The sequence below is a fragment of the Streptomyces sp. ISL-1 genome (assembly GCF_018614585.1).
GTDB lineage: Bacteria > Actinomycetota > Actinomycetes > Streptomycetales > Streptomycetaceae > Streptomyces > Streptomyces maoxianensis.
Genome location: NZ_JAGGOI010000017.1, coordinates 1 through 57,671, shown reverse-complemented (window position 1 = coordinate 57,671; position 57,671 = coordinate 1). Strand labels below are relative to the sequence as shown.

Below are 57,671 nucleotides of genomic sequence, written 5' to 3'. Positions count from 1 at the left end.
GTCCCGGTCCCGGTCGCGAACGCCGCCGGGATCTCCGCGGGCCTCGCGCCCAGCTCCGTGAGGACGGCGATCGCCGACCGGGCCCGGAGCGGGTCGACGGGCAGCGCGTGCCGGGCGAACCAGGCGGCCGGTCCCGGCGCGGGCGACGGGTCGGTGAAGAGCTCGCCCGCGTAGGCGTCGAGCGGCGGGTCGTAGAGATAGCCGACAGTGATCCGGCGCCGGGCGAGCGCGGCGATGGCGGCGTCACGGTCCTCGACCAGCAGCGGCACCCGGAACAGCGGCTGCGCGGGTCCCGGCCGCGGCAGCGCCCACCGGGTGGCCGACAGCACCTGGACGCCGGCCCGGTGGTCGGCCAGCCGGTTGTCGAGGCGGGTCAGCAGCCGCTCGGTGCGCCGCAGCCGCAGCCCGCCCGGTCTGAGGCGGTAGTCGTGCATGTCCACCCGTACCCAGGAGTGGAAGCCGGCCAGCGCGGGCGCCGCGGACTGCGCCCTTTTCAGATCGCCCGGCCGCAGCTCCATCCGGATGTCCTCGCGCTCTTGAAGACCGAGCAGCCGCAGGGCCGCGCGGGCCGCGCCGACGAGCCGCAGTCCCCGCACACCGGCTTCGGCGTACGGCCGCAGGCCGTAGGCGAGCTCCGCCGACAGCCGCGCCGGTTCGAGGAGTTCGTCGCGGGCCCGCTCAAGCCCCGCCCGCAGCGCCGGATCGGCGACGGTGAGGAACCCGCCGGTCTTGGCCCCGGTGTGCTTGGAGAGGCTGAAGACGGACGCGTCGCCGAAGGTACCCACCGGCTGTCCGGCCACCGTGCTGCCAATCGCGTGCGCGGCGTCCTCGAGCAGTGGTATCCCCAACTGGTCGCAGCGGGAGCGCAGTTCGGGTGCCGGGTCGGGATTGCCGTACAGATTGGTGGTGAGCACGGCGGAAAGGCCGCGCCATACGGATCCGGGGACGGCCGCCAGGTCGATGGAGCCGTCCTCCGCCCTGAGCGGCGCCTGTACGGGGCGCAGTCCGGCCGCCAGCACCACGAAGAAGATGACGTCGTCGTTGACCGGCGACATCAGCACCCGCCCGCCGGGCCGGCACCAGTGACGCAGCGCCACATACAGCCCCAGACGGCATGACGGCACGTACAGACATTCTCTGCCCAGGCGTTGGAGCATCAGCTCTTCCAGTGGTGCGTACGCCGCCGGGCAGCCCTCCCCAAGAGCCATGTTCGTCCCCCCACTAACCCCGTGCTCAATGTGGACCAATCCGGACTGCCCCGTCAATAACGGGGAAGGGCCCATTCCTTGACGGAATGGGCCCTTCGCGGCCGGTGGGGCGCGTCCCCGCGGCGTCCTCGACTACTCCTCGAGCGTCAGGCCCTTCCTGAGCTTGACCAGGGTGCGGGACAGCAACCGGGACACGTGCATCTGCGAGATCCCGAGCTCCTCGCCGATCTCCGACTGCGTCATGTTGGCGACGAAGCGAAGGGAGAGAATTTGACGGTCTCTTGGCGGAAGGCCGGCGATCAGAGGCTTGAGCGACTCGACGTACTCGATGCCCTCGAGCCCGTGGTCCTCGTAGCCGATGCGGTCCGCGAGGGCGCCCTCGGTCTCGTCCTCCTCGGGCTGGGCGTCCAGCGAGCTCGCGGTGTACGCGTTGCTCGCCGCCATGCCCTCGACGACCTCGTCGTTGCTGATGCCGAGCTGCTGTGCCAGCTCACCGATGGTCGGTGCGCGGTCGAACTTCTGGGAGAGCTCGTCGCCCGCCTTCGCAAGGTCGAGTCGCAGCTCCTGGAGTCGGCGCGGCACCCGCACCGACCACGAGGTGTCGCGGAAGAATCGTTTGATCTCGCCGACGATGGTCGGCATCGCGAAGGTCGGGAACTCGACGCCCCTGCTGAGCTCGAAGCGGTCGATCGCCTTGATCAGGCCGATGGTGCCGACCTGGATGATGTCCTCCATCGGCTCGCTGCGGGAGCGGAAGCGGGAGGCGGCGAACTTGACCAGGGCCAGGTTGAGTTCGACGAGTGTGTTGCGCACGTAGGCGTATTCGTGCGTGCCCTCTTCGAGGGTCTCGAGCCGTCCGAAAAGCGTCTTCGACAGGGATCGGGCGTCGACCGCCCCCACCTCACCGAAGGGTGGGATCTTCGGGAGGCCGTCGAGGCTTTCCAACTGCTCGGACAGGCCGGTGGCGGGGGTGGGGTGTGCCGACGGCGCGGTGGGGGTACGCGTTTCGTCGAGCCGGGGTGACATGGTCTCCTCCATCGTTCTCGGCATATGGCCGCCGATGCCAATACGTGCTGCTGCGGTGAGCGGCGCCTCCAAAGCCGGCCGTGGTTGGTTGTGTCTTTACTAGGCCTACCCGCTCCATGTGGACAGTTGCAAGTGTCATATGTCTTGAATGTCGGCTTTGATGGGGAGTTCGGGTGGCCCGTCGACGTCTCGAAGGCGTAATGTTCGACGGACGTCGGCGCCGTCTTCGGACGGCGCTCGACGCGAAGTGCGGCACGGCGGACGATACGGCGACAATCGGCGAGAACGCAGTGAATACGCAGCGAACGACACGGCGAAGAGGGACGGCCATGGATCGCGGGACGGTCGGCAGCGCGAATCGGGGCCGGCTTCAGGTAGAGGTTCGGACCGAGGGCCGCAGCGAGGTTGTGAAACCGGCGGGTGAGTTGGATCACCACACCGCCGAACTCCTGCGCGCGCCCTTGGACGAGGCACTCGCACAAGGCCGCACACGCCTGGTCATCGACTGCTCACAGCTTGAGTTCTGCGACTCCACCGGACTCAATGTGCTGCTCGGTGCCAGGCTGAAGGCGGAGGCCGTCGGGGGAGGGGTCCATCTGGCCGGGATGCTGCCCGTGGTGGCGAGGGTCTTCGAGATCACCGGGGCGGAGGCGGTCTTCACCGTCCACGACTCGCTCGAAGCGGCCCTCTCCGACTGATCGGCCCCATGTAATCCGCGTCACGCGCACCGCGTCGGCGTAACGGGTGTTGTCGCGAATCTGCAGGGCAGGAGAACCCCGCAGAACGTTGACCGCCCAGCACTCTCTGTATCGAAGTAATAGCGAACCGGTGAATCGGTGAGGTGAGGCGCTGATGAGCACCACCCGGCAACAACAGCCGGGCGACCGCGGCCCCGAGCCGAGCGCCGCCGGCGCCGGCTCCTCCGGGGTGCCCGGCGGCGTGCGCAGCCTTGCCCTGGGCAGTGCCAGCGGCATCGTTCCGCTCGCCCGCGACTTCACCCGCCAGGCGTTGTACGACTGGGGCTGGCTGCCCGCCGCCACGGCCGACCGCCGGGCGGCGGCCGAGGATGTGCTGCTGGTCGTCTCCGAGCTGGTCACCAACGCCTGCCTGCACGCCGAGGGGCCGGAGGCACTCCGGGTCGGCTGCGACGGCAAGGTGCTGCGTCTGGAGGTCTCGGACCGCGGGACCGGCCAGCCCGCGCCGCGCACCCCGCACCGGGCCGGGCGGCCCGGCGGGCACGGCATGTTCATCGTCCAGCGCCTCTGCATGGACTGGGGAGTTCTACGGGTCCCCGGCGCGCCGGGCAAGACGGTGTGGGCGGAGCTCGCCGCCCCGTCCTAGCGTCGCCGCACCGCCTTCGTGCTGGTGTACGGCAGGTTTTGAAACTCTCGTGGAGCACGTCGATACGGCGTGCTCTTTGTCTTCCCTCCCCAAGGTCCCAGGCGTACCTTGAGCGCCCGATCTGATGTGTCGTCAGTAACTTCGGCGACTGGGGGCAGTGACTTCCGGCGAGGGGACTCGAGGTGTCGTACCAGAAACGGACAGCTCTCGCGCTGGCAGCGGCGGTGGCGGGATCGGTGATGCTGATCGCCGCCCCCGCCGCCCATGCCAGTGTTGTAGACGTCGACTACCAGTGCCGGACGCCGATCGGGCCCAAGGGCGCGGTATCGCCGATCGACATCAAGGCGGTCAAGAGCGGCAGCGGCTACCAGCTGACCATGTCCTTCCAGAAGGGCGTCTCCTCCAGTCCGGTGGAGCTCGGCAAGGGTGCGATGAACCCGAGCGCGCTGATCAAGCTCGGCGGGGTGGGGGAGGGCACGGTTTCGGTGTCCGGGCCGGCCAACTCCGCGGCGATCCCGGCCAACACCCCCATCAGGATCAATGACTTGACGGGTAAGTACACCCCCAAGAAGAGCGGCAAGGTCACCTTCACCGCCGGGGTGCTGACCATCAAGGCGCTCGGTACGACCACCACCTGCACGCCCAGGAACAACCCCAAGCCGTCGCTGGAACTGGATGTCACCGGGGCATCCGGCAGCGGCTCCCGGGCGACGCCCTCCGGCGGTGACGAACTGCCCAGGACCGGCCCGCTGGACTCGGCACTCGCGCTCGGCACGCTCGGCGGCACCGTGCTGCTGGCAGGGGCCGCCGGGGTGCTGTGGCTGACCAGGCGCGGTCAGCGGACCGCGAGCTGACCCGTGCGGAGGGGCTCACTGCTCGCCGTCGTAGCCGCGCTGGCGTGCGCGCTGAGCGCACCCGCGGCGCGGGCGGCGGGCGCGGGCTGGGCGGTGGACGCGGCGGCGGGCGCGGGCTGGAAGTCTGACGCGGCGCGGGCGGCGGGCGCGGGCTGGAAGTCCGACGCGGACTGGGCGGTGGAGCCGGGCGGCGGCGGTAGGCCGTACGTCTATCTGGAGGGCGTGCCGGGCGCCGTGCTGGAGGACAAGCTGTCCGTGACGAACCCGGGCGCGCAGCCGCTCACCGTGCGCCTGCGCCCGGCCGACGCGTACAACACCTCCTCCGGCTCTCTCGCCGTGCGCGGCGCCCACCGGTCCACGGGCGCGGGCACCTGGATCACCCTCGCCTCCGACCGGGTGACGGTCCCACCGCGCACCCGCGCGGAGATCCCCTTCTCGGTCACGGTCCCGCCGGGCGCCCTCCCGGGCGACCATCCCGGCGCGGTCATGGCGGCGGTGGGCGAGCGGGAGGCGGGCGTACGGATCCATCTGCGCGTCAGCGGCCCGACGCTGGCGGCGCTCACGGTCGAGGACGTACGAGTCTTCGGCGGCGCCATCCACTACACCCTGGTGAACCGCGGCAACACGGCCCTGACCCCGCGCCTCACGGTCCACGCGGACGGCCTCTTCGGCCAGGTGCTGCGCCGGGCGCCCCGCACGCTCCCGGAACTGCTCCCGGCCCAGCGCGTCACCCTCACCGAGAAGTGGGCGGATCACCCGTCCCTGGACTCGGTGAAGGTCCACGTCGAGGCGTCGGCGGCGGACGACGCCCGGGCCGGGGCTTCGGCGTCGGCGACGTTCGTGCCATGGGGGGCGGTGGCCGGCGCGGCCGGGGCACTCCTGGCGGTGGCCGGCGGCACGGCGCTGTGGTGGATACGGCTCAGGAGATCAACCGGCCGGGAGCGGGACGGTAGGCCTGCGGAACCGGCGGACGGGCAGCGCGAGTTGACGGAGGCGGCCACGTGAGCACCAAGAGTCTGAGGGCCACGGCGGCGGCGATGCTCGTGGCGCCGGCGCTCGTACTGCTGCCCGTGCTGTCCGTGCTGTCTGTGTTATCCGTGCTTCCTGTGCTGCCTGCGCGCACTGCCGCCGCGGCCGACCAGAAGCCCGAGGTCAGGCTCGCGCAGACGCAGGCCGGCCAGGGCGGGGACATCACGGTCAGCGGTACCGGATGGCGGCCCGGCACGCTGCTGATGATGCTCATGTGCGGTCAGGCTGCGCCTGACAGGGGCGTCATCGGCGGCACGAACGCCTGCGCCAATGCCGACGGCCGCGCCGTCACCACCGATGCCAAGGGCTACTTCAGCAAGAAGATGCCGGTCGCCGAGCCGCCCAAGCCCTGCCCCTGCGTCGTGCACGTGGCGACCGTCACCGGTGAACAGGCCACCGTGGACGCCCCGTTCGTCGTCGCGGGCCATCCCACCGCGCCACTGCCGCAGCCAACCGGCGGCGGCAAGCTCGCCGTACTCGCCGCCACCCGGCTCGAAGGCGACTCCGGCATCCTCGTCTTCTTCGGCGCCCCGGCATCCCGCACCCTCGAATTCACCGTCGGCAACCTCGGCTCCGCGCCCGTTCGGGACCCCGTCTTCCAAATCGGCGCCGCGCACGGCGTCTTCGCCCCGCAGTGGGAGGAGCAGCAGTGGCGCGGCACCATCGCGCCCGGCCGGAAGGCGCTGGTCAAGCTGCCCGTCCAGCTGTCCGCGGGCGCGCACGGCGACTACCAGATCTCGGTGAAGTACGGCACCAAGGTGCTGGCCGAGCAGCCGTGGGGCGTCGGCCGCCCGTGGGGCGTCACGATCTTCTGGATTCTGCTCGCCGTCGTCGTGCCCGCGGCGGTGTTCCGCATCGGCATGGCGATCGTCGACCGCGTCCGCCCGCGGTCCCGTCCCCGCGGCACCGGCCGCCACCGCACCGTACAGCCGGAACGCCGGCCGGCCGGCACCCCGACCACCACGGCGGCTCTGCCGTGGTTCACATCTGACTCCGCACCGTCAGAGAACCGATCCACGACGAAGGGACAATCGTGAGCACGCAACGGAGGATGAGCGCGGCCGGAGTCGCGCTGATGCTCGGCGGCGCGGGGATCCTGCTGGCCGCCGGCCCCGCCCAGGCAGCCGAGGTCGCGTACAGGACGGAGTGCATTCCTCCGCCCATCTCGGGACTGCCACCCGTGCAGGGCACCACCAAGGTGCTGATCACCGCGCCCGCCGAGGCCAAGGTCGGAGATGAGGTCGAGGTGGTGTGGAAGTTCGTCGAGGCGGCTTCCAAGAACCCCGACATCCTCGCCCTGGAGAAGGACACGGTGAAGCCGACCGGCACGCTCAAGGCGGCCGGCGCGCAGAGCGCGGACATCGCCATGGAGGGGCCGCGGACGAACCCGCCGATCCCCAAGAACAGCCCGATGGTGCTGTCCGACATGAAGGCCAAGATCAAGCTCACCCAGGCGGGCGAGGTCACCCTGACGCCCGGCGCGTACAACATCAACGTCTCCAAGCCGATGTCCACCGACACCAAGTGCTCGCCGAAGGAAGCGGTCAAGGTAGGGGCGACCATCAAGGTGTCGGACGGCGGCGGCACTTCGGGCGGCACGACGTCGGGCGGGAGCACCTCGGGCGGTACGACTTCGGGGGGTACGACCTCCGGCGGTACGACTTCGGGTGGCACGACGAGCGGCGGGACCACGTCCTCCGGCGGGACCACTGCCGGGGGCACGACCGGCGGCGGCGGCGGTCAGACGGACTTTCCCGGCAAGGAGGTCGGTGTCACCTTCGAGTGCAAGTCGCCCGGACCGGCGAGCATCAACTCCAAGGTGACCATCAACGCCAAGAGGAACGGCGGGAGTTACGACCTCGTCGTCAAGACCGCCAAGGGCGTCATGAACAGCCCGGCCGCGCTCCCCGCGGGCGCCCTCAAGCCGTCCATGGCGGTCCTGCTCGGCGGCGCCGACAAGGGCACCGTCCCTGTCACGGGCCCCGCCAACAAGGATCCGCTGGAGCAGGGGAAGCCGGTGGACCTGCCCGACATGGCCGGGACGTACAAGCCGGGCGCGGGCGGCAAGTCCACGCTCAGCCCCGGGACCCTGACGATCGACGTCACCCTGGGCGGCCAGAAAATCAGCATCCCGTGCATGGTCAAGGGCAAGGCGGAGGCCTCCCTCGAACTCGACACGACGGCCCAGCCGGGCGGCGCGTCCGGCGGCGGCAGCACGGGCGGCAGCACGGGCGGCAGCTCCAGCGGCGGCGCGTCCGGCGGCGGTTCGAGCACCAGCGGCGGCCTGGCCCAGACGGGAGCCGAGGACAACGGCGCCCTGCGCGCCCTCGCCCTGGTGGCCGGCACGGTGATTCTGCTGGGCGGCGCGGTGTTCACGTTCACCCCGTGGCGCCGGCTGCGCGACGGCACTCGTTAGAACTCCCGCCGCGGAGTCCGGAACCGCTTCTGTCCGCCGTCCCAGGTGGCCTGCTGCGGGCGCGCGAGCTCAGCGCGGAAATGGGCTGGGACAATCCGCGAACGCCTTCACCGGCGTAACGGCGAAGGGCCGCCGCACCGTATCCGGTGCGGCGGCCCTTGCGTAAGCCTGCGAGCTACGTCAGTGGACGTCGCCCATCAGCGTCTCGACCTTCTTGCGGTACATGTAGATCGCGAAGCCGGCCGTGGAGGCGAGCAACGCCTGCATGGCGATGATCGAGGTTCCGTTCAGGTCGACACCCGCGAGCGAGAGCAGACCCGTGGCGCAGTCACCGGCGGTGACGGCGAGGAACCAGACACCCATCATCTGGCTGGCGTACTTCCGCGGCGCCATCTTGGTGGTGACCGAGAGGCCGACCGGGGAGAGGCACAGCTCGGCGATCGTCTGGATCATGTAGATCGAGACCAGCCACATCGGGCTGACCTGCGTGCCGTCACCGGCCATGCCCATCGGCACGATGAAGACGAAGAACGAACCGCCGACCAGGACCAGGGCCATCGCGAACTTCACGATGGTGCTGGGCTCCTGGTTCTTGCGTGCCAGCCACAGCCACATCCAGGCGAAGACCGGGGCGAGCGCCATGACGAACAGCGGGTTCAGCGACTGGAACCAGGTGGCAGGGAAGGCGAAGCCGGACAGGCTGTCGGCGGTCTTGCCGTCCGCGAACAGGGACAGAGTCGAGCCGCCCTGGTCGTAGATCATCCAGAAGAGGGCGGCGGCCACGAAGAACCAGATGTAGCCGCTCATCTTCGACTGCTCGGCGTTGCTCAGGCTCTTGTCGAGCTTGATGCGGACCAGCACCGCGACCGGGATGATCAGACCCGCCAGGGTGAGCGGGACCAGCGCCCAGTTCAGGGTGAACTTGCCCGCCATGACCACGGCGCCGTAGAAGCCGGCGATCACGACGACGGCGACGGCGACCTTGAGCAGGATGCTCTGGCGCTCCTGAGCGGAGAGCGGGTTCGGGACGATGCTGCTCTTCTCGCTCAGGCTCCGGGTGCCGATAAGGAACTGGGCCAGACCCAGGGCCATGCCGACCGCGGCGAGCGCGAAGCCGAGGTGCCAGTTGTGCTTCTCGCCGACGGTGCCGATCACCAGCGGCGCCGCGAACGCACCGAGGTTGATGCCCATGTAGAAGATCGTGAAGCCACCGTCACGGCGCGGGTCATCCGGACCGTCGTAGAGGTGACCGACCATCGTGGAGATGTTGGCCTTGAGCAGACCGGAGCCGACCGCGACGAGGATCAGGCCGACGAAGAACATCGCCTGGCCCGGAACCGCGAGCGAGAGGTGACCGGCCATGATCACGAAGCCGGCGATGGTGACTGTCTTGCGAGCGCCCCAGACACGGTCACCGAACCAGCCGCCGGGCATGGCCATGAGGTAGACCATCGAGACATAGACGGCGTAGATCGCCGATGCCGTCGCCGCGGTCATCGCGAGGCCGCCGCCCTGGCTGCCGGTTGCCGCTTCGGCACCACCGGAGACCAGGTAGAGCACGAGAAGTGCGCGCATGCCGTAGTAGCTGAAGCGCTCCCACATCTCCGTCATGAAGAGAGTGGCCAGGCCGCGGGGGTGGCCGAGGAAGGTCCTCTCCGAGCCAGGGGTACTGGCCGAGTCCTTCGTCAGGCTGGACGCCATGTCGATCCTTGCTTGATCGGGACGCGGCGCCTTGTGAGCGGTACGCGCCCGGTGGGGGGTGGCCGGCTCCGGCAAGGGATTCGTCCCGCCCCACGCCTGAGGGGTTCGCTCCGGTACGTCGGAGACGGGGACTGTCCGCACCGGGATCCACGCCCCGCACGCACCATCGCGCTCGGGGCCCGGCCCACAGGTCATTCACCGGCGTCGAGACTGGCAAGCAATCTCGCGCAGCAAAGAGACCCTTGGCGGCGCATGTCGCGTGGCCAAAGGTCCCGTGTGGTGCTACAGGCGTCTCATCACCATACGACATGACAGTGCGGCATATGGAAGGACTTGAGAGATGGATCACAGGCGTTCCTGGAACCAGCTGCCCTGAATCAAAGGTCGAACCCATGATTGCATCCCACACCCACAGGGCTTGACGATCACGCACCGACGCGTATGTCGTGCGGACTACCATCACCCCATGACCCGTGTACTGCTCGCCGAGGACGACGCTTCCATCTCGGAGCCGCTGGCCCGCGCTCTGCGTCGGGAGGGCTACGAGGTCGAGGTCCGCGAGGACGGTCCGACCGCGCTCGACGCCGGACTCGCCGGTGGCGTCGACCTGGTGGTGCTCGACCTCGGACTGCCCGGCATGGACGGCCTGGAGGTCGCCCGGCGGCTGCGCGCCGAAGGCCACACCATCCCGATCCTGGTGCTGACCGCCCGCGCGGACGAGGTCGACACCGTGGTCGGCCTGGACGCCGGCGCGGACGACTACGTCACCAAGCCGTTCCGCCTCGCCGAACTCCTCGCCCGGGTGCGGGCCCTGCTCCGGCGAGGCGCCACCGAGCCGGCCCCGGCACCCTCCACCCATGGCGTACGGATCGACGTCGAGTCGCACCGGGCCTGGATGGGCGACGAGGAGCTGCAGCTCACGGCAAAGGAGTTCGACCTGCTGCGGGTGCTGGTCCGGGACGCGGGCCGGGTGGTCACACGCGACCAGCTGATGCGCGAGGTCTGGGACACGACCTGGTGGTCGTCGACCAAGACGCTGGACATGCACATCTCGTGGCTGCGCAAGAAACTGGGCGACGACGCGGCGAACCCGCGGTACATCGCGACGGTACGCGGCGTCGGCTTCCGCTTCGAGAAGAGCTAGCACGGGTACGGGCCGGGGCCCGCACGCCCTCGTACCATCCCGTCCCGCCCGGAGGGCATATTGCGCCGCCGTCTGATCACCTCCACGCTCGCCGTCGTGCTGGTCGTCATCGCCGTCTTCGGCGTCTCGCTCGTGCTCGTGGAGACCCGCACCATCAGCAGCAGCGCCCAGGAGAGCGTGGACTCCGAGGCCCTGCGCCTCGTCAGCATCGTCGACAGCCGGCTCATCGGCGGCGAGCCCGTCAATCCCGACATCCTCGCCGAGCAGAGCGGCGCCAAGCGGTACGCCCTGATCGAGATCCCCGGCCGCGCTCCCATCGAGATCGGCGAGCGCCCCACCGGCAGCGTCATCCGCGGTACGGCGCAGGGCGAGCGCAACGAGGCCGTCACCGTCGAGGAGTCCCGCTCCTCCGTGACCCGCGAGGTCGGCCGGAGCCTGCTGATCATCGGCGCGGTCGCACTGCTCGCGGTCATCGCCGCCGTGCTGCTCGCCGTACGCCAGGCCAACCGCCTCGGCTCCCCGCTCACCGACCTAGCCGAGACCGCCGAACGCCTCGGCTCCGGCGACCCGCGCCCCCGCCACAAGCGCTACGGCGTCCCCGAACTCGACCGGGTCGCCGACGTCCTCGACGCCAGCGCCGAGCGCATCGCCCGGATGCTCACCGCCGAGCGCAGGCTCGCCGCGGACGCCTCGCACCAGCTCCGTACGCCGCTGACCGCGCTCTCCATGCGGCTGGAGGAGATCACCGTCACCGACGACCTGGAGACGGTGAAGGAGGAGGCGAGCATCGCGCTGGCCCAGGTGGAGCGGCTCACCGATGTGGTGGAGCGGCTGCTCACCAACTCCCGGGACCCGCGCATCGGTTCGGCCGTCACCTTCGATCTGGACGAGGTCGTCAAGCAGCAGCTGGAGGAGTGGCGGCCGGCCTACCGCAGCGTGGGCCGGGCCATTGTCGGCTCGGGACGGCAGGGCATGCGGGCCGTCGGCACCCCGGGCGCCGTCGCCCAGGTGCTCGCCGCGCTGATCGAGAACTCGCTGATGCACGGCGGTGGCACGGTGGCCGTGCGCACCCGCGCCGCCGGCAATCAGGCCGTGGTGGAGGTGACCGACGAGGGCCCAGGCGTACCGGCCGACCTCGGCGCGCGGATCTTCGAGCGGACCATCAGCGGCCGCAACTCCACCGGCATCGGGCTGGCGGTGGCCCGCGATCTGGCGGAGGCGGACGGCGGCCGTCTTGAGCTGCTCCAGCAGCATCCGCCGGTCTTCGCGCTGTTCCTGAGCCGAGTGGCGCGCAGCCGCAAGGGCCAGTTGCGCAAGGACGAGCCGCCCACGGTCAGGTAGTCACCCGTGTCAGGTACTCACCCGCGCACTCGGCCGGCCCCGGACCGGGCTCGCGGCCTTCGTCAGCCGCTGACCTTGTCGGGCTGCGGCTGCCGCTGCCCCAGGAACGACTCCGCGGTCTGCACGGCCTCACGCGCCGGCAGCGCCCGGAACACCCAGGTGCGGTAGGACCAGAAGCGGAACAGCGTCGCGATGCCGATGCCGAGGAACTTGAAGATGTTGCTCTGCAGCGGACTGTCCCAGCCGAAGCCGTACGTCGCGGCGTACAGCACCCCGCTCTGGATCACCAGACCGACCAGGCTGAACAGGAAGAAGAGCGACAGTTCCTTGGTCCTGCGGCTCTTGTCGCGGTCCCGGTAGGTGAAGTAGCGGAATCCCAGGTAGTTGAAGCCGATCGCGACAACCGTGGCGACGATGCTCGCCCGGACGACAGGGATGTCCGTGAGATGCCGTACGAGATTGAAGACACCCAGGTCCACCAGTAGTCCCACGCCACCCACTGCGCCGAACTTCGCGAACTCGCGAACGAGCCGCTCGAGCCGCACGCGCAGTGCGTTTCGTTCACCCATAGTGATCGCTGGCCCCGTTCGGGTCGGTGTCGTCAACGGAGCCATGCTAACCAGCGCCGTCCGCTGCCGCCCTCTGGCGCCCGCCCTGGTGTGGCGAGGCTGTGACAAGGCACGGCGCCCGGGTCCGGCGACCGGGGGCGGCAGGGCGTTCCCGGGGCGGCGGATACCCTAGGAGGGTGACGTTCCCGGTAGTCGGCATGGTCGGCGGCGGCCAGCTCGCCCGTATGACCCACGAGGCGGGCATCCCCCTCGGCATCAGATTCAAGCTCCTCAGTGACACCCCGCAGGACTCCGCGGCCCAGGTGGTCAGCGATGTCGTCATCGGCGACTATCGCGACCTGGACACGCTGCGTGAGTTCGCGCGGGGCTGCGACGTGATCACTTTCGATCATGAGCACGTCCCGATCGAGCACCTGCGGGCCCTGGAGGCGGACGGCATCCCCGTCCGGCCGGGGGCCGACGCCCTGGTGCACGCGCAGGACAAAGGGGTGATGCGCGCCAAGCTCGACGAGCTCGGCGCACCCAGCCCGCGCCACCGCATCGTGGCGGACCCCGCCGATGTGTCGGCGTTCGCCGATGAGGTGGGAGGCTTCCCGGTCATCCTCAAGACGGTGCGCGGCGGCTACGACGGCAAGGGCGTCTGGTTCGTCCGTACGCAGGAGGACGCCGAGGCCCCCTTCAAGGCCGGCGTGCCCGTGCTCGCCGAGGAGAAGGTCGACTTCACCCGCGAGCTGGCGGCGAACATCGTCCGTTCCCCGCACGGCCAGGCCGTCGCCTACCCCGTTGTGGAGTCCCGGCAGGTCGACGGCGTCTGCGACACGGTGATCGCGCCCGCGCCCGGTCTGGACGCGGAGCTGGCCGGCCAGGCCCAGGAGCTCGCCCTGCGGATCGCGAAGGATCTCGGCGTCGTCGGCCATCTCGCGGTCGAGCTCTTCGAGACGACCGACGGCCGCATTCTGGTCAACGAGCTCGCCATGCGTCCGCACAACTCCGGCCACTGGACCCAGGACGGCGCGATCACCTCGCAGTTCGCCAACCATGTCCGTGCTGTGCTCGACCTCCCGCTCGGCGACCCGCGTCCGCGCGGCACCTGGACGGTCATGGCGAACGTCCTCGGCGGGGACTACCCCGACATGTATCAGGCGTATCTGCACTGCATGGCCCGAGACCCCCAGCTCAAGATCCACATGTACGGCAAGGACGTGAAGCCCGGTCGCAAGGTCGGCCATGTCAACACTTACGGCGACGACCTGGACGAGGTGCTGGAGCGCGCCCGTCACGCCGCCGGCTATCTGCGAGGGACGATCGTTGAGTAACCCACTGGTGGGCATCGTCATGGGCTCGGACTCCGACTGGCCCGTCATGGAGGCCGCGGCGCAGGCCCTCGACGAGTTCGAGATCCGCTACGAGGTCGATGTCGTCTCCGCGCACCGGATGCCGCGCGAAATGATCGCGTACGGAGAGGAGGCCGCGGACCGCGGCCTCAAGGCGATCATCGCGGGCGCCGGGGGAGCGGCCCATCTGCCGGGGATGCTCGCCTCCGTCACCCCGCTCCCGGTGATCGGCGTCCCGGTACCGCTGAAGTACCTCGACGGGATGGACTCGCTGCTGTCCATCGTGCAGATGCCGGCGGGCGTGCCGGTCGCCACGGTCTCGGTCGCCGGGGCCCGTAACGCGGGCCTGCTCGCGGCCCGCATCCTGGCCACGCACGACGGTGAACTCCTGGCCCGTATGCGGGAGTTCCAGCAGGAGCTGAACGACCAGGCGACGGAGAAGGGCAAGCGGCTGCGTACCAAGGTCGAAGGCGCGGCGGCCTCCGGTTCGGGGAAGTAACACCGCCATGGACTTTCTCAGCCGGGCACGGGAACTCCTCGCCGAGCACCCCGTCGTGGACGGCCACAACGACCTGCCGTGGGCGCTGCGCGAACAGGTCCGCTACGACCTGAACCGCATGGACATCGCCGCCGACCAGACCGGCCGGCTGCACACGGACATCCCGCGGCTGCGCGCCGGCGGGGTGGGCGCGCAGTTCTGGTCCGTGTATGTGCGAAGCGACATGGCCGGGGACGACGCGGTCAGCGCGACCCTGGAGCAGGTCGACGGGGTGCGCCAGCTGCTGGAGCGCTATCCGGCCGACCTGGCCGCCGCACTGACGGCGGACGACATGGAGAAGGCGCGTGGCGAGGGCCGGATCGCCTCCCTCATGGGCGCCGAGGGCGGGCACTCCATCAACAGCTCGCTCGCCACGCTGCGCGCGCTGTACGCACTGGGCGTGCGCTACATGACGCTCACCCACAACGACAACATCGCGTGGGCGGACTCGGCGACCGATGCTCCCGGCGTCGGTGGCCTCTCGGACTTCGGCCATGAGGTCGTACGGGAGATGAACCGCATCGGCATGCTGGTCGACCTCTCGCACGTGGCCGTGTCCACGATGCGCGACGCGCTCGCCACATCGGCCGCCCCGGTGGTCTTCTCGCACTCCTCGGCCCGCGCGATCTGCGATCACGTACGCAACATTCCCGACGATGTGCTGGCGCTGCTGCCCGCGAACGGCGGCGTGGCGATGGCCACGTTCGTGCCGAAGTTCATCCTCCCCGAGGCCGTCGACTGGACCCAGGCTGCGGACGAGAACATGCGGGCGCACGGCTTGCACCAGCTGGACACGACGCCGGACGCGATGCGGATCCACGCCGCCTTCGAGGAGGCGCGCCCCCGCCCGGTGGCCACCGTCGCGACGGTCGCGGACCATCTCGACCATATGCGCGAGGTCGCCGGCGTCGACCACATCGGCATCGGCGGCGACTTCGACGGCACGGCCTTCACCCCGGCCGGCCTGGACGACGTCGCGGGCTATCCCAACCTGATCGCCGAGCTGCTGCGGCGCGGCTGGTCGGCGGCCGACCTGGCGAAGCTCACCTGGCAGAACGCGGTGCGCACGCTGCGCGCGGCGGAGGACGTCGCCCGCGACCTGCAGACGCGGCGCGGCCCGTCGAACGCGACGATCGGGCAGCTCGACGGCTGAGTGCGGTCCGGGGGTACGGGGCCGGGCCTCGTACCCCCGAACGCACCACCCACCGTGAAGCCTCGGCGCTCCCGTGCCACCGTGGCACTACGGCACGGTCGTTCGAAGCTCGGAGCACCCGCCATGGCAGATCTGCAGGATGAACCCCACACCGTCGGCGCCGCGGGCGGAGACCTCGGCGATCTCAGCGATCTCAGCAATCTTGGTGACCTCGACGACCTCGACGTCCTGGCGCGCCCCAGAGGGGTGGCAGGGGAGCCGGAGGAGCCGGCCGAGCCGGCCGAGCCGGTCGCCGGGAGCCTGGAGCGGGCACGGGAACTGCTTGCCGCGCACCCGATAGCCGACGGGCTCAGCGGTCTGGCCCGGACGCTGAGGGACACCCCGTCGCACGACATCGAACAAGGTGAGCGGACGCTGGAGACGGACGTGCCCCGGCTGCGGAACGGCGGCGTCGGCGCGCAGTTCTGGTCCCTGCACGCGCCGCCCGAGCTCACCGGTGACCGCGCGCTGACCGCCACGATGGAACAGCTCGACCTGGTCCGCTCGGTGGTGGCCGGCTGTTCCGAGAGCCTGCGCCTGGCGCTGAGCGCCGACGACCTCGCCGACGCGCGCAACTGCGGCCGTATAGCCGTGCTGCTCGGCCCGGTGGCGGGCCCGGCTCTGGGCGACTCGCTCAGCACGCTGCGCGCGTACCACGCACTGGGCGTCCGCAGCCTGACCCTCGCGGGCACCCGCTGGACGCAGCGCACCGGCCTGACCTCCTTCGGCCACGAGGTCGTCCGCGAGATGAACCGTCTGGGCGTCGTCGTCGACCTCTCAGGCTGCACGCCCGAGACGATGCTGCGGGCGCTGATGGTGGCCCGGGCGCCGGTCGTCATTTCGCACCACCCGGAACGGGTCCCGGACGACGTATTGCGTCAGCTCCGCGCCAACTCCGGCCTATGCATGGTCCCTTGCACGGCCGGCTCCCTCCGCGAGACGGCGGACCACCTGGAGCACGTCCGTGACGCGGCGGGCCCCGAGTCGGTGGCCCTCACCGGCGCCTACGACACGGGTGCCCCGCACGCCCCCGACCTGGCGGACGTTTCCTGCTTCCCCCGCCTGATCGCCGAACTCCTGGACCGCGACTGGCCCGAACCGGACATCGAGGCGCTGACCTGGGGGAACGTATACCGGGTCGTGAGGGACGCGGATTTCGTGGCCAGGGCGATGCAGTCCCGCAGGCCCGCGTCGACCACGCGTGTGACGCCCCTGGACACATAAGGGGCTTTACGGGCCGGCCCCGATCAGTCCGCGCAGAGGCAGAACGGATGCCCCGCCGGGTCCGCGTACACCCGCCAGGACCGGTCCCTGTCGCCCGCGTCCAGCGGCTTCGCGCCCAGCGTCAGCGCCCCCTTCTCCGCCGCGTCCAGGTCGTCCACCGTCAGGTCCAGGTGGAACTGCTGCGACGCGTCCGCTGCCGGCCACTTCGGCGGTACGAAGCCCGGCGCCGCCTGGAACGCCAGCGGGGTGCCCGGCACTCCCGAAAGGGAGACCCAGTCGTCGGCTTCGACCTCGATGTCACCGCCCAGCAGCCCGGCGTAGAAGAGGCCGAGCGCGACAGGGTCGGGACAGTCCAGCACCACAGTCCCCAGCGTGGCGATGGCCATGGTCTGCTCCTCTGTTCGGGGTTACCGGTGCAATGCCGCAACCAGTAACGGTTACCTCATGTTCCCTCATCAGAGGTAACGTCGCAACCATGAATGACAGGGCACCGGCACCCGGCGGCCTCGCACTGGTCGAGGCCCTGGTGAACACGCTGGACATCGAGAGCGGCGCGGACTCGCTCGACACCGCAGACGGCCGCGCCGCCTTCGGTCTCGCCGAGCGCGACGTCCCCGCCGCGCGGGAGCTCCGCGAGGCCCTGCGCGGCGCCTGCCTCGCGCACGCGGGGCACCGGTCACCCGGCCGCTCGCCCGCCGCGCTCGACCGGCTCCTGGCCGGGGCGCCGTTGTACGTCAGCGTCGCCGAGGACGGCACCGCGGCACTGCGCCCCGCGAGTCCGGACGGTCCCCTCGTCTCCCGTATCGCGGAGGCCATCGCGGCCGCTGCGGCCGACGGGACATGGGAGCGCCTCAAGGCGTGCGAGGCCGAGGACTGCCACTGGGCGTACTACGACCGCAGCCCGGCCGGCCGCAGCCGGTGGTGCTCGATGGCGGTGTGCGGCGCCCGCGCCAAGATGCGCACGTACCGCGCCCGCCGCACGGCGACAGGCTGACGGAACCTCAGGCCGGCCGCCGCACACGAGGAAAGCACAAGTCGCGGTCGCGCCTGGATCCGAGGGCAGGCTGCGGCCACGCGGGAACCACGGAACCTCAGGAAGTCGCCGCGCACGGGGAAATCGCAAGCCGCGGTCACGCCGCGATCCGAGGGACTCGGGCTGCCGCGCCGCCGCGCAGGGTGAAAGCACAAGCCGCGGTCGCGCCGGGAACCGCGGAGCCTCAGGAAGTCGCCGCGCACGGGGAAATCGCAGGCGGCGGTCGTGCCGCGAACCGAGGGCCTCAGACTGCTGCGCAGGGCGAAGTCCCAGGCTGCGGCCACGCCGGGAACCACGGACCCTCAGGCCGCCGCCGCGCACCGGGAAATCGCAGGCCGCGGTCGCGCCGCGAAACCGAGGGCCTCAGGCCGTCGCCGCGCACGGCGAAAGCACAAGCCGCCGCCGCGCCGCGAACCGCGGGACCTCAGGCCCGCGGGCGTCCCATCGCCCGGTAGGTCCAGCCCGCCTCGCGCCACTTCCCGCAGTCCAGCGCGTTCCTGCCGTCCAGCACTATCCGGCTCGACGCGACCTCGCCCAGCGCCGCCGGGTCCAGCTCGCGGAACTCGCGCCACTCCGTCAGGTGCAGCACCACATCCGCGCCCCGCACCGCGTCCAGCGCCGACTCCGCGTACCCCAGCGTCGGGAAGAGCCGCCGCGCGTTCTCCATGCCCTTGGGGTCGTACACCGTGACCTGGCCGCCCTGCAGATGGATCTGGCCCGCCACATTCAGCGCCGGCGAATCCCGTACGTCGTCCGAGTCCGGCTTGAACGTCGCGCCCAGCACGGCCACCCGCTTCCCCAGGAAGGAGTCGCCGCCTACCGCGTCCCGCGCCAGCTCCACCATGTGCCCGCGCCGCCGCATGTTGATCGAGTCGACCTCGCGCAGGAACGTCAGCGCCTGGTCGACGCCCAGCTCACCCGCCCGCGCCATGAACGCCCGGATGTCCTTGGGCAGACAGCCGCCCCCGAAGCCGACGCCCGCCCGCAGGAACTTCTTCCCGATGCGCTCGTCGTGCCCGATCGCCTCCGCCAGCTTCACCACATCGCCGTCCGCGGCCTCGCAGATCTCCGCCATGGCGTTGATGAACGAGATCTTGGTCGCCAGGAAGGAATTCGCCGCGGTCTTCACCAGCTCCGCAGTCGGGTAGTCCGTCACCACGAACGGCGACCCCTCCTCGACCGGCGTCGCGTACACCTCACGCAGCAGCTTCTCGGCCCGCTCGCTGGTGACGCCCACCACGACCCGGTCCGGGTGCAGCGTGTCCTGCACGGCGAAGCCCTCCCGCAGGAACTCCGGGTTCCAGGCCAGCTCCACGTCCCCCGGCGCCTTCTCGGCGAGCAGCGCGGCCAGCCGCTCCGCCGACCCGACCGGGACGGTCGACTTGCCGACGACGAGCGCGGTCCGCGTCAGTACCGGTGCCAGGGACTCGAAGGCGGAGTCGACGTACGACATGTCGCAGGCGTACTCCCCGTGCTTCTGGGGGGTGTTCACGCACACGAAGTGAACGTCGCCGAACTCCCCGATCTCCTCCCAGGAGGTCGTGAAGCGCAGCCGCCCGCTCGATCCCTCGATCCCCGCGACATGCCTGGCGAGCAGTTCCTCCAGCCCAGGCTCGTACATAGGAACCTTGCCGGCCGACAGCATCTCGATCTTCTCGGGCACGACATCGAGGCCGAGGACCTCGAAGCCCAGCTCCGCCATGGCCGCGGCGTGCGTGGCGCCGAGATATCCGGTGCCGATCACGGTGATCTTGAGGGCCATGCGGTGCTCCAGGGAAGTGCGGGCGCGGAATGCGAGCCCGAGCATAGCCGTGCCTCCGCGGGGCACGTTTCCCCCTGTCGCGACCGTTGTCGCCAAGGTCACGTATGCCTGGCTGCGGCAGCCCTCTAAAATTAGGTTACTTAACGGTAGTTAGCTTCTTGGGGAGTGAGTGACATTGGCCGGATCGACCGGTAACTCGGCATTTGACCTGTACCGCCCGTCCGAAGAGCACGACATGCTCCGCGACGCCATCCGCTCGCTCGCCGAGGCAAAGATCGCTCCGTTCGCCGCAGAGGTCGACGAGCAGGCCCGCTTCCCGCAGGAGGCCCTCGACGCCCTGGTCTCCGCCGACCTGCACGCGGTCCACGTCCCCGAGTCCTACGGCGGCGCGGGCGCCGACGCGCTCGCGACCGTGATCGTCATCGAAGAGGTCGCGCGCGTCTGCGCCTCGTCCTCGCTGATCCCGGCCGTGAACAAGCTCGGCTCGCTCCCGGTGATCCTCTCCGGCTCCGACGTCCTCAAGAAGAGGTACCTGGGCCCGCTCGCCGCGGGCGACGGGATGTTCTCGTACTGCCTCTCCGAGCCGGACGCCGGCTCGGACGCGGCAGGCATGAAGACCAAGGCCGTGCGCGACGGCGACCATTACATACTCAACGGCGTGAAGCGCTGGATCACCAACGCCGGCGTCTCCGAGTACTACACCGTGATGGCCGTCACCGACCCGTCGAAGCGCTCCAAGGGCATCAGCGCCTTCGTCGTCGAGAAGTCCGACGAGGGCGTCTCCTTCGGCGCACCGGAGAGGAAGCTCGGCATCAAGGGCTCCCCGACCCGCGAGGTCTACCTCGACAACGTCCGCATCCCCGCCGACCGCATGATCGGTGAGGAGGGCACCGGCTTCGCCACCGCCATGAAGACCCTGGACCACACCCGCATCACGATCGCGGCCCAGGCCCTCGGCATCGCCCAGGGCGCCCTCGACTACGCCAAGGGCTACGTCCAGGAGCGCAAGCAGTTCGGCAAGCCGATCGCCGACTTCCAGGGCATCCAGTTCATGCTGGCCGACATGGCGATGAAGCTGGAGGCCGCCCGCCAGCTCACCTACGCCGCGGCCGCCAAGTCCGAGCGGGTCGACAGCGACCTGACCTTCTTCGGCGCGGCAGCCAAGTGCTACGCCTCCGACGCCGCCATGGAGATCACCACGGACGCCGTCCAGCTGCTCGGCGGCTACGGCTACACCCGTGACTACCCGGTCGAGCGCATGATGCGCGACGCCAAGATCACGCAGATCTACGAGGGCACCAACCAGGTCCAGCGGATCGTCATGGCCCGCAACCTGCCGTAAGAAGGCATACGAAAGGGGCCCGCACCGGACGTTTCCGGTGCGGGCCCCTTCGCGTCCCGCCTCAGCGGTCCGAGGTGACCGTGACCTTCTCGTCGTTCTTCAGCTGCTGCACCAGCTGCTTCACCTTCGCCTTGTCCCAGACCAGATTCCCGTTCCTGCTGCCCGAGATCGGCATGTTCATGGACTTGCCGTCGCCGCCTGTGACGCCCTTCATCGCGAAGAACATCTTGCCCAGCGACCACAGGGACATGTCCTTGTCGACGATCAGGGTGTCCAGGCCCGCGCCCATCGTCGGGTAGAGCTTGAACGGGTTGAGGATCGTGCCCGGCGTCGCCGTCTGGCTCGCCAGGGCCGCGAGGAACTTCTGCTGGTTCTTCGTACGGTCCAGGTCGCTGCCCGCGAAGGCGTACCGCGTCCGCACGAACGCCAGCGACTGCTCGCCGTTCAGCGTCTGCTTGCCCGCCTGGAAGTCGGCGCCCGACTTCTTGTCCTTGAACGACTTCGGGATGTCGATCTCCACGCCGCCGATGGCGTCCACGATGTTCGCGAAGCCCGCGAAGCCGATCTCGACGTAGTGGTCGATGCGCAGGCCCGTGTTGTGCTCGACCGTGCGGACCAGCAGCTCAGGGCCGTCCTCCGCGTACGCCGCGTTCAGCTTCACCCGCCGGCCCTCGGCCGGGAAGAGCTTGCCGGACTGCGAGCCCTTGAAGGACGGTATCTCCACGTCGGAGTCGCGCGGCAGCGAGATCATCGTCGGGCCGTTCGAGCCTTCGTGCAGGATCATCATCGAGTCGGTCCGCTTGCCGTCGGCCGAGCCCGTGTGGAGCTTCTTCTTCTCCTCGGCAGACATGCCCTCGCGGCTGTCCGAGCCGACGATCAGGTAGTTCGTGCCCTCGCCCTCGCCCGGGCGCTCGATGACCTTGGAGAGGTCGACCTCGCGCTTGAGCTTGGAGTCGGCCCAGAAGTACGTGCCGATGGAGACGGCGAGCAGTACGACGACCAGGGTCAGCGAACCGACCTTGAGGCGGCGGCGCCAGTTGGGGGCGGACCGGCCGCCGTAGGGCTGCTGGCCGTACGGCGGGCCGCCGCTGCCGCCGCCAGGGCCGCCGGGGCCGCCGTAGACATGGCCGGTGTTGTAGCCGCTGTCGTACCCCTGCTGGTCATAGCCTTCGTCGTAGCCTCGCGACTGCGGAGGAACCGCGCCCCGCGGGGGTGCGGCCGGGCGCTGCACATGGCGCATCACTCGCGCGCCCTCGGGCTGAGCGCCGCCGCTGCCGCGGCCGTAGCCGGCTGCGTTGTTGTTGCCGCGGTCGTCGGACCATCCATCGGGCCAGTCATTCATGCGGACCAGTGTGCAGGGCAGGCCCCGGCCGCTGACAGGGTGGGTGGGGGATAGGGGCGGGGCTGTTGCGAAGCTGATGCAATGCGACCGCCGCAGAGCCCGCGCATATGGTGGAGGGCATGACAGATCAGGCCCAGCGCCCGGAGGCAGAGATTCCGGGCAAGCCCACCGCGGCGTCCCGAACCACCCTCAGCCACATCATGACCGGCAGTGACACCAATCTCCTCGGCACGGTGCACGGCGGCGTGATCATGAAGCTGGTGGACGACGCGGCCGGCGCGGTCGCGGGCCGCCACTCCGGCGGTCCCGCGGTCACCGCCTCCATGGACGAGATGGTCTTCCTGGAGCCGGTCAGGGTCGGTGATCTGGTGCATGTGAAGGCCCAGGTGAACTGGACGGGCCGGTCCTCGATGGAGGTCGGCGTACGGGTCCTGGCCGAGCGCTGGAACGAATCGACCCCGGCGACCCAGGTCGGCAGCGCCTACCTCGTCTTCGCCGCCGTCGACGGGGACGGCAAGCCCCGGCGCGTACCCCCGGTGATACCCGAGAGCGAGCGGGACAAGCGGCGCTACCAGGAGGCGCAGATCCGGCGTACCCACCGGCTCGCCCGGCGCCGCGCGATCAAGGAGCTCCGCGAGAAGCGCGCCGCGGAGGGCATGCAGGACTGAGGGCATGCACGACTGGGGCGTCGGGGGCGCGGCGCGGGATCCGGGGCCTCGCCGGCCTCAGCTATGGGCAGACCACCTCGTCGCCGGTGATCGCGGCGAACTCGCCCTGACGGGGCTCCTCCGCGCGCACCCGCGTCACCCCCTTGTAATCCGTCCCCGCCGTCACCTTCATCGTCCGCCCCTGCCCCTTCACTGCCCGTAGCTCGCACCCCGGCAGCGCCGCCGCCAGCGACTTCGCCGAGCGGTCCCAGCGTGGGTCGTACGTCACATAGCTGCGGCGCACCTCGCTGCCGCTGCGGTTCAGCGGGGCGCGGGTCGTGTTGAAGCCGGTGCCGCGCAGCGCTTGGTCGACCTCTCTGCCCAGGCCGTCGGCGAGCGTCCCGTTGTAGACCTGCACCCGGATCTGGCGCGGCGACACATCGACCAGCGTCGCCTTCGGCTTCTTCGTGCGGTGCTGAGCGAGCGGCTTGTCATCGCGCAGCGCCTGGAACAGCTTCTTCGACTTCGCCACGTCCCACTTCACCGTCGAGCCGATGCCCTTGACGGAGCGGCTGGTGCCGTCGAGCGGCACGGACGTGAACTCCGACGAGGCCGCGGTGAAGCCGCGCATGGCCTCGCCCAGGGCGAGCATCTGCTCGGCGCCGAAACCCTTGTCGGCCCGTACGGAGCCGAGCATCGTCGAGGACACCTCGCGGAGCTTCGCCGGGTTCAGCAGCGCGCCGCTGCTGGTCGCCTGGTGGATGAGGGCCGCGAGGAAGCGCTGCTGACGCTGCATCCGGCCCAGGTCGGCCGCCCCGTCGATATGGCGCGAGCGCACGTACTGCAGCGCCTGCCCGCCGTCCAGCTTGTGGGTGCCGGCAGCGAGATTCAGACCCGTGTAACTGTCCTTCATCCGCCGGACCGTGCAGATCTCCACGCCGCCCAGCGCGTCCACCGTCTTCATGAAGCTGGTGAAGTCCACCTCCAGATAGTGGTCGATCTTCACCTTGGTCATGCGCTCGACGGTCCGCACGGTCAGGCTCGGCCCGCCCTCGGAATACGCCGCGTTGAGTTTCGTCGAGTGCTTCGAGCGGCGCTTGCCGGTGGCCTTGTCGGTGTGCTCGGGGATCTCGGTGTAACTGTCCCGCGGCAGGCTCACCACGCTGGCGCGTTCCCGGTCCCGCGAGATGTGCACCAGCATGATCGTGTCGGTGCAGCGGCAGGGCGCGCCGCCCAGCCGGTACTTGCGCTTCTCCGTCTTCGTGATCTTGTCGCGGCCGTCGGTGCCCACGATCAGGAGGTTCATGCCTTCGCCCGCGTCGGGCCGGTTCTTCATGTCCTTGAAGGCGTCCACCCGGCCGATGCCGGTGTCCACGCTGGTCACCACCGCATGACCGATGCCGGCCGCCCCCAGCACGAGGACCGAGAGTGTGGTCGCCACCCGCATGCCCCAGCGGGGTCGCTCGACCGACCGTTTGGTCCGGTACCGGGCGTTAGGCCGGGGACGGCCGGAGGGGGACTGCCGGGAGCGGGGCGGCGTGGGCACAGGGGGAAACCTCCGCGGGCGACAGGGGGATCCCCCGCACCGTAGGCCCATACCATCTACGGCGACGGGCAGCGACCCGGCCGCCGCGCGTCCGTGTCCCCCATTCGCGGTAACGTGGCGGGCGATGAACGCCACGCCCCCTGTCTCCGTGATCATGCCGGTCCTCAACGAGGAGCGGCATCTGCGCAGCTCCGTCCGTCACATCCTCGAGCAGGAGTACGACGGCGAGATGGAGGTGGTACTCGCGCTCGGGCCGTCCACGGACCGTACCGACGAGATCGCCGCCGAGCTCGTACGGGAAGACCCTCGCGTCCACACCGTCCCGAACCCCGCCGGCCGCACCCCGGCCGCGCTGAACGCCGCCATCAAGGCATCCCGTCACCCGATCGTGGTGCGGGTCGACGGCCACGGCATGCTGTCGGCGAACTACATCGCCACCGCGGTCCGGCTGCTCGAGGAGACCGGCGCGCAGAACGTCGGCGGCATCATGCACGCCGAGGGCGAGAACGGCTGGGAGCACGCCGTCGCCGCCGCCATGACCTCGAAGGTCGGCGTCGGGAACGCCGCCTTCCACACCGGCGGCACGGCGGGCCCCGCCGAAACCGTGTATCTGGGTGTCTTCCGGCGCGAGGCGCTGGAACAGCAGGGCGGCTACAACGAGGAGTTCATCCGCGCCCAGGACTGGGAGCTGAACTTCCGCATCCGCGAGGCGGGCGGCCTGGTCTGGTTCTCGCCCGAGCTCAAGGTGCAGTACCGGCCGCGGCCGAGCGTGCGCGCGCTGGCGAAGCAGTACAAGGACTACGGCCGCTGGCGCCATGTCGTCGCCCGCTTCCACGAGGGCTCCATCAACCTGCGCTACCTCGCCCCGCCGACCGCGGTCTGCGTGATCGCCGCGGGCATCGTGGCCGGCGCGGCTCTCACCCCCTGGGGCTTCATCGTCCCGGGCGGCTATCTGGCCGCGATCGCCGCGGGCTCCCTCCCCGCTGGCAAGGGCCTGCCGCTCAAGGCGCGCCTGCAGATCCCGGTGGCGCTGGCCACCATGCACATGTCGTGGGGGTACGGCTTCCTCACCAGCCCGCGCGCACTGGCCAAGAAGGTCATAGCGAGCCGCCGCCCGGCGGTGCGGGCGACGACCGTCTGACTCTCCTGCGCCCCCGACAGATACGAATGGGCCCCGGGTGCACGCGCACCCGGGGCCCATTTCCGTACGAGCTACCAGGTGAAGCCCGGCTGGATGTCCATGCAGCCCTCGGTCTCGCCGTTCAGCGCGCGGGCCGACTCCGGCGTCTTGTTGTCGTCCGCCGGCGCCGTCTTCGGATAGGTGTCGCCCTGACGCCAGTCCGCACCCACGATCAGCGAGATACCGGTGACATCCGTCGACTTCTTCACCGAAGTCAGCGGAATCCCGAGGGACTTGGCGACCGCCTGCGCATCGCCCTCCAGCTCGGCGTTGGAGAACCGGATAACCGTCTTGTCCTGCGGGTTCTTCGTGGCGTCCGCCCTGGCCTGTGTGAAGCCCTTGCCGGACAGGATCCCCACGACCGCCGCCGCACGACCCTTCTGGGCGAACCGGCCGTCGCCCCCGGTGCCGTTCTGCACCATCACCGCGATCTCACCGGGCTCCGCCGCCGGGTCCTTGGACAGCGCCGGGGCGACGGCGACGGGCTTCTTCGCCGCCGCCTTGCCGTCCAGCGGAATGTCCTCCCGGACCATCCGGAACAACTGCTCGGCATCGCCCGGCTTCGGCTCGACCTTGCCGTTGAACCCCGGCCGCTGGGTGTAGAAGTTCGGCATGGTGGTCATCGTGATCCGGCCGGTCGGCACGCTCTTGAGCGTCCCGCCCAGGTCGTAGAGCTGCTTGACGGAGTTGATGCCCTTGTCGACGGTGAGCGCTCCGATGGCCGCCTCGGCGAGACTGCGCAGCTTGCCCGGGTCGGTCAGCTTGGTGTTCTCGCGCAGCTCCCGGACCATGGAGTTCATGTACATGTGCTGAGCGTGCGTACGGGCGAGGTCGGTGCCGTCCTCGAAGCCGTAGCGCGTACGCAGCCACTGCAGCGCCTGCTCGCCCTTGACCGGGTGGGTGCCGGCCTCCAGCTTCAGCCCGGAGCCCTCGCCCTGCCTGTTGCGCGAGTGGATGTTCTTCGTGACGCAGACCGGTACGCCGCCGATGGCGTCGGCCATGGAGACCACACCCGCGAAGTCGATCATCATGAAGTGGTCGATGGTGATGCCGGTGAGTTCGTACCAGGTCGCCACCGTGCAGCCGGGGCCGCCGCGGCCGAGTGACTCGTTGGTCAGCTTCCAGCCGGTCGCGGGGTACGTCTTGTCGGTGTCCGGGTCCTTGCACTCGGGGATCTTGACCACGGTGTCGCGCGGCATGCTGATCACCGAGATATTGCTGCGGTCGGCCGAGAGGTGCAGCAGCATCTGCACATCCGCGAGCGGCTGACCGCCGAACGTCTTCGTGGCGCCGCCGAGCTTCTGGTTCTCCTTGGAGTCCCGCGCGTCCGAGCCGATGAGCAGGATGTTCAGCGGGGTCTGACCGGCGGAGTTGGCCTGGTGCTCGCGCATCTTGCCGCCGAGCGTGAGGTCGTCCTTCTTGAGCTTGCTGTTGAGATGCTCGTAATAGAGGTAACCGGCGCCGGCCGTGCCAAGTATCAGCAGCGACAGTACGGAGGCGACCCAGCGAAGTATGCGGCGTTTGCCACGTTTCCCGCGCCGCCCCGGGACGCCTCGTCGGCGCCCGGCCCCGTCGCCCGCGGGCCCGCCGTCCGGGCCGTCAGAATCACTCTGCCCGCCGCCCCTGCTCCTGCGGCCTCCGGGGGCCTGCTCGCCCCCCTCGCCGTACAGGCTGTCGTCCCAGCCGAGTTCGCGGGCGTGCGGGACGCGACTGCGCGTCCCCTCCCTCCGCACGCTGTTCTGTCCCACCCCGGGTCCCCCCTGTAGTTCAGGCGATCCTCATGACCCGGAGTTCCGGGGTCACTTGGCACACACCTGTTTGTCCGCTTCGACCTTCTGCACACCCTCCGGCGCCTTCGCCGGACCGGTGATGGGCACCCCCGCGCCCTTGAAATCCGCGCCCAGAGTCAGCTGCATCGCCTCAAGACCCTCGGCGTTCGTGGTGCCCGGCTTCAGCGCCGTCGCCGGCAGGCCCATGAGGTCCGCGAGCTTGCGGGCCTGATCGGCCTGGTTCGGCGCGTACGTCAGCGTCGTCTTGGGCAGCTTGCTCGGGGCATTGCCCTCGTTGCTCGACTTCATTACGCCCTGCTCGTTCTGCAGCCAGGTCAGGGTCGTCAGCGCCGCCCCCTGCGTCTGGCTGCCGTTGAAGACCGCGACCCGCACGTCGGACGCGGCCGCCCTCGCCCCCTTGAGCAGGCCCTGCTGCTTGTTCTTGGCGTCCTGTTCACGCTGCTTCACCTCGGTGAGCGAGGTGTCGTTCTCAATCATCGAGAACAGTGGCTTGGCCTTGGCCTCGTTGAGCAGCACGGTCGCGCCGTCGGTGTTGTCGACCACCGGCACGGTCGCGAAGGTGATGTTCTTCGGGTCCACCTTCGACAGCTCCAGGCCGAGATCGCGGAGCCTGGAGATCTTGCCTATTCCGGTGTCGACGGTGAGCGCCTTGGTCGCGGCCTCCGCCAGGTCCCACATCTTGGAGGGGCTGGAGAGGGTGTCGCTGGACTTCATCTTGCGGATCAGCGAGCTCAGGAACTGCTGCTGGATCTCGATCCGGCTCAGGTCGCCGCCGAAGCCCACCGAGTGGCGCGTGCGGACGAAGGCCAGCGCCTGCTCGCCCTCGATGGTGTGCTTGCCCTCCGTGAGGTTGAGCTTGGAGTCCTTGTCCTTGATGTCCTTGGCGAGACAGACCTCGACGCCGCCGACGGCGGACGTCATCGTCTTGACCGCGTTGAAGTCGGCCATCATGAAGTGGTCGACGGTGACGCCGGTGAGCTTCTTGACCGTGAGCATGGTGCAGCCCGGGTCACGGCCCGACTGGCCGAGGCTCTCGTTGAACCGGGTCTCGCGCGTACCGGCGATTTCCTTGGTGCCGTCTGCGGTTTTGGTCTCGCACTTCGGGATATCGGTGATCAGGTCGCGTGGGATGGACAGCGCGGTCGCGTTCGTCCGGTCCTTGGAGACATGGAAGAGGATCGTGGTGTCGGCGTGCCCGACGCTGTCCTTGTCGCCGTAGGACTCATTGCCCGTCCCGGACCGCTTGTCGGTGCCGATGACGAGGATATTGACGGCCTGGTCCTTGCTGAAGCCGCCGCTGCCCGCGCCCGTGACGTCGACCGTGTTCAGGTTCGAGTCGAAGTGCTGGTAGACGAGGTACGTGCCCACGGCCGCGGCGACCACGACGGCGGCCGTCACACCGCCCGTCCACAGGAGTGCCTTCTTCTTGCGGGACTTGGACTGCTTGCGCTTGCGCCGGCCCGCCGTGGGGGGATTCGTACCGCCGGAGGCATTGCCCGCACGGCGCGAGCGCTGACCCGGTACCTCCCGCTCCGGGGACGCCGTCCTTCGGTCCCGCGGACTTCTCGGCGCCGGAGTTCTGGGAGCCGGAGTTCTGGGAGCGGCACTTGTCGACGAGGACGATCGCTGTGCGGATTGGTCCAGTCGCAATTCGTAATTGCCGGTTTGCGGGTTGAGCACCCACTGGTCGGCGGGATCGATCTCGTCCGCCCGTCCACGGCTTTGCGCATCCACGGTTGCTTGAGTCCTCCGTCGGTGCCACGCGAGGCGCCTCCCCCGAAGGGCGCTCGGTCATTCGATCCAGCAGTGCGCGACCCAAGGTCGGAAGCACCGGATCGCGTCACACTATCCGCCCAGTTCAACGTTCAGCGACGTCAGTGACAAATTCCACGCTCCTTACAAGCGGGCATTCCGCACAATCGTCATGGACTGCCGACCCTGCCTTGGCCATCGCTTTACTCACACGTGCCCTCGGCGGCGGTTGTGCCGGAGAAAACCGGCGTCGGCTTCGAGCCTGTGGGCCCGCCGTCGTCGCGCTTCGGGGATTCCTTCCGCGAAGTCCGCTCATCGTCGGCCTTGCCCGGGACGACGGTCACAGGCTTGTCCTCGCGCAGTCGCTTGAAGAGCTGAGCCGCCGCGGGCTCGACGAGCTCGTCGCGGTTCGGGTCGGCCCGGTATTCCCGCCGTGGAACGGTGAGGAACTGCACCTTTTCGGTAGGAATGTTGCGGATTGAGGTGGTCAGGTCGTACAGATCCTTCAGCGAGTTCAGCCCCGGGTCGGTGGTCAGTGACTTGGTCGCCGCGTCCAGCACCGGGAAGAGCCGGGTCGGATTGAGCAGTACGCCATTGCTCTGCACCTTCTTGACCAGCGCGCCGAGGAACTGCTGCTGGCGTTGAATGCGTTCGGTGTCACTGCCGTTGCCGATGGACTTGCGGGCCCGTACATAACCGAGGGCCTGCTCGCCGCGCAGCGTCTGCTTGCCCCTGGGCACCTTGAGGTGCGCGTCGGCGTCGTCGATCGGCTCCTTGAGGCAGATCTCGACGCCGTGCACGGCGTTGACCATGTCCTTGAAGCCGCTGAAGTCCACCACCATGTGGTGATCGACGCGGATGCCGGTGAACCGCTCGACGGTACGGATCGTGCAGGCCGCGCCACCGAACTCGAACGCCCAGTTGAACTGCGCGAACTGCGCTTTCGTACGGGTGCCGTCGGGCTTGCGGCAGCTGGGGATGCTGACCATCAGATCACGGGGGATGGACATCGCGGTCGCGCTCTTCCGGTTCCCGGAGATGTGCAGCAGGATCGTGGTGTCGGCGCGCTGGCTGCCGCCGTCGCGGCCGTACTTGCTGTTGCCCTCGCCGGAGCGGGTGTCGGAGCCGAGGAGCAGGATGTTCTGCGCGTTGTGCGCGAGAGGCTTGGGTCGCTCCTTCTCGTACGCCTCGAGCTCGGCGGCCGCGGTGATGTCGGTGGTGATGTTGGCGTCGAGCTTGCGATAGAACCACCAGCCGACGGCGGCGGCTGCGAGGACGACGAGGGAGGTCCCCAGGGCGGCCCAGCGCAGCCAGTTGCGCCTGCGGTTGGGGGTATGGGCGTCCGCGCCGGTCCCGTCGGGGTCCGTCTTTGCCGTACCAGTACCCGGATGCGGGCCGGTTTTGTCGGCGTCCCTGTTTGCCCCGTTTGCCCTGTCCGGGTCGGTCCCGTCCGCGTTTGCCGCACCTGGGCCGGTCCCGCCGGTCCTGTCGGCGTTCGCGTTTGCCGTACCCGCGCCGGTCCCGCCGGTCCTGTCGGCGTCCGCGTTTGCCGCACCCCCGCCGGTACCGGCCTCGCCCGTACTGCCAGGCCCGCGCGTTCCGGTCGGCGGCTCGTCACCGGCCGGGCCGTCCGGTTCGGCGGGCGTGCCAGCACTGTCCGTCACGTCTGCGTCCATCCTTCATGGCGTCGGCGGCGCGCTGGGTCGCCGATCGCAGGACTAGACGGCTGAACCTCGCGCTTGGTTGTGCTTTGAAGCACGCGTATCGCCGATCATCCACCGGAGTTGAGGCTCAGGCCCGGGGGCTCGGCCCGCGTGTGCGCCACACGAGTGGACCTCAGCGGGTTGTCACACCGCGGTGTTCGTGACGCGCTCGGTCTCGATCCGCTTGTCGAGACCCTCCTGGGGCAGCTCGCCGAGGTTCCGGCAGAGCACCACCGACGCACCGGCTGCCAGCGGCGCGAACAGCCCGGCCGACAGGCCCTCCCACGAGTCGTACGCGAGTCCCGTCAGCAGCCGCGAGCCGGGTGCAAGGCCCATGCCGGCCGCGTCCGCGCGGGCCCGCTCCACCAGCTCGGCGCCCGTCAGTTCCCTGCCGCCCACGGTGAGCGCGGGCGCGGACGGATCGACCGGTGCGTAAGGGGCGAAGCGGTCACCCTGACCCGGCACCTCCACCGCGTAGTCGACGAAGCCCGCCGGCGGCTGCGGGAACCGCCCGCCCAGTGGCCGCAGTGCGAGCGCCACCCGCTCCCCGGAACAGGCGCGCGCCTCCTCCAGTGTGTCCGGACCGCTGACCACAAGATCCGCGTCCGCCGGTTCGCCGCCCACCTCGACGCTCACGCCGACCGAGGAGCAGGCGAGCAGCCAGACCGCGCTCTGCCAGTGGGCGGGAAGCAGCAGTGCGAGCCGGTCGCCGGGCCCGGCGGCCAGTTCGCCCTGAAGCAGATTCGCCGTCTTTGCCACCCAATTGGCGAAGGTGGCCACGGACAATTCGACCCGCTCACCGGTGGCGTCGTCATAGAAGGTGACCAAGGGGCGCGCCGGGTCCGCGGCGAGCGCGGATCGCAGCAGGTCGGCAGGGGTACGGTCGCTGGCGTTCACCCGCGCAAGGGTACGCGGCGGGCCCGGCGGGATGCCGCCGTACCGGTGACGGGTTCCTCCGGTTGGACCGATGGACCGTCAGTTTCCCGGATAGCGGAGTCCACGGCCCCGGCCCAGGATCGACCTCATGCGTGGATTTCTTGCTACTTCCGTCGGCGTCGTGTGCTCAGCCGCGCTGATACTTCCGCTCTCGCAGCCCTCCGGCGCGATAGCCGCGCCCCCACGGGTGCCGGATCTGCCCGGCTCCACCCAGTCGCTGCCGCTGGCGCCGACCGGGGAGGGGGCGTCGGACCGGTCGCTCGGGGCGGCGACAGAACAGGGGGTGACCAAACTGGACGTCAGACCCTTTTCCCTCGTCGGCGTCGTATGGGACGACGTGAAGGCCGAACTGCACGGCACGGTCCAGGTCCGAACCCGGGCCGTCGGCTCCGGCGACTGGTCCGGCTGGCAGGACGTGGAGACCCACAACCATGAGCACGGCGCGGACCTGGACAGCGCTGAGAGCACATCGGGGAAGGTGCGCGGCTCCACGGCCCCGCTGTGGGTCGGCGCATCGGACGGCGTGGAGGCACGCGTACGCCCGGAGACGGCCGGACAGGCTCCGCTGCCCGAGGGCCTGCGCCTCGAACTGGTGGACCCGGGCGCGGGACCCGCGTCGGAGGGAGCCGTGTCCGAGGGAGCCGGGCTCGAAGACCCCGCGGCCGAGGGACCCGCGTCCGACGGATCCGCGTCCGAAGACCCCGCAGCCGAGGGACCCGCGTCCGAAGACCCCGCGTCCGACGGAGCCGGACTCGAAGACCCCGCTGCGGAGGGAGTCGGCCGGCCGGCCGTGTACCAACCCGCACCCCAGGGCCAGAACGTACTCCCGGAGCTGTCACGAGCCGAGACCGAAGCCCAGTTGGACCCGTCGGTCATGGCAGGCGCGGCGCCGTACATCGGACCGCGCCCGCGCATCATCACGCGCCAGGGATGGGGCGCGGACGAGTCGCTGCGCGAGAAGACCTTTGTCTACACGGCGTCCGTGAAAGCCGCTTTCGTACACCACAGTGCTACCGGAAACAACTACACCTGCAGCGAGGCTCCCTCCGTCCTGCGCAGTATCTACCGCTACCACGTCGTGAGCAGCGGCTGGCGCGATTTCGGCTACAACTTCGCCATCGACAAATGCGGAAACATCTACGAAGGGCGCGCGGGAGGCGTGGATAAGGCGGTTCTCGGCGCGCACACCCTGGGTTTCAACACCAACAGCGTGGGAATCGCCGTGCTCGGCACGTACAGTCTCTCCACCCCACCGGCCGCCGCTGTGACCGCGGTCGCAAAGCTGACCGCCTGGAAGCTCGGGCTGTACGGCATGAATCCGCTCGGCAAGGTGGTACTGACGTCGGGAGGGAGCGGCAAGTACGCGAAGGGGGTGAGGGTCAGCTTCAATGTCATTTCCGGGCACCGGGACGGATTCTTCACGGACTGTCCGGGAGCCCTCCTCTACAGCAGGCTCGGCACCGCCCGGAACGCCTCGGCGAAGTACCAGGGACGTGCCTGAAACAGGGAACGCAGCAACCAACTGCATAAACTGGCCGGTCTCGAAAGAGTGACCAATGCGAGTGACCATGCCGGCCCCAGCAGGAAGCAGAGACGACAAGGTGACAGAAGCGATCCTCCTGGTCGGCGGTAAGGGCACGCGACTGCGCCCGCTCACCGTCAACACGCCCAAGCCGATGGTTCCGGCGGCGGGCGTCCCGTTCCTGACGCATCAACTGGCACGGGCCAGGGCGGCGGGTGTCGAGCACATCGTGCTGGCGACGTCGTATCTGGCGGAGGTCTTCGAGCCGTACTTCGGCGACGGCTCCGCGTTCGGCCTCCACCTGGAGTACGTCACCGAGGAGGAGCCACTCGGCACGGGCGGCGCGATCCGCAACGTCGCTTCCCGGCTGCGGTCGGGCCCCGAGGACGCCGTGCTGATCTTCAACGGCGACATCCTGACGGGCCTGGACATCGAGGCGTTGGTCACCACGCACCGGTCGTCGGGTGCGGACGTTTCCCTCCACCTCACCAAGGTCGAGGACCCGCGGGCGTTCGGGCTGGTCCCGACGGATCAGAGCGGGCGGGTCACGGCCTTCCTCGAAAAGCCGCAGACCCCCGAGGAGATCGTCACCGACCAGATCAACGCGGGCGCGTACGTCTTCCGCCGCTCGGTCATCGACACGATCCCGGCCGGCCGCCCGGTCTCGGTGGAGCGCGAGACGTTCCCCGACCTGCTGTCCTCCGGAGCTCACCTCCAGGGCATGGTCGACTCCACGTACTGGCTGGACCTCGGCACCCCGCAGGCCTTCGTCCGCGGCTCGGCCGACCTGGTGACGGGCCGCGCCCCGTCCCCGGCGGTCCCGGGCCGCCGAGGCGAACGCCTGGTTCTGCCCTCGGCGTCGGTCGCCCCCGACGCCAAACTCACCGGTGGCACGGTCATCGGCGCGAACGCGATGATCGCCGAGGGCACCCGCATCGACGGCAGCGCGGTCCTGGACGGCGCGATCGTGGAGGAGGGAGCGGTGATCTCCTCCTCCCTCATCGGCGCGGGCGCCCGGATCGGCGCGCGCACGGTGCTGTCGGGGGTGGTGATCGGCGACGGCGCGGTGGTGGGAGAGGACAACGAACTGCGCGAGGGCGCGCGGGTGTGGTGCGACGCGGTGCTGCCACGGGCGTCGGTGCGCTTCTCGTCGGACCAGTAGCCGGGGCTCTGCTCAGTTCCGGGGCTCGCCCCCGTATTGAGCCCGTCCGGCGATTCAGGACAGGGCCGAAGGGCTTACGGGGGTCTGGGGGCTTGTCCCCACTTACGGGAAGCCCGTGGGGTCAAGTCCGCGGGGCCGAGTCCGCAGGGCCGAGCCCGCGGGGCCAAGTCCCCGCGGGCGACGCGGGCCCGTAGTCTCGTCACCGTGGCAGGACGCTTCGCACCGAACCAACCCACCCGCACCACCGTGCGAGGCGGTCACACCCCCGTGCCCGCCCCCACCGGCGTCCCCAGCCCGGCGTCCGGGTCCAGTGCCCGCCGCTGGACCCCGCCCGGCCCCCTCGACCTCGGCCTCATCCTCGGCCCTCTCCGCCGCGGCCCCGGCGACCCCACCTTCCGTACCACTCCCGACGGCTCCGTCTGGCGAGCCACCCGTACGCCTGAGGGCCCCGGCACGCTCCGGGTCGCCCTGCGGCCAGGAGCCGCGGAGGCAGAGGCCGAAGCGTGGGGCCCCGGCGCACAGTGGCTGCTCGGCCGGCTGCCGGAGCTGCTCGGCGCGCAGGACGCCCCGGACCTCTTCGAGCCCCGCCACCGCCTGGTCGCCGCGTCCCAGCGTCGCGCCCCCGGCCTCCGCCTCACCCGCACCGGTCTGGTCCTGGAGTCCCTGATCCCCTCGATCCTGGAGCAGAAGGTGACCACGGAGGAGGCGTACCGCGCCTGGCGGCTGCTCGTACGGAAGTTCGGCGTGCCCGCTCCCGGACCGGCCGGTGGCGCGCACCGTATGCATGTCATGCCGGACCCGTCCACGTGGCGGATGATCCCGTCCTGGGAGTGGCACCGCGCGGGCGTCGACAACAAGCGCGCCTCCACCATCCTGCGCGCGGTCCGCGTCGCCCGCCGTCTGGAGGAGGCGGCGGCCATGGAGCCCCAACAAGCCCAAGAACGCATGGAGTTGATCCCCGGCATCGGCCCGTGGACCTCCGCCGAGACGGTCCAGCGCAGCAACGGAGCCCCTGACGCCGTCACGGTCGGCGACCTGCATCTGCCCGGCATCGTCGGCTACGCACTGGCGGGCGACCGGGACGCCGACGACGCGGCGATGCTCGAACTTCTCGCCCCCTACGCGGGCCAGCGCCACCGCGCCGCCCGCCTCATCCTCCTCGGCGGCCGCACCCCGTCCCGCCGCAAGCCGAAGATGCCCCGCTTCGACATCGCCACGATCTGAAGCGCCCGGTCACCGCACCTCGAAGAAGGCCGAGGCATCCCGCGCCGGCCGCTCCTTCGGCGGCGCGGCCGCATGCCCCACCGCCACCGCGCCCATCGGGTCCCACGTAGCAGGCAGCCCCAGCACGTCCCGTACGACATCGCGGCAGAACATCGTCGACGAGACCCATGCCGAGCCGAGCCGTTCGCCCGCCAGCGCAACCAGGAAGTTCTGCACGCCCGCGCCCGCCGCGACCACGAACATCTCGCGCTCGGCACCATCGCGCCGCGGATCCCCGTAGTGGTGAGAGCCGTCCATGACGAGGCACGGCACGACCAGATACGGCGCCTTGCGCAGCACATCCCCGCGCCGCACCCGCTTCGAGACGGACTCCTCCGACTTGCCGTCGCGCCGCAGATCCTCGATCCACGCGTCCCGCATCGCGTCCAGCAACTCGGTGCGGGACGAGGCGGATTCGAGCAGTACGAACCGCCACGGCGTCGTGTGATGCGGTGCCGGAGCTGTCACGGCAGCCGCGACCGCCCGCCGGACCGCACCCGGGTCGACCGGCTCGTCGGTGAAGTCCCGGACGGTACGGCGCTGGGTGACCGCTTCCCGTACCGCCTCCGAGGTCCCCAGCCGGAACATGTCGTCGGCCGCGGCCCGCACCATCGCGTGGGCGCCGTCCCCGGAGCCCACCAGATGCGGCAGACCGCGCACCACCGCGACCGGCAGTCCCTCGGCCTTGCCTTTGACCAGGTCTCCCGCGGCGGCGAGTTCGTCGGCCGTGGAGACTACGGTCGCGCTCAGCGGATTGCCGTGCGCGTCGGACCCGCCCCGCAGATCGTCGAGGACCCGCACCCCGGCAGCGCCGATCGCGACATCGGTCAGACCGTTGCGCCAGGGCCGCCCGAAAGTGTCCGTGACGATCACGCCGACGTCCACGCCGAGCGTCACCCGCAGTCCTTCGCGGATCGCCCGCGCCGAGGCGTCCGGATCGGCGGGCAGCAACAGCACTGTCCCGGCGGGGGTGTTGGAGGCGTCGACCCCGGCCGCGGCCATCACCAGGCCCTGCCGGTTCTCGACGATGCGCAGAGTGCCGCGCCGGGCCACCACCCGTACCGTCTCCGCCTCAATGGCCGCCTCACGGTCGGCCGCCTCGACGACCCGCCCCTCCGCCTTGCTCACGACCTTCGAGGTGACGAGCAGGATGTCGCCGTCGGCGAGCCCGGGCTCGCCGGCCGCGATGAGCTTCGCCAGGTCGTCGCCCGGCCGTACCTCGCCGATGCCGGGCAGCGCCCACACCCGGTACGCGGGCGGGTGGCCGCCGACGGAGCCGGGCGTGCTCGCGTCCTTACTTCCCGCGCCGGGCCCCCTCGCGTCCGTTTCCCCCGCGCCGGGCGTGCTCACGCCCGTACCTCCTCGGCCAGCACCAGCGCCTGTCGCGCCATCTCCGCCGTCGCGTCCACGTCCGTCATCAGCAGCGGCACCGCCCGGCAGCGGATCCCCGCCCCCTCGACCTCCGCCACCGCGCCCGCGTCGACCGTGTCGACCAGCCAGCCGTCCAGCAGCCCGGAGCCGTAGTGCTGTGCGACGGCCGCCGCGGTCGCCTCCACGCCCACCGCCGCCAGCACCTTGTCCGCCATTCCGCGCACCGGCGCGTTCCCGATGATGGGGGACAGGCCCACGACCGGGACGCCGGCCTCTGCGATGGCCTCGCGGATCCCCGGCACCGCAAGGATCGTGCCGACGCTGACGACGGGGTTGGACGGCGGGAACAAGATGACGTCAGCCGCGGCGAACGCCTCGAGCACACCCGGCGCCGGCTTCGCCTGATCCGCGCCGACGGGCACGACGGCCTCCGCGGCCACGGAAGCCCGCAGCTTCACCCAGTACTCCTGGAAGTGGATGACCTTCCGCTCGCCCTCCACCTCGACGGCCACATGCGTCTCGACGCGGTCGTCGGACATCGGCAGCAGCCGCACGCCCGGGTTCCAGCGCACGCAGAGCGCTTCGGTGACGGCGCTGAGCGGATAGCCCGCGGCGAGCATCTGCGTACGGACGATGTGCGTCGCGAAGTCGCGGTCACCGAGGCCGAACCATTCAGGCCCCACGCCGTAGGCCGCGAGCTCTTCCTTGACCCGGAAGCTCTCGTCCGTACGCCCCCAGCCCTGCTCCTCATTGATGCCACCGCCGAGGGTGTACATCACGGTGTCGAGGTCCGGACAGACCTTCAGCCCGAACAGATGGATGTCGTCACCGGTGTTGCCGATTACCGTGACGTCCGCTTCGGGCGCGGCCTGCTTGAGACCGCGGAGGAAACGGGCGCCGCCGATACCGCCGGCCAGAACCACAATGCGCATAAACAGCAGTGTGTCAGGCGGGCAGGATGTCGCGTTCGGCCGGGGAGCGCCCCTGGCACTCGGCGTGGGGGACCCCAGCGCCGCGCATCGGCATCTCGGTCAGACCCGGGTAGTAGATGTGCAGACTGACGGCCGGCTCGAGCGAATCATTGACAACTTCGTGCACATAGCCGGGCGCGAACACCCGCTGCGCGCCCGCGGCGAGAGACCGGGAGGCCTGCTCGCCGCGTTCGGTGAGCTCGCCGTCGAGGACGGTCAGGACGCCCGACGACAGTCCGTGGTCGTGCAGCCCGCTGCCCTGCCCGGGGACCCAGGACAGCAGCCACACCTCATAGCCGGGGCCGGTGCGCAGCCGGTGGTACCAGCGGGACGTGGTGTCGTACTGGACGAGGTTGGCCCACTGCGCGCGGTCGGCGGCGATGGAGCGGGCGAGCCCGACGAAGTCGGCGACGGTGGCCGGGTGCTCGCGGGCGGGCTGGAGGAGGTGCTGGACGGCGAGAATGTCGCCGGCGATCTGGAGGTCGCTGTCACTGTTCATGGGTGCGGTGGTTCCTCGGCAGAGAAGTGCAGTGCTGGGGTGTCGCAGGACATGCGGTGAATGCTGGAGCGCTACGGGCGCATCAACAGCTGGAACAGCAACAGCGCGCCTGGACAGCGCTGCGGAACCCACGGAGCGGGGTCGCGATGTGCGCTGAGGTCGCTGGCATGCAATCAAAGGTGACGGTCGGGTTCGTTACTGTCAACTCAATGCCCGATTTGGCGGTAATGTTTCACCTCATCCGGTTACTGAGTGCGGAGAAAGGTTTGTGCAGCCGTAGTCGCGGAGACATGGCGCAGCAACCGCGCTCGCAAACGCCGTTGCGGCCCTGTGATCGGACTGTGATCCGGATCGCTTAAATGGCTCGATCGCAACAAGATCGGACCCTGCGGCGTCTTCTCCTCGCGAGAGGGGGGCGTGGGCAGGCCTCTGGCATGTGTCAGTTTTTTGGTGATTTGAACACTTTCCGCATAGCTTTGGTTCCGCAGAGTGAATACCGGGCTCAATAGCAGATCTCAGCTTGACTGGCCCGGAGCCACGCACTTGTAATTTCACTCGTGTCGTTCGGCCGAAAAGCGACAACGGCAACATCACGGGGACGCAAAGACAGATCGAGGGGCGCACATGACCGAGCTGTTCGAACAACTGCTGGTCGAGGACGCGGACGAGGAACTCGGCTGGCAGGAGCGCGCGTTGTGCGCCCAGACCGATCCCGAGTCTTTCTTCCCCGAGAAGGGCGGTTCCACCCGCGAGGCCAAGAAGGTCTGCCTCGCCTGCGAAGTCCGCTCCGAATGCCTTGAGTACGCCCTCGCCAACGACGAGCGATTCGGAATCTGGGGCGGCCTGTCCGAACGCGAGCGCCGTCGGCTGAAGAAGGCCGCCGTCTGAAAACCGTACCGATATCCGAAGCCCGATCCGGATACCGATCCCAAGCTCGATCCCAAGCTCGATCCGAAGTCCGATCCGAAGACCGTACGGAAACCGAAGCTCGGCCCGAGGCCTCGTCCGGGACCCGACGAAACACCACAAGCAGGTACGTAACACCCGGTCCGCCGACTGCATCCTGACCGCAGTCGGCGGACCGTTCGTGTACCAGCCGTTAGTGTGGGCCACCGTCCGAGACGCTCCAACGCCCCTACGGGGCGACCCCCCGGCCGGAGGGCCCGTACCTCAATGTCCGCCACCACAGCCGCGTTCGCCCCCGCACCCCCGCCCGAGTTTCCGCGGCACGTCGTCACCGCCGTGCTCGTCTCCCACGACGGTGCACGCTGGCTCCCCGACGCCCTCGCCGGACTCATCGGCCAGGAACGCCCCGTACAGAACGTCGTCGCCGCCGACACCGGCAGCGCCGACGACTCCGCGCGGCTGGTCACCGAAGCACTCGGCGCCGAGCGCGTACTGCACCTCGCCCGCCGCACCGGCTTCGGCACCGCCGTCGAGGAAGCGGCCCGCACCGCGGGCGTGCTCACCCCCGACGACCTGCCCTACCTGAAGCGGCCCAGCGGCTGGGACCCCGTCAGCAGGACCTGGCGCGACGACGCGTACGACATGCCCGAACTGCCCTACGGCGAACCCGTCCAGTGGCTGTGGCTCCTCCACGACGACTGCGCACCCGAACCCGGCGCCCTCGCCGAACTGCTGCGCGTCGCCGACTCCGACGAATACGCCGCCATCGTCGGCCCCAAACTCCGCGGCTGGTACGACCGCAAGCAACTCCTCGAAACAGGCGTCTCCATCGCCAACAGCGGACGCCGCTGGACCGGACTCGACCGCCGCGAACAGGACCAGGGACAGCACGACCAGACCCGCTCCGTCCTGTCCGTCTCCTCCGCCGGGATGCTCATCCGCCGCGACGTCTTCGAGCAGCTCGGCGGCTTCGACCGGCGACTGCCCCTCATGCGCGACGACGTCGACCTGTGCTGGCGTGCCCACGCCGCCGGCCACCGCGTCCTCATCGCCCCCGCCGCCGTCATGCGGCACGCCGAAGCCGCCGCCCGCGAACGCCGCACCGTCGACTGCGCCGGCCGCTCCGTCGCCAGCCCCCACCGCGTCGACAAGGCCGGCGCCGTCTACACCCTGCTCACCAACGCACGCGGCGCCGTCCTCCCCTACGTACTGCTGCGCATCGTCTTCGGCACCCTGCTGCGCACCCTCGCCTACCTCGTCGGCAAAGTCCCCGGCCAGGCCGTCGACGAAGTCATGGGCCTCTTCGGCACCCTGCTGCGGCCCGAACGGATCATCGCCGGACGCCGCCGGCGCGCAAAACAAGGCGGCGCCGTCGAAGCCGGCGAACTGCGCCCGCTCTTCCCACCGACCGGCGCGACCATACGCGCCACCGTCGAACAGGTCGCGGGCCACTTCGGCGGCGGCTCCGACGCCGACTCGGGCGGCTCACGCCACGGCGTCGTCGAATCAGGACCCGGCGACGACGACGCCGACTTCCTCGAGATCGAACAGTTCGCACGCCTGAAGAAAATCGCGCGCAAGCCGGGGCCGGTGCTCTTCGCCGTGCTGCTTGTCGTCTCGCTCGTCGCCTGCCGCGCACTCTTCGGCGGCGGAGCGCTGGCCGGCGGCGCACTCCTGCCCGCTCCCCCCGACGTCTCGGACCTGTGGTCCCGCTACGCCGACAGCTGGCATCCCCTCGGCACCGGCGGCACCCAGACCGCGCCCCCCTATCTCGCCGTGCTCGCGGCCCTGTCCACCCTGTTCCTCGGCTCCACCGGCTTCGCGCTCACCGTGCTGCTCGTCTGCTCGGTCCCGCTCGCCGGGCTCACCGCGTACTTCGCCTCCCGCCCCATCATCGAATCCCGGCCGCTGCGGGCCTGGGCGAGCATCGCGTACGCCTTCCTGCCCGCCGCGACCGGCGCACTGGCGACCGGACGGCTCGGCACCGCCGTCCTCACGATCCTGCTGCCGCTCATCGCCCGGGCAGGCGTCGCCGCCCACGGGCTGCGCAGCGGCACCGGCGGCGGGCGCGGCAGCTGGCGCGCCACCTGGGCGTACGCGCTCCTGCTCACCTTCGCGACGGCGTTCACGCCCGTCGTGTGGCTGATCGCGCTCGTCCTCGGCATCGCCGTCCTCGTACTGCGACGCGACGACATCACGGCGTACGGGCTGCGCTTCCTCGCCGCTCTCGGCGCCCCGATGCTCGTCCTCGCACCCTGGTCGCTGACCCTGCTGACCAGCCCGTCCGCCTTCTTCCGCGAAGCCGGACTCGAATTCGGCGCCGGATCGGCGAGCGCACTCGACCTTCTCGGCATGAGTCCCGGCGGACCCAAGGCCGCGGGCGGAATCCTCCTCATCGGCATCGTCCTGGCGGCACTCGCCGCCCTGCTGCGCGGCGAACGGCAGTTCGCGATCCGCGCCTCCTGGGCCGTGGCGCTGGTCGGGCTGGTCTTCGCGGTGATCGCCAACGGCTCCGGCTGGGCGGGCCCGGCCACCCTCGTCTACGGCATCGCCCTGCTCGCCGCCGCCGTACTCGGCGCGGAAGGCGGCCGTGCTCGCGTCGCCGCCCAGGACTTCGGCTGGCGCCAGCCGGTCGCCGGCCTGATCGCCGTAGCAGCGGGCCTGGCACCCCTGCTCGCCGCGGGCAACTGGATGCTCAGCGGCGCCGCGGGCCCGCTGGAGCGGCGCGACCCCGTCCAGGTGCCCGCGTTCGTCGCCGAGGAGAGCGACACCCGCGACCAGCCGCGCACCCTCGTCCTCGGCGGCGCCTCGGCCGCCAAGGTCTCCTACACCCTCGTACGCGGCTCCGGCGGCCGGCTCGGCGACGCCGAACTCGCCGAGGCGGGCGGCAGTGACGCCCGCCTCGACAAGATCGTCGCGAATCTCGTGGCGGGCTCCGGCGCCGACCAGACCAGCCAGCTCAGCGGATTCGCCATCCGCTACGTACTCGTACGTGACGGAGCACCCCGCCAGACCAGCCGCGTCCTCGACGCCACACCCGGCCTGAGCAGGCTCAGCCAGCTCGACGGCAGCGCACTGTGGCGCGTCGACCGGCAGGTCGCCCGGGCCACCATCGTCAGCGGCAAGGGCGACCCGCTGCCCGTCGCGTCCGACGCTGTCGAGGCCCACGCCAAGATCCCGGCGGGCCAGTCGGGACGGGTGCTGCGGATCGCGGACCGCGCGGACGACGGCTGGCAGGCCACGCTCGACGGCCGCGTACTGAAGAAGACAGTCGTCGACGGCTGGGCCCAGGGCTTCGAACTCCCCGCCGAGGGCGGCCGACTGGATCTGACGTACGACGGCTCCGCCACCCACACCGGCTGGATCTGGGCCCAGGTCGCGCTCACGCTGGTGCTGCTGGTCCTCGCACTGCCCGGCAGGCGGCGGGAGATCGACGACGACCTGCCGGTCGAGGAGATCCCGGTCCCCGCTCAGGCGGTGGAGGGCGAAGGACGCAGGGCACGCAGGCTGCGCGCGCAGGCGGAAGCGGAGATGGAAGCGGAGGCCGGGTCCTCGTCGCCTTCGCCCGCCGAGGCTGCCGGGGCACACCCCGATCCGTACGCTCAACTCTCCGCCGAACAGGACGCCTTCGCGCAGCAACAGCAGCAGGCGGAGCAGCAGCCGGCGCCCTATGCGGCGGTGCCGCAGCAGCAGTACGGCGAATGGGACGCGCAGTCGTACACGGATGCCGGATACGCCGCCCCGTACGCCAACGAGCAGTACCAGGGCGCCCCGTACGGCGATGGGCAGCAGTACGGCGGTGAGCCGTACCAGCAGCAGTACCAGCAACAGCCGTACGAGGGCGATCAGTTCCAGGATCCGTACCCGCCCGACCAGTACCAGGCAGCGTCGTACGGCGACGGGCAGTATCAAGAGGCCCAGTACGACGGTCAGTACGACCCCTACGCCTACGGCAACGAGACCGACCAGCAGCACCCCGACCCGAACGGCAACGCCGGCAACACAACGCGAGGCGAGTCAGAGTGAAGCGCACAACCATCTCCCTGCTCGCCACCGCAACCGCCCTCGCCGTGGTCACGGGTGTCGCCGCGCTCACCGCGCCGGACGGCGGGGCGGCGACGGAGGCCACCGCCCCGGCGCGGCTGCCGGTCGAGCGCTCCAGCCTGCTCTGCCCCGCGCCGAGCAGCTCGGAGGTCGCGGAGACCGCCTACACCTCCTTCACCCCGCCGGGAACGGCGGGGGACGCGAAGGACGGTGACGCGAAGGACGGCACGGCCGAACTGAAGCCGTCCTCTGCCGTGTTGGCGGACCCCGACACCGCGCCCAAGAAGGACGACGAGGCCAAGAAGGACGGGCCCAAGAACGGTGACGCGGCGACGGGCGACGGGGCGAAGGGCGCGAAGAAGCCGGCGCCCGGCAAGCCTGCGCTCGCGCTGAAGGAGCCCGGCAAGCCCGTCGCCGCCACGGCCGAGGGCGGCCAGGCTCCCGCCCTCGTCGGCACGGCCACCGGCCGCCTCGCCCCCGGCTGGACCACCCAGCAGACCACCACGGTCACCGCGGGCGGCTCCCGTGGCCTGCTCGGCGTGAGCTGCACCGGGCCGGACACCGACTTCTGGTTCCCCGGCGCGTCCACGGCCGAGGACCGGCAGGACTACGTCCACCTCACCAACCCGGACGACACCGCCGCCGTCGCGGACATCGAGCTCTACGGCAAGGACGGCGCCCTCAAGACCACGCTGGCCGAGGGCATCCCGGTCCCCGCCGGATCCAGCGTCCCGGTCCTGCTCTCCACCCTGACCGCCGCCGAGCCCGCCGCGGATGTGACCGTTCATGTCACCACCCGTACCGGACGGGTGGGAGCCGTCGTGCGGGCCGCCGACGACAAGGCGGGCAGCGACTGGATGACGGCCTCGGCGGACCCGGCCGGCACCGCGGTGCTGCCCGGCATCCCCGCGGACGCCACATCGGTACGTCTGGTGGCCTTCGCGCCCGGCGACGACGACGCCGACCTGAAGGTGCAACTCGCGGGCGCGGGCCGCCTGATCACCCCGGCCGGACACGAGACACTGCACGTCAAGTCGGGCATGACCGCAAGCGTGGACCTGCTGGACGTCACCAAGGGCGAGGCCGGGTCGCTGATCCTCAGCCCGGCCCAGGGCGGCCGGGCGACCCCGGTGGTCGCGGCGCTGCGCGTCGTGCGCGGCAAGGGTGACAAGCAGGAGGTCGCCTTCATCCCGGCGACCGCGCCGGTGGGCGCGCGGGCGACGGCCGCCGACAACCGGGCCAAGGGCTCGACGCTCTCGCTGACCGCGCCGGGCGCCACCGCCCGGGTCAAGGTGACCGCATCGGCGGGCACCGGGGGCGGTACCCAGGTCGTCAAGACGTACACGGTCAAGTCCGGTACGACGCTGGCGGTCACTCCGCCGGTCCCGGCCGGTCTGAAGGGCTCCTACGCGCTGACGGTGGAGACGGAGTCGGGCGGCCCGGTGCACGCGTCGCGGATGCTGGCGCTGCCGCAGGACGGCATCCCGATGTTCACGGTGCAGACGCTGCCGGACGACCGGGGGACGGTGGCGGTACCGGAGGCCGAGCAGGACCTGTCAGTACTCGACGACTGACGACCGGCGACTGACCGCCGACGACCAGCGAAATGACGGCTGACAGCTGTCGGATATCGATTGACGACTGACAGATTTTGAAATCTGTCAGTCGTTAGTCCTGCCCGTACCGCGGATCCACCGACTCCGGCGCCAGCCCCAGCAGCTCCGCCACCTGCTCCACGACCACCTCGTGCACCAGCAGCGCCCGCTCGTCGCGATTCTTCGTGCGGATCTCGACGGGCCGCCGGTAGACCACGATCCGGGCGGGCTGTTCCTTCTGTGCGGGAACCGAGCTGCCCAGCGGCACCGAACCTTCCGGCGCGCCCGGCACGTCCAGTACCAGGAAGTCCACGTCGGCCAGCTGCGGCCAGCGCCGTTCCAGCCGCTCCACGGAGTCCTGCACGAGGTCCCGGAAGGACTCGGCCCGGCTCGCGGCGAGGGGTACCTGGGGCGGGGCGACGGGCCCGCGCATGCCGCGGCCGTGGCGGTCGCGACGGCGCGGCCGAGGCTCGGTCGGGCGGGGGGGTACGGGACTGTCCATCACTGACGCAGGGTAGCTCTCCCCGGCGCGCCGCGATCGAGTGCGCGCGCCGGGCAGGACGCTTGTCGCTAATTGAACATTCCGGCCAAGCTTGAGCCCGATTGCGTATCTCCCCGCGATCGCCGGTCCCGCCGTGATTGACCTCATTTACGTCAAGTCATGACCGGATCACGGGCGGTCGCCGACCGTACGCTTCTCTTTCCGTGCAGGTCAGGCTAGTTGCTGCGGGAGTCGCTATGGCCGACGTCACGGCACGACACGGTGGAGTGACCTGGTGGAGAGTCGTCGCAGCCCGCTCAAGAGTGCGGTACCGTCCAACGTCGTGAGCCCTGTACGTCGCTGTTCGCGCACCGCGTGCGGCCGCCCTGCCGTCGCGACACTGACGTACGTCTATGCCGACTCGACTGCGGTCCTCGGCCCGCTCGCCACCTATGCCGAGCCCCATTGCTACGACCTGTGCGCCGAGCACAGCGAGCGCCTGACCGCCCCGCGCGGCTGGGAGGTCGTCCGGCTCACCGACGGCTCCGCCCCGGCCCTGCCCAGCGGTGACGATCTCGAGGCGCTCGCCAATGCCGTACGGGAAGCGGCCCGCCCTCAGGGGCGTGTGGCAGAGGCCGGTGTGCAGAACGGACGGCGGACGGCGGACCCCAGAGAGGTCGCGCGCCGCGGCCATCTGCGAGTGCTGCGTTCCCCGGACTCCTGAGCCCTACCGAGCCCCTCGCACCACCTGGGCGCCATCGCTCACTCATTGAATCCCGTACTTGATTCCTGTACGGACCATTGAGCTCCGCTTGTCGCGGACACGACCATTCTCTGCTGCTCGCCCTCGTCGTACCGCTCGTACCTCTCGTACCGCTCGTACCGGTCTGGGTCGTCGACTGCGGCGCGGTCTGCGCGAGACCTGGGTGCCCGCCCTGGTCTGCGGATTCGCCTTCGCGGCAGCCCAGTTCGCGGCGGCCGACCAGGTCTCGGCGCAACTGGCCGACATCGGGGCGGCGTTGGAGGGCACGGCGGCGCTGGTCGCGGTGCCGGGTGCGCGCCAGCCGGCCGCGGAGCCGGTGCGGGCGGCGGTGCTCACCGGCGCACGGAGCGAGGACCTGGATCGCGAGGACCCGAGGCGCGAAGTGGTGCGCGCCCACGCTCCGTACGCACCCACCGTCGCGATCTTCTCCGTCGCCCGGATACCGCCGCTCAAGCGACTGCCGACGCAGGCGGCCCCCGGGTCTTCGCCCAGCCCACGGCCGCGCCGGGTTGGATGGGTCCCCTAGTTTGTGCGGGTACTTTGAGGTGACCGCAGAGACTCCAGAAGGGTTGGCCCGTGACTGCTGATCTGTCGCAGATCGTGAAGGCGTACGACGTCCGCGGGGTGGTGCCGGATCAGTGGGACGAGGCACTGGCCGAACTGTTCGGCGCGGCCTTCGTCCAGGTGACGGGCGCGGACGCGATTGTCGTCGGCCATGACATGCGGCCGTCGTCGCCCGGTCTTTCGGGGGCGTTCGCGCGCGGGGCCACGGCCCGCGGCGCCGACGTGACCCTGATCGGGCTTTGCTCGACGGACCAGCTGTACTTCGCGTCGGGGAAGTTCGACCTGCCGGGCGCGATGTTCACCGCGTCGCACAACCCGGCGCAGTACAACGGCATCAAGATGTGCCGGGCCGGCGCGGCGCCGGTGGGCCAGGACACTGGCCTGGCGGACATCCGCGCGCTGGTCGAGTCCTGGTCCGAGCAGGGCGCCCCGGAGCCCGCGGCCGAGCGGGGCACGGTAACGGAGCGGGACACGCTCACCGACTACGCGGCGCATCTGCTGTCGCTGGTGGACCTGTCGTCGATGCGTCCGCTGAAGGTGGTCGTTGACGCCGGCAACGGGATGGGCGGCCACACGGTTCCGACGGTTTTCGAACCCCTTCCCGTCACCCTCGTACCGATGTACTTCGAGCTGGACGGCACCTTCCCCAACCACGAGGCGAACCCGCTGGACCCGGCGAACATCGTCGACCTGCAGGCCCGCGTGCTGTCCGAGGGCGCGGACCTGGGCATCGCGTTCGACGGCGACGCGGACCGCTGCTTCGTCGTGGACGAGCGGGGCCAGGGCATCTCGCCGTCGGCGATCACGGCGTTGGTCGCGGCGCGCGAACTGGCGAAGCACCCCGGCGGGACGGTGATCCACAACCTGATCACCTCCTGGTCGGTCCCCGAGGTGGTCCGTGAGAACGGCGGGGTCCCGGTCCGTACGCGGGTCGGCCACTCCTTCATCAAGCAGGAGATGGCCCGCACGGGCGCGATCTTCGGCGGCGAGCACTCGGCGCACTACTACTTCCGCGACTTCTGGAACGCGGACACGGGCATGCTGGCGGCCCTGCACGTCCTGGTGGCGCTCGGCGGCCAGGACGGCACGCTGTCCGAGCTGGTCGCGCAGTACGACCGGTATGCGGGCTCGGGCGAGATCAACTCCACGGTAGACGACCAGTCGGCGCGTACGGCGGCGGTGAAGGCGGCGTACGTCTCCCGTAAGGACGTCACGATCGACGAGCTGGACGGCCTGACCGTGTCGACAGAGGACTGGTGGTTCAATCTCCGCCCCTCGAACACGGAACCGCTGCTGCGCCTGAACGTCGAGGCGCGGGACGAGCAGACGATGGCAAAGATGCGGGACGAGGCGCTGGGACTGATCCGGGGGGCGTGACGCCTGGATGGATGGCGAGGGGCGCGGCGGCGCGCACGGGGAACGGCCCTCCCTGTGCGCTCGGGGGCGGGTACGGGGATCAGCTCCCCTGCGCTGGTGCGGGTACGGGGACCGGTCCTCCGTCGCTCGGAGGGGGTACCGGAACAAGCCCCCGTGTGCTCGGGCGGTACGGGGAGTCAGTCCCGTGCGCTGCGGCGGGTAGGGGAACAGCTCCCGTGCGTGGCCGGGCGGCAGGGGGATCAGCCCCGTGCCCCCGGGCGGATACGGGGATCAGCCCCGTGCCCTCGGGCGGATTACGGGTACCAGCCCCCCGTGCCCTCGGGCGGATTACGGGTACCAGCCCCCCGTGCCCTCGGGCGGGTACCGGAACAAGCCCCCCATACCCCCAGAACGCGCCGCACCCCGCCCCCCAGCGGTACGCTGACGTCGCTCAATCCGGATCACCGCGACCGCATGCCCGACATGCGGCATGCCCGAAGGGACACCCACACATGCCGCTCGAAGCCGGCCTCCTGGAGATCCTCGCCTGCCCGGCCTGCCACGCCCCCCTCAGCGACCGCACGGCAGCCGACACCCCCGAGCTGGTCTGCACCGGCAAGGACTGCGGCCTGGCCTACCCGGTACGCGACGAGATCCCCGTCCTCCTCGTCGACGAGGCACGCCGCCCCGCCTGACCATCAACCGCTCGGTGATCGGAGGCCCACCCCCATGCTCGACGAGTCGCTCCTCGACGCCCCGGAAGCCCTGGCCCGCGCCGATCGCCGAGGACTGCTCCGAGGCGCCGCAGAGGCCGGGGCGCGCGTACGCACCGCCGTCCGCCACGCCGCCGAGGCCGGTCTCGCCGAGCTCACCTCCGAGGGCCGCCCCCGTGCCGTCCTCCTGGCGGGCTCCGGCACCGCCGCGACCGGCGTCGCCGACCTCATCGGCGCCCTCGCCGGAGCCTCCGCCCCCGTCACCCGGCTCCACCCCACCGGCGTAGCCCCCGCAGCCGGCGCCCTGCGCTGGTCGCTTCCCGGCTGGGCGGGCTCCGTGGACCTTCTTCTCGTCGCGACCACCGACGGCAGCGAACCCGGCCTCGCTCTCCTCGCCGAGCAGGCGTACCGCCGCGGTTGCAGCGTCGTCGCCGTCGCTCCCGAGCGCTCGCCGCTTTCCGAGGCCGTCGACGGCACACACGGCCTCGTGGTCCCCATGGCCACCGCCCCGCACGAGACGTACGAGGAGATCCAGACCGCGAGCCCCGGCGAGCTGTGGGCCCTGTTCACCCCTCTCCTCGTCCTCCTGGACCGCGTCGGCCTGCTCGAAGCACCCCCGGAGACCCTCGCCAAGGTCGCCGACCGCCTCGACCACACAGCCGAACGGTGCGGCCCGGCCATCGCGACGTACAGCAACCCGGCCAAGACGCTCGCCGCCGAACTCGCCGACAGCCTTCCGCTCATCTGGACAGAGGGCGCGGGCGCCGCCCCGGCAGGCCGTCGTTTCGCCGCCGTACTGGCAGAGCTGGCCGGCCGGCCCGCCCTCGCCGCCGAGCTCCCCGAGGCGCTCCCCGCACATGGCGTGCTGCTCGCCGGTGACTTCGCGGGCGGCGCCGACCCGGAGGACTTCTTCCGCGACCGTGTCGAGGAGCAGCAGGCGCTGCGGGCCCGTGTCGTGCTGCTCCGCGACCGCCCCACCGGCGGACTGAGCGCCGCGCCCGCCGCCCGCGAACTGGCGCTCAGCCACGACACCGCGATCAGCGAGCTCGAACCGGAGGAGGGCACCGATCTCGAGTCGATCGCCGAACTCCTCGCCGTCACCGACTTCGCCGCCGTCTACCTGGCCCTGGCGGCCGCCCACACCCCCACGTAAAGCCACCTCCCGCAAGACGCCTCTCGTACGCAACAGGAAGAACCGGGAAGATCATGGATCGCCTCTCCAACACCGTGCGCCCCTACGCCTGGGGCTCCACGACCGCCATCCCGGAACTGCTCGGCATAGCCCCCACCGGCGAGCCCCAGGCCGAGATGTGGATGGGCGCCCACCCGGGAGCGCCCTCCCGCGCCACCCGCGAGGCCGCCGAGCAGTCGCTCTCCGAGCTGATCGCCGCCGACCCGGTAGGCGAACTCGGCCCCGCGGCCGTCGAGAAGTTCGGCCCTCGCCTCCCCTTCCTCCTGAAGATCCTGGCGGCCGGCGCCCCCCTGTCCCTCCAGGTCCACCCGAACCTCGCGCAGGCGAAGGAGGGTTACGCGGCCGAGGAGAGCGCGGGCGTCCCGATCGACGCCCCGCACCGCAACTACAAGGACGCCAACCACAAGCCCGAACTGATCAGCGCGCTCACGCCCTTCGACGGCCTGTGCGGATTCCGTACGCCCCTCGAAGCCGCCGATCTCCTCGCCGGACTCGACGTGGACTCCCTCAAGCCGTACGTCGACCTCCTGCACGCCCACCCGGAGGAGGCCGCGCTGCGCGAGGTCCTGACCGCGGTGCTGACCGCCGACCCCGACGAGATGGCGGCCACCGTCGCGGAGGCCGCGGCCGCCGCGGAACGGCTCGGCGGCGCTTACACGCCGTACGCCTCGATCGCGCACCACTATCCCGGCGACCCGGGCGTCATCGCCGCCATGCTGCTCAACTACGTCCAACTCCAGCCCGGCGAGGCCCTGTTCCTTGGAGCGGGCGTCCCGCACGCCTACCTCAACGGCCTCGGCGTGGAGATCATGGCCAACTCCGACAACGTGCTGCGCTGCGGACTGACCCCCAAGCATGTGGACGTCCCGGAACTGCTGCGTATCGTCCGCTTCGAGGCGAGTGACCCCGGCATCCTGCGCCCCGAGGCCTCACCGTCGGACGAGGAGGTCTACGACACCCCGATCGACGAATTCCGTCTCTCGCGTTACGTCCTCGCGCCGGACGCGGAGCCTCGCGACCTCACCGCGCCCACCCCGCAGATCCTGCTCTGCACGGCGGGCGGCGTGACGGTCGGCGATCTGACGCTCACCCCGGGCGAATCGGCGTTCGTCCCAGCTGGGGACAAGACGGAGATCTCGGGCACCGGCGGCGGCGCCGGTACGGTCTTCCGCGCCACTGTGGTGGCCTGACGCGGCGCCTCCTTCAGGGGCTGCAACCAGAGGCTGCAACAATGGCGCACCGTAAAGACCGGGCAAAGCCCGGGCGGCGACCGACGAAGGCACGAAGGGACATCCGGCATACATGAGCGCGTCAGGCGGAACCAGGGCGATCGTGGCGGCACTCGCCGCCAACCTCGCAATCGCGGTAGCGAAGTTCGTTGCGTTCCTGTTCAGCGGCTCGTCGTCGATGCTCGCTGAGAGCGTCCACTCGGTCGCGGACTCCGGCAACCAGGGCCTGCTGCTCCTCGGCGGCAAGAAGGCCAAGCGCGAGGCGACCCCGCAGCACCCCTTCGGCTACGGCCGTGAGCGCTACATCTACGCCTTCCTTGTCTCCATCGTGCTCTTTTCCGTCGGCGGCATGTTCGCGATCTACGAGGGCTACGAGAAGATCAAGCACCCGCACGAGATCACGGCCTGGTACTGGCCGGTCGGAGTCCTCGTCTTCGCGATCATTGCCGAGTCGTTCTCCTTCCGTACGGCGATCAAGGAGTCGAACGAGACGCGCGGCGAGCGGTCGTGGACGGAGTTCGTGCGCCGCGCCAAGGCCCCCGAGCTGCCGGTCGTTCTCCTCGAGGACCTCGGCGCGCTCGTCGGTCTGGTCCTGGCGCTCGGTGGCGTCAGCCTGGCCCTGGCCACTGGCAACGGCGTGTGGGACGGCATCGGCACCCTCTGCATCGGCGTCCTGCTCATCGTGATCGCGCTCGTCCTGGCGGCCGAGACGAAGTCGCTGCTGCTGGGCGAGGCCGCGGGTATCGAGGACATCGAGAAGATCAAGGCAGCGGTGGTGGACGGTGACACGGTCCCCGGCATCATCCACATGCGTACGCTCCACCTCGGCCCGGAGGAACTTCTGGTCGCGGCCAAGGTCGCCGTCCGGCACGACGACACGGCAGCGGAGGTCGCGGCCGCGATCAACGCGGCGGAGGAGCGCATCCGCGCCGCCGTCCCGATCGCCCGCGTGATCTACCTGGAGCCGGACATCTACAGCGAGTGGGCGGCATCGGCGGGCGCCAATCCGGCGAAGTCCCCGGGCGGCCCGGGCCCGGACACAGCCCACTGAGCTGCGTAAAGTCCCGCCGGCCCGGACTGCCACGGCCGGCGGGCCCCGGATGTGGCCGGAACCCGGCGGTGGGCGGGCTGGGGTCCACTGCGCCGATCGGTGTAGATTCGTGACGAGAGTCAGACGTCGCTGCTGATGGCGGTCGGGCGGTCCCAGTGCGGACCGGCCGAGGGAGAGAGGGCCTCCGACGGACTGCACTGCGAGGGCCCGGGCATTGCTATGCCCATGGCCGTCGCAGAGCCAGCCGTACCCACCCTCGACCCACACCACGAGGAGCAGCTCGCATGACGACTGTCGCCACCGGCCAGGATTTCAAGGTCGCAGACCTCTCCCTCGCCGCCTTCGGCCGCAAGGAGATCACTCTCGCCGAGCATGAGATGCCCGGCCTGATGTCGATCCGTAAGGAGTACGCCGCCGCGCGGCCGCTGGCCGGTGCGCGTATCACCGGCTCGCTGCACATGACCGTGCAGACCGCCGTGCTGATCGAGACGCTGGTCGCCCTGGGCGCCGAGGTGCGCTGGGCCTCCTGCAACATCTTCTCCACCCAGGACCACGCGGCCGCTGCGGTCGCGGTCGGCCCGAACGGCACCCCTGAGGCGCCGCAGGGTGTGCCCGTCTTCGCCTGGAAGGGCGAGACGCTGGATGAGTACTGGTGGTGCACGGAGCAGGCGCTGACCTGGCCGAACACCCCCACCGGCGGCCCGAACATGATCCTGGACGACGGCGGCGACGCCACGCTCCTGGTGCACAAGGGCGTGGAGTTCGAGAAGGCCGGCGCGGCCCCGGACCCGTCCACGGCGGACAGCGAGGAGTACAGCAACGTCCTGCGTGTGCTGAACCGCACGCTCACCGAGGCCCCGCAGAAGTGGACGCAGCTCGCGTCCGAGATCCGCGGCGTCACGGAGGAGACCACCACCGGTGTGCACCGTCTGTACGAGATGCAGCGGGACGGCATCCTCCTCTTCCCCGCGATCAACGTGAACGACGCGGTGACGAAGTCGAAGTTCGACAACAAGTACGGCTGCCGCCACTCACTGATCGACGGCATCAACCGCGCCACCGACGTACTGATCGGCGGCAAGGTCGCTGTCGTCTTCGGTTACGGCGATGTGGGCAAGGGCTGCGCGGAGTCCCTGCGCGGCCAGGGCGCTCGCGTGGTCATCACCGAGATCGACCCGATCTGCGCACTGCAGGCGGCGATGGACGGCTACCAGGTCACCACCCTGGACCAGGTGGTGGAGACGGCCGACATCTTCGTCACCACGACCGGCAACAAGGACATCATCATGGCCGCGGACATGGCCAAGATGAAGCACCAGGCGATCGTCGGGAACATCGGTCACTTCGACAACGAGATCGACATGGCCGGCCTGGCCCAGATCCCCGGCATCGTCAAGGACGAGGTCAAGCCGCAGGTCCACACCTGGAAGTTCCCGGACGGGAAGGTGCTGATCCTGCTGTCGGAGGGTCGTCTGCTGAACCTGGGCAACGCGACCGGTCACCCCTCGTTCGTGATGTCCAACTCCTTTGCGGACCAGACGCTGGCCCAGATCGAGCTGTTCACCAAGCCCGAGGAGTACCCGACCGACGTGTACGTGCTGCCCAAGCACCTGGACGAGAAGGTCGCCCGTCTCCACCTGGACGCGCTCGGCGTGAAGCTGACCACGCTCCGCCCCGAGCAGGCCGACTACATCGGCGTCCCGGTCGAGGGCCCGTACAAGTCCGACCACTACCGCTACTGATCGGCTACTGACACACCTTCAGCAGCAGGTACCAGCGGTACCAGGCAGGCCCCCGCACCCCCGTGCCGGGGGCCTGCCCCGTACCGCCCCCGACCGGCCCCGGCTCCGGTTCCACGTCCAGAGCCTCACCGCACAAGGACACCTACGCCCCCATGCCCCGCGGCCGCTATTCGCTCCACGATCCGCACGATCACACCCCCGTCGGTGAAGAACACTTCCAGTGCGCCCCCGGCCCGTCCGGCTGGCGTTACGTCTCCCAGATCACCGCCCCCTCCGGCGACCACGCCGGCTCCGTCGACCTCACCCTCGACGAACTCGGCCGTCCCATCCGTCTCGAACTCCACGCCGCGAGCTGGCAGGTCCGCGGCGCCGCCCTCGAAGGCGTCACCTGGGTCCGTACCGACCCCACCGGCACTCATGCCACCGAAGGCAATGTCCGCGCCCACGCCTTCACCGGCACATCCCCCGCATTCCTCGTCGCGACGGCACGTCTCCTGCGCCTCACCCCCGGTTCCCCCGCGACCCGCGTCCGCCTCGTCGCCTTCACGGATCCTGTCCTCGCCCCCCGCACTGTCGACCAGTCCTGGGCCCTGGTGAAGAGTGAAGCGCATGCCACTGACAATGGCCTTCTGACAGTGGACGAATACCAGGTCAGCGCCCTGGACACGGGCGAGCAGCACATCGTTCACATCGCCGGGGACGTGGTCCTCGCGGCCCCCGGCATCGAGCTCGAAGACCTTGAGACCCCGCCCTCGGTCTTCCCCTGACTTCTCCCGGCGACCGACCTAGGCAGGCGGCGCGAATCCGGCGGTGGAAGGTGCGCCGGCCACGGCCTCGGAGGCGGACCTCGACACCGGCTCAGTCCCTGCTGCCGCCCCCAACGGCACGTCCGCTCCACGAGCCCCGACGGCCCCTGCGGCCTCAACCGCATCGGTGACCACCGGCCCCGCCGCACCGGGGCGCGCGTTCACCGGGGCTGTGTCCACCGGTCCCGTAGCACCAGTACCAGCACCAGTGCCTGCGGCACCCGGCCCCCCGGCAGCCCTCGCCCCCGCTCCGAAGGCCCGGCGGGCGTCACGTGCCTGCCGTTCATTCACCACGGCCGCCAAATACGCGGCCGGCGGCACGCCCTCGGGTGCGGGAGCCCCCGTGCACGCTGCCAGATCACCGGCCAGCCGCCCCGCCATGGACCAGCTCACCGCCGGGTCCAGCTGCTTCATCCGCGTCAGGTACTGACGTATCGCAAGCCACAGATCGTCCGGCACCCCCGACAGATCCAGCTGGGCGAACCGGCCGACGAGCCACGGCGGCGGAGGCGGCACTGCCGTCCCGCGCGAGGCCGGCACCCGTTCCCGCACCACCAGCGTCCCCGCGAACACATCACCTATCCGCCGCCCCCGCGCCGACACCAGCGAAGCGATACATGCAATGACCCCGAAGGACATCAGGATCTCCACCACGCCCATCGCCCCACGCACCAGCGCGTGCCGGAACCGGATCGGCCCACCGTCGTCCCGCACCACCCGCAGCCCACAGGCGAGCTTCCCGAGCGAGCGCCCATGGCTGAGCGTCTCCACGGCTATCGGCGCCCCCACCAGGACCAGCAGAAATGTCGCGATCGACACCGCCATGACCGCCGCCTCGTCCAGCGAGGCAGTCGCCATCGCGAGCCCGACCGATACCAGGAGATACGCCGTCCACACGACCACGAGATCGATCACGAGGGCGAGCGCCCGGCTCGGCAGTTTCGCCGACTGCAGCCCCAGTACGACCGCGTCCCCCGTCACAAGTGCGTTCACCGCTGCCCGCCCCTTTCAGTAGATCTGCACTGCCCCCTGGCTGTTCAGTCTGCCAAGCTGGCCCGCAGCGCGCCGCAGTAGTGCAGGAGTGCGGTAGTGCAGTAGTACGGACCGTACTCACCCAGTGCCTGGAGCAGCAGCCGACCATGGACCTCGATGTCTTCGTGACCGCCCACCGCGCCGAGTGGGACCGCCTGGACCACCTCCTGCACCGGGGACGCAACCTCACCGGCGCCGAGGCCGACGAACTCGTCGCCCTCTACCAGCGCACAGCCACACACCTGTCCCTCATCCAGTCCAGCGCCCCCGACCCGATGCTCACGGGCAGGCTCACCCAGCTCGTGGCCCGGGCCCGCTCCACGGTCACCGGCACCCGCCGTGCCACCTGGCGCGACGCGGTCCGCTTCCTCACCGCCGGTTTCCCCGCGGCCGTCTACCGGTCCCGCCAGTGGTGGATACCCACCGCGGTCCTCTCAACGGTCCTCGCCGCGGTCATCGGCTGGTGGATCGGCGTACACCCCGAGGTCCAGTCGGCGATCGCCGCCCCCGACGAACTCCGGCAGCTCACCCGCCCCGGCGGGGAGTACGAGACGTACTACTCCAGCCACCCCGCGGCCTCCTTCGCCGCCCAGGTCTGGACGAACAACGCCCAGGCCGCCGCCATGTGCCTGACTCTGGGCGCGTTCCTCTGCCTCCCGGTGGTCTGGATTCTCTTCGTCAACGTGCTGAACCTCGGCGTCGGCATCGGCCTGATGTCGTCGGCGGGTCGACTCGACACCTTCCTTGGCCTTGTCCTCCCGCACGGCCTGCTCGAACTGACCGCGGTCTTCGTAGCCGCCGGCACCGGCCTCCGTCTCGGCTGGACGGTCATCGACCCGGGCCCTCAATCCCGCCGTACGGCTCTCGCTCAACAGGGCCGCGCCGCGATCGGTATGGCCATCGGCCTGGCCCTTGTCCTCTTCGTATCGGGCGTGATCGAAGGCTTCGTCACCCCCTCCGGCCTGCCGACCTGGGCGCGCATCACCATCGGCATCGTCGCTGAGCTGGCCTTTCTGGCGTACGTCTACATCCTGGGCGGCCGAGCAGCCCGAATGGGCGACACGGGTGACGTCGAGGCGAGAGACCGCAGCGCCGAGCTCCCGGCCGCTGCCTGATGTGCGTCTGACCGCTCTGACCTGCTAGTCTCCTCTTCGCCCCAGGAGACCCGTTGACACGGGAGGAGTGGGGAGGTAGATTCAAACGGTTGCCTCGGACTGGACAAGTGCGAGTGTGACCGTTAGTGTCTCTCTCGCTCTCGACGGGAATGTGATTTCCGCGGAGCCTCTCGATTGATAATCCGGATCACGAAGGTCGATTAGGTCGACCGAAATGATTCTGATAAAGTCGGGTCAGCCGAAAGGCACACAGGCCACTCCAACGGCCACTGGATTCGAATTCCTCACCGGAAACGGAATGGAAAAAGAGTCTGGTAGGGTTGGAAACGCAAGACCGAAGGGAA

At 70.3% G+C, this 57,671-nt stretch carries 47 protein-coding genes and 2 pseudogenes (1 of these 49 running past the window's edge); 32 read left to right on the top strand and 17 right to left on the bottom strand.

Annotated elements, in window-relative coordinates:
- A pseudogene (locus J7E87_RS14210) lies at positions 1-1,157 on the bottom strand (DegT/DnrJ/EryC1/StrS family aminotransferase); its annotated part reaches 13 nt to the left of the window's first position; the annotation flags it as partial.
- A 183-nt stretch (positions 1,158-1,340) separates the two neighbouring features.
- The gene (locus J7E87_RS14205; protein ID WP_215093882.1) at positions 1,341-2,234 is read right to left on the bottom strand and encodes an RNA polymerase sigma factor SigF; all 894 of its coding nucleotides are present in this window, start codon (positions 2,232-2,234) and stop codon (positions 1,341-1,343) included.
- Between the two features lie 329 nt (positions 2,235-2,563).
- Here J7E87_RS14205 and J7E87_RS14200 point away from each other — a divergent pair, with 329 nt between their 5' ends.
- The 6 genes from J7E87_RS14200 (at position 2,564) to J7E87_RS14175 (ending at position 7,874) form a co-directional block, all read left to right on the top strand.
- Complete coding sequence (locus tag J7E87_RS14200) at positions 2,564-2,932, top strand: STAS domain-containing protein (protein WP_215093726.1); 369 nt, start codon at positions 2,564-2,566, stop codon at positions 2,930-2,932.
- A gap of 154 nt (positions 2,933-3,086) precedes the next feature.
- On the top strand, positions 3,087-3,575 hold the full coding sequence (locus J7E87_RS14195; RefSeq protein ID WP_215093724.1) for an ATP-binding protein: 489 nt from the start codon (positions 3,087-3,089) through the stop codon (positions 3,573-3,575).
- A gap of 182 nt (positions 3,576-3,757) precedes the next feature.
- On the top strand, positions 3,758-4,429 hold the full coding sequence (locus tag J7E87_RS14190; RefSeq protein ID WP_215093722.1) for a peptidase: 672 nt from the start codon (positions 3,758-3,760) through the stop codon (positions 4,427-4,429).
- 3 nt (positions 4,430-4,432) lie between these two features.
- Positions 4,433-5,434: a DUF916 domain-containing protein gene (locus J7E87_RS14185; RefSeq protein ID WP_215093720.1), complete on the top strand. Its 1,002-nt coding sequence runs from the start codon at positions 4,433-4,435 to the stop codon at positions 5,432-5,434.
- A gap of 32 nt (positions 5,435-5,466) precedes the next feature.
- Positions 5,467-6,495 carry a neocarzinostatin apoprotein domain-containing protein gene (locus J7E87_RS14180; RefSeq protein ID WP_215093878.1) on the top strand — a complete coding sequence of 343 codons (1,029 nt, stop codon included), beginning with the start codon at positions 5,467-5,469 and terminating at the stop codon, positions 6,493-6,495.
- A 14-nt stretch (positions 6,496-6,509) separates the two neighbouring features.
- Positions 6,510-7,874: a hypothetical protein gene (locus tag J7E87_RS14175; protein ID WP_215093880.1), complete on the top strand. Its 1,365-nt coding sequence runs from the start codon at positions 6,510-6,512 to the stop codon at positions 7,872-7,874.
- Between the two features lie 180 nt (positions 7,875-8,054).
- On the opposite strand, the gene J7E87_RS14170 is transcribed toward J7E87_RS14175, so the two are convergent.
- Positions 8,055-9,575, bottom strand: a complete 1,521-nt coding sequence (locus J7E87_RS14170) for a peptide MFS transporter (protein WP_215093718.1) — start codon at positions 9,573-9,575, stop codon at positions 8,055-8,057.
- Positions 9,576-10,041: 466 nt separating this feature from the next.
- On the opposite strand from J7E87_RS14170, the gene J7E87_RS14165 reads away from it, so the two are divergent.
- On the top strand, positions 10,042-10,719 hold the full coding sequence (locus J7E87_RS14165) for a response regulator transcription factor (protein ID WP_215093716.1): 678 nt from the start codon (positions 10,042-10,044) through the stop codon (positions 10,717-10,719).
- Positions 10,720-10,779: 60 nt separating this feature from the next.
- Complete coding sequence (locus J7E87_RS14160; RefSeq protein WP_215093714.1) at positions 10,780-12,060, top strand: ATP-binding protein; 1,281 nt, start codon at positions 10,780-10,782, stop codon at positions 12,058-12,060.
- Between the two features lie 62 nt (positions 12,061-12,122).
- On the opposite strand, the gene J7E87_RS14155 is transcribed toward J7E87_RS14160, so the two are convergent.
- Entirely contained in the window at positions 12,123-12,629 is a 507-nt protein-coding gene (locus J7E87_RS14155; protein ID WP_215093713.1) for a GtrA family protein, read from the bottom strand.
- Between the two features lie 197 nt (positions 12,630-12,826).
- Here J7E87_RS14155 and J7E87_RS14150 point away from each other — a divergent pair, with 197 nt between their 5' ends.
- From J7E87_RS14150 to J7E87_RS14135, 4 genes are all read left to right on the top strand, one after another.
- Positions 12,827-13,945: a 5-(carboxyamino)imidazole ribonucleotide synthase gene (locus J7E87_RS14150; RefSeq protein WP_251017435.1), complete on the top strand. Its 1,119-nt coding sequence runs from the start codon at positions 12,827-12,829 to the stop codon at positions 13,943-13,945.
- Positions 13,946-13,964: 19 nt separating this feature from the next.
- Positions 13,965-14,462 (top strand): 5-(carboxyamino)imidazole ribonucleotide mutase, encoded by a 498-nt coding sequence (gene purE, locus J7E87_RS14145; RefSeq protein ID WP_215093876.1) that lies wholly within the window; start codon positions 13,965-13,967, stop codon positions 14,460-14,462.
- 7 nt (positions 14,463-14,469) lie between these two features.
- On the top strand, positions 14,470-15,654 hold the full coding sequence (locus J7E87_RS14140) for a dipeptidase (RefSeq protein ID WP_215093711.1): 1,185 nt from the start codon (positions 14,470-14,472) through the stop codon (positions 15,652-15,654).
- 123 nt (positions 15,655-15,777) lie between these two features.
- The gene (locus J7E87_RS14135) at positions 15,778-16,917 is read left to right on the top strand and encodes a membrane dipeptidase (protein WP_215093710.1); all 1,140 of its coding nucleotides are present in this window, start codon (positions 15,778-15,780) and stop codon (positions 16,915-16,917) included.
- Between the two features lie 23 nt (positions 16,918-16,940).
- Here J7E87_RS14135 and J7E87_RS14130 read toward each other — a convergent pair whose 3' ends face one another.
- Positions 16,941-17,303 (bottom strand): VOC family protein, encoded by a 363-nt coding sequence (locus tag J7E87_RS14130; RefSeq protein ID WP_215093708.1) that lies wholly within the window; start codon positions 17,301-17,303, stop codon positions 16,941-16,943.
- Positions 17,304-17,392: 89 nt separating this feature from the next.
- Here J7E87_RS14130 and J7E87_RS14125 point away from each other — a divergent pair, with 89 nt between their 5' ends.
- Positions 17,393-17,911, top strand: coding sequence for a CGNR zinc finger domain-containing protein (locus tag J7E87_RS14125; RefSeq protein ID WP_215093706.1), 519 nt, complete (start codon positions 17,393-17,395; stop codon positions 17,909-17,911).
- A gap of 463 nt (positions 17,912-18,374) precedes the next feature.
- Here J7E87_RS14125 and J7E87_RS14120 read toward each other — a convergent pair whose 3' ends face one another.
- Positions 18,375-19,712 (bottom strand): UDP-glucose/GDP-mannose dehydrogenase family protein, encoded by a 1,338-nt coding sequence (locus J7E87_RS14120; RefSeq protein WP_215093875.1) that lies wholly within the window; start codon positions 19,710-19,712, stop codon positions 18,375-18,377.
- 175 nt (positions 19,713-19,887) lie between these two features.
- Between J7E87_RS14120 and J7E87_RS14115 the strand changes: the two genes are divergently transcribed.
- The gene (locus J7E87_RS14115) at positions 19,888-21,054 is read left to right on the top strand and encodes an acyl-CoA dehydrogenase family protein (protein ID WP_285427332.1); all 1,167 of its coding nucleotides are present in this window, start codon (positions 19,888-19,890) and stop codon (positions 21,052-21,054) included.
- A gap of 61 nt (positions 21,055-21,115) precedes the next feature.
- Here J7E87_RS14115 and J7E87_RS14110 read toward each other — a convergent pair whose 3' ends face one another.
- Positions 21,116-22,396, bottom strand: a complete 1,281-nt coding sequence (locus tag J7E87_RS14110) for an LCP family protein (protein ID WP_215093702.1) — start codon at positions 22,394-22,396, stop codon at positions 21,116-21,118.
- Between the two features lie 119 nt (positions 22,397-22,515).
- On the opposite strand from J7E87_RS14110, the gene J7E87_RS14105 reads away from it, so the two are divergent.
- A complete protein-coding gene (locus J7E87_RS14105) occupies positions 22,516-23,064 on the top strand; it encodes an acyl-CoA thioesterase (RefSeq protein ID WP_215093700.1) in 549 nt (182 codons plus the stop codon).
- 61 nt (positions 23,065-23,125) lie between these two features.
- On the opposite strand, the gene J7E87_RS14100 is transcribed toward J7E87_RS14105, so the two are convergent.
- Positions 23,126-24,490: an LCP family protein gene (locus J7E87_RS14100; protein ID WP_251017419.1), complete on the bottom strand. Its 1,365-nt coding sequence runs from the start codon at positions 24,488-24,490 to the stop codon at positions 23,126-23,128.
- 223 nt (positions 24,491-24,713) lie between these two features.
- Here J7E87_RS14100 and J7E87_RS14095 point away from each other — a divergent pair, with 223 nt between their 5' ends.
- Positions 24,714-25,730, top strand: a complete 1,017-nt coding sequence (locus J7E87_RS14095; protein ID WP_215093698.1) for a glycosyltransferase family 2 protein — start codon at positions 24,714-24,716, stop codon at positions 25,728-25,730.
- A 71-nt stretch (positions 25,731-25,801) separates the two neighbouring features.
- Here the strand turns inward: J7E87_RS14095 and J7E87_RS14090 are convergent, their stop codons facing one another.
- From J7E87_RS14090 to J7E87_RS14075, 4 genes are all read right to left on the bottom strand, one after another.
- A complete protein-coding gene (locus J7E87_RS14090; protein ID WP_215093696.1) occupies positions 25,802-27,517 on the bottom strand; it encodes an LCP family protein in 1,716 nt (571 codons plus the stop codon).
- Between the two features lie 51 nt (positions 27,518-27,568).
- The gene (locus J7E87_RS14085) at positions 27,569-29,293 is read right to left on the bottom strand and encodes an LCP family protein (protein ID WP_215093694.1); all 1,725 of its coding nucleotides are present in this window, start codon (positions 29,291-29,293) and stop codon (positions 27,569-27,571) included.
- A gap of 221 nt (positions 29,294-29,514) precedes the next feature.
- Complete coding sequence (locus J7E87_RS14080) at positions 29,515-30,987, bottom strand: LCP family protein (RefSeq protein WP_215093692.1); 1,473 nt, start codon at positions 30,985-30,987, stop codon at positions 29,515-29,517.
- Positions 30,988-31,158: 171 nt separating this feature from the next.
- Positions 31,159-31,911, bottom strand: a complete 753-nt coding sequence (locus tag J7E87_RS14075; RefSeq protein ID WP_215093690.1) for a TIGR03089 family protein — start codon at positions 31,909-31,911, stop codon at positions 31,159-31,161.
- 127 nt (positions 31,912-32,038) lie between these two features.
- Between J7E87_RS14075 and J7E87_RS14070 the strand changes: the two genes are divergently transcribed.
- The 3 genes from J7E87_RS14070 (at position 32,039) to J7E87_RS14060 (ending at position 35,858) form a co-directional block, all read left to right on the top strand.
- A complete protein-coding gene (locus J7E87_RS14070) occupies positions 32,039-33,451 on the top strand; it encodes an N-acetylmuramoyl-L-alanine amidase (RefSeq protein ID WP_215093688.1) in 1,413 nt (470 codons plus the stop codon).
- Positions 33,452-33,518: 67 nt separating this feature from the next.
- Entirely contained in the window at positions 33,519-34,634 is a 1,116-nt protein-coding gene (locus tag J7E87_RS14065) for an NDP-sugar synthase (RefSeq protein WP_215093870.1), read from the top strand.
- 204 nt (positions 34,635-34,838) lie between these two features.
- The gene (locus J7E87_RS14060) at positions 34,839-35,858 is read left to right on the top strand and encodes a DNA-3-methyladenine glycosylase (protein WP_215093686.1); all 1,020 of its coding nucleotides are present in this window, start codon (positions 34,839-34,841) and stop codon (positions 35,856-35,858) included.
- 9 nt (positions 35,859-35,867) lie between these two features.
- Here the strand turns inward: J7E87_RS14060 and J7E87_RS14055 are convergent, their stop codons facing one another.
- From J7E87_RS14055 to J7E87_RS14045, 3 genes are all read right to left on the bottom strand, one after another.
- A complete protein-coding gene (locus tag J7E87_RS14055) occupies positions 35,868-37,142 on the bottom strand; it encodes a coenzyme F420-0:L-glutamate ligase (protein WP_308312937.1) in 1,275 nt (424 codons plus the stop codon).
- 101 nt (positions 37,143-37,243) lie between these two features.
- A complete protein-coding gene (gene cofD, locus J7E87_RS14050; RefSeq protein ID WP_215093682.1) occupies positions 37,244-38,200 on the bottom strand; it encodes a 2-phospho-L-lactate transferase in 957 nt (318 codons plus the stop codon).
- 13 nt (positions 38,201-38,213) lie between these two features.
- Positions 38,214-38,738: a cysteine dioxygenase family protein gene (locus J7E87_RS14045; protein ID WP_215093680.1), complete on the bottom strand. Its 525-nt coding sequence runs from the start codon at positions 38,736-38,738 to the stop codon at positions 38,214-38,216.
- A gap of 624 nt (positions 38,739-39,362) precedes the next feature.
- On the opposite strand from J7E87_RS14045, the gene J7E87_RS14040 reads away from it, so the two are divergent.
- The 3 genes from J7E87_RS14040 (at position 39,363) to J7E87_RS14030 (ending at position 45,262) form a co-directional block, all read left to right on the top strand.
- Complete coding sequence (locus J7E87_RS14040) at positions 39,363-39,626, top strand: WhiB family transcriptional regulator (RefSeq protein WP_023541320.1); 264 nt, start codon at positions 39,363-39,365, stop codon at positions 39,624-39,626.
- Between the two features lie 285 nt (positions 39,627-39,911).
- Positions 39,912-43,670: a glycosyltransferase family 2 protein gene (locus J7E87_RS14035; RefSeq protein ID WP_215093678.1), complete on the top strand. Its 3,759-nt coding sequence runs from the start codon at positions 39,912-39,914 to the stop codon at positions 43,668-43,670.
- Positions 43,667-45,262 (top strand): DUF5719 family protein, encoded by a 1,596-nt coding sequence (locus tag J7E87_RS14030; protein WP_215093676.1) that lies wholly within the window; start codon positions 43,667-43,669, stop codon positions 45,260-45,262. The genes J7E87_RS14035 and J7E87_RS14030 overlap by 4 nt, the downstream gene beginning before the upstream one ends.
- A gap of 94 nt (positions 45,263-45,356) precedes the next feature.
- Here J7E87_RS14030 and J7E87_RS14025 read toward each other — a convergent pair whose 3' ends face one another.
- Entirely contained in the window at positions 45,357-45,785 is a 429-nt protein-coding gene (locus J7E87_RS14025) for a metallopeptidase family protein (RefSeq protein WP_215093868.1), read from the bottom strand.
- Positions 45,786-46,059: 274 nt separating this feature from the next.
- On the opposite strand from J7E87_RS14025, the gene J7E87_RS14020 reads away from it, so the two are divergent.
- From J7E87_RS14020 to J7E87_RS13980, 9 genes and pseudogenes are all read left to right on the top strand, one after another.
- Positions 46,060-46,488, top strand: coding sequence for a DUF3499 domain-containing protein (locus tag J7E87_RS14020; protein ID WP_215093674.1), 429 nt, complete (start codon positions 46,060-46,062; stop codon positions 46,486-46,488).
- A 113-nt stretch (positions 46,489-46,601) separates the two neighbouring features.
- Positions 46,602-46,981 (top strand): annotated as a pseudogene (locus J7E87_RS14015) (L-lactate permease); the annotation flags it as partial.
- Positions 46,982-47,103: 122 nt separating this feature from the next.
- Positions 47,104-48,468, top strand: a complete 1,365-nt coding sequence (locus J7E87_RS14010; protein WP_215093672.1) for a phosphomannomutase/phosphoglucomutase — start codon at positions 47,104-47,106, stop codon at positions 48,466-48,468.
- Positions 48,469-48,959: 491 nt separating this feature from the next.
- Positions 48,960-49,142, top strand: a complete 183-nt coding sequence (locus tag J7E87_RS14005; RefSeq protein WP_215093670.1) for a Trm112 family protein — start codon at positions 48,960-48,962, stop codon at positions 49,140-49,142.
- Between the two features lie 34 nt (positions 49,143-49,176).
- Entirely contained in the window at positions 49,177-50,313 is a 1,137-nt protein-coding gene (locus J7E87_RS14000) for an SIS domain-containing protein (RefSeq protein WP_215093668.1), read from the top strand.
- Positions 50,314-50,366: 53 nt separating this feature from the next.
- Positions 50,367-51,542, top strand: a complete 1,176-nt coding sequence (gene manA, locus J7E87_RS13995; protein WP_215093666.1) for a mannose-6-phosphate isomerase, class I — start codon at positions 50,367-50,369, stop codon at positions 51,540-51,542.
- 112 nt (positions 51,543-51,654) lie between these two features.
- On the top strand, positions 51,655-52,632 hold the full coding sequence (locus tag J7E87_RS13990) for a cation diffusion facilitator family transporter (protein WP_215093664.1): 978 nt from the start codon (positions 51,655-51,657) through the stop codon (positions 52,630-52,632).
- Positions 52,633-52,916: 284 nt separating this feature from the next.
- Complete coding sequence (ahcY, locus tag J7E87_RS13985) at positions 52,917-54,374, top strand: adenosylhomocysteinase (protein ID WP_215093662.1); 1,458 nt, start codon at positions 52,917-52,919, stop codon at positions 54,372-54,374.
- Between the two features lie 152 nt (positions 54,375-54,526).
- Positions 54,527-55,141, top strand: a complete 615-nt coding sequence (locus J7E87_RS13980) for a hypothetical protein (RefSeq protein ID WP_215093660.1) — start codon at positions 54,527-54,529, stop codon at positions 55,139-55,141.
- Positions 55,142-55,159: 18 nt separating this feature from the next.
- On the opposite strand, the gene J7E87_RS13975 is transcribed toward J7E87_RS13980, so the two are convergent.
- Positions 55,160-56,173 carry an RDD family protein gene (locus tag J7E87_RS13975; RefSeq protein ID WP_215093658.1) on the bottom strand — a complete coding sequence of 338 codons (1,014 nt, stop codon included), beginning with the start codon at positions 56,171-56,173 and terminating at the stop codon, positions 55,160-55,162.
- A gap of 146 nt (positions 56,174-56,319) precedes the next feature.
- Between J7E87_RS13975 and J7E87_RS13970 the strand changes: the two genes are divergently transcribed.
- Positions 56,320-57,327: a stage II sporulation protein M gene (locus tag J7E87_RS13970; protein WP_215093656.1), complete on the top strand. Its 1,008-nt coding sequence runs from the start codon at positions 56,320-56,322 to the stop codon at positions 57,325-57,327.
- Positions 57,328-57,671 lie beyond the last annotated feature (344 nt).

Bases quoted from the DNA above. Each gene is read 5' to 3' on its own strand.
- J7E87_RS14205 (WP_215093882.1), bottom strand. From the start codon at position 2,234: ATGTCACCCCGGCTCGACGAAACGCGTACCCCCACCGCGCCGTCGGCA.
- J7E87_RS14200 (WP_215093726.1), top strand. From the start codon at position 2,564: ATGGATCGCGGGACGGTCGGCAGCGCGAATCGGGGCCGGCTTCAGGTA.
- J7E87_RS14195 (WP_215093724.1), top strand. From the start codon at position 3,087: ATGAGCACCACCCGGCAACAACAGCCGGGCGACCGCGGCCCCGAGCCG.
- J7E87_RS14180 (WP_215093878.1), top strand. From the start codon at position 5,467: ATGCTCGTGGCGCCGGCGCTCGTACTGCTGCCCGTGCTGTCCGTGCTG.
- J7E87_RS14175 (WP_215093880.1), top strand. From the start codon at position 6,510: ATGAGCGCGGCCGGAGTCGCGCTGATGCTCGGCGGCGCGGGGATCCTG.
- J7E87_RS14170 (WP_215093718.1), bottom strand. From the start codon at position 9,575: ATGGCGTCCAGCCTGACGAAGGACTCGGCCAGTACCCCTGGCTCGGAG.
- J7E87_RS14165 (WP_215093716.1), top strand. From the start codon at position 10,042: ATGACCCGTGTACTGCTCGCCGAGGACGACGCTTCCATCTCGGAGCCG.
- J7E87_RS14155 (WP_215093713.1), bottom strand. From the start codon at position 12,629: ATGGGTGAACGAAACGCACTGCGCGTGCGGCTCGAGCGGCTCGTTCGC.
- J7E87_RS14150 (WP_251017435.1), top strand. From the start codon at position 12,827: ATGGTCGGCGGCGGCCAGCTCGCCCGTATGACCCACGAGGCGGGCATC.
- purE (WP_215093876.1), top strand. From the start codon at position 13,965: ATGGGCTCGGACTCCGACTGGCCCGTCATGGAGGCCGCGGCGCAGGCC.
- J7E87_RS14140 (WP_215093711.1), top strand. From the start codon at position 14,470: ATGGACTTTCTCAGCCGGGCACGGGAACTCCTCGCCGAGCACCCCGTC.
- J7E87_RS14135 (WP_215093710.1), top strand. From the start codon at position 15,778: ATGGCAGATCTGCAGGATGAACCCCACACCGTCGGCGCCGCGGGCGGA.
- J7E87_RS14130 (WP_215093708.1), bottom strand. From the start codon at position 17,303: ATGGCCATCGCCACGCTGGGGACTGTGGTGCTGGACTGTCCCGACCCT.
- J7E87_RS14125 (WP_215093706.1), top strand. From the start codon at position 17,393: ATGAATGACAGGGCACCGGCACCCGGCGGCCTCGCACTGGTCGAGGCC.
- J7E87_RS14120 (WP_215093875.1), bottom strand. From the start codon at position 19,712: ATGGCCCTCAAGATCACCGTGATCGGCACCGGATATCTCGGCGCCACG.
- J7E87_RS14110 (WP_215093702.1), bottom strand. From the start codon at position 22,396: ATGAATGACTGGCCCGATGGATGGTCCGACGACCGCGGCAACAACAAC.
- J7E87_RS14105 (WP_215093700.1), top strand. From the start codon at position 22,516: ATGACAGATCAGGCCCAGCGCCCGGAGGCAGAGATTCCGGGCAAGCCC.
- J7E87_RS14100 (WP_251017419.1), bottom strand. From the start codon at position 24,490: ATGCGGGTGGCGACCACACTCTCGGTCCTCGTGCTGGGGGCGGCCGGC.
- J7E87_RS14095 (WP_215093698.1), top strand. From the start codon at position 24,714: ATGAACGCCACGCCCCCTGTCTCCGTGATCATGCCGGTCCTCAACGAG.
- J7E87_RS14080 (WP_215093692.1), bottom strand. From the start codon at position 30,987: ATGGACGCAGACGTGACGGACAGTGCTGGCACGCCCGCCGAACCGGAC.
- J7E87_RS14070 (WP_215093688.1), top strand. From the start codon at position 32,039: ATGCGTGGATTTCTTGCTACTTCCGTCGGCGTCGTGTGCTCAGCCGCG.
- J7E87_RS14065 (WP_215093870.1), top strand. From the start codon at position 33,519: ATGCCGGCCCCAGCAGGAAGCAGAGACGACAAGGTGACAGAAGCGATC.
- cofD (WP_215093682.1), bottom strand. From the start codon at position 38,200: ATGCGCATTGTGGTTCTGGCCGGCGGTATCGGCGGCGCCCGTTTCCTC.
- J7E87_RS14045 (WP_215093680.1), bottom strand. From the start codon at position 38,738: ATGAACAGTGACAGCGACCTCCAGATCGCCGGCGACATTCTCGCCGTC.
- J7E87_RS14040 (WP_023541320.1), top strand. From the start codon at position 39,363: ATGACCGAGCTGTTCGAACAACTGCTGGTCGAGGACGCGGACGAGGAA.
- J7E87_RS14035 (WP_215093678.1), top strand. From the start codon at position 39,912: ATGTCCGCCACCACAGCCGCGTTCGCCCCCGCACCCCCGCCCGAGTTT.
- J7E87_RS14025 (WP_215093868.1), bottom strand. From the start codon at position 45,785: ATGGACAGTCCCGTACCCCCCCGCCCGACCGAGCCTCGGCCGCGCCGT.
- J7E87_RS14005 (WP_215093670.1), top strand. From the start codon at position 48,960: ATGCCGCTCGAAGCCGGCCTCCTGGAGATCCTCGCCTGCCCGGCCTGC.
- J7E87_RS14000 (WP_215093668.1), top strand. From the start codon at position 49,177: ATGCTCGACGAGTCGCTCCTCGACGCCCCGGAAGCCCTGGCCCGCGCC.
- manA (WP_215093666.1), top strand. From the start codon at position 50,367: ATGGATCGCCTCTCCAACACCGTGCGCCCCTACGCCTGGGGCTCCACG.
- J7E87_RS13990 (WP_215093664.1), top strand. From the start codon at position 51,655: ATGAGCGCGTCAGGCGGAACCAGGGCGATCGTGGCGGCACTCGCCGCC.
- ahcY (WP_215093662.1), top strand. From the start codon at position 52,917: ATGACGACTGTCGCCACCGGCCAGGATTTCAAGGTCGCAGACCTCTCC.
- J7E87_RS13980 (WP_215093660.1), top strand. From the start codon at position 54,527: ATGCCCCGCGGCCGCTATTCGCTCCACGATCCGCACGATCACACCCCC.
- J7E87_RS13970 (WP_215093656.1), top strand. From the start codon at position 56,320: ATGGACCTCGATGTCTTCGTGACCGCCCACCGCGCCGAGTGGGACCGC.